This window comes from Microcoleus asticus IPMA8 (assembly GCF_013179805.1).
GTDB lineage: Bacteria > Cyanobacteriota > Cyanobacteriia > Cyanobacteriales > Microcoleaceae > Microcoleus > Microcoleus asticus.
The window spans coordinates 1-57671 of sequence record NZ_SRRZ01000032.1 but is presented as its reverse complement, the minus strand read 5'-3'; the positions used below and the strand labels follow the sequence as shown (position 1 = coordinate 57671).

Sequence of the window (57671 nt, the reverse complement as noted above, 5' to 3'; positions counted from 1 at the left end):
TTTGTTTGAGAGATTCAAAAAGGCTTATCCTGACTTGGAAATGACGGGGCCGACTCCTGTTAATGTCCCTTATCCCCTAGCAGCTTGCTCGCAAAAACTCGAAGGAGTAGCAGTTTTCGGAGCAGTTGTCAGCCCTCAAGGTTTGCTCAAGGCCGAGCCTCAAGCGATCGTCCCGACGGGTTACGGCATTCTCGACAATGCTGCTAAAACTGCGATTATTAACCCTTCTCTAACATTTTCTGCTGCCAGCACGCACAAGCTTTACCAAGTAGCTATCCCGTTTAAATACGACGAAAAAGTTTGCAGCGGCATTCCTGTCACCCCATCCACCGCCCCAACCAGGCCCAACCCAGCAGGCCAGCAGCGGCCAACAGTAACCCCGACAGGGCCCAAACCCACAAACCAGCAGCCCTCCCCAGCGCCTGCTGAAGTGAAACCGCAGTTTGAGAAGCCGCCGGCCCCGTCAAACAAACCGAAGCCTGGGGCTCAAACCTCGCCGCCGGTACAAAAGCCCGCGGCCCAACCCTCGCCCTCACCTCAACCGAAACCAGCCGCCGAACAGTCACCTTCTCCTCAACCGCAGCCCGCCGAAGTGTCCCCGCCGGAAGCTGCGCCATCTCCTGCCCCCGAAGTGTCGCCGTCGCCGGAAGCTGCGCCATCTCCTGCCCCCGAAGTGTCACCGTCGCCGTCGCCGGAAGCTACGCCCTCTCCCGCCGCTACCGAAAATTAATGGCTAATGGTTAATTGGGAATCGGTAATTGGTAATATCCAATCTGCTTGCTTCACTATTGTGAGTTAGTAGTTAGTAGGGTGCGTCAGCTTCGATATTTGTTAGTTCTCAAACAAATTTCTACTTGCTGACGCACCCTACTTTCTTAACTGATAATCAAATTGTTTGTCGTCTGCCAGACCCGGACTTTTGACGGCGGTCGTCCTGACTGCAAACCTAATTACCTATTACCTTAACCTCTCAAATGTATTGAACTTTATACATTTGAAATAAGTCGCCACTTTGCTTTTTTACTACCTTAGCGCCAGCAGCTTTCATCATTTTTTCCCAATCTTCTATTGTCTCTAAAAATACTTCTCCGGCTCGATAAGTCTCCAAAATAGCCCAATCTTCTGCTAGAGGAGAATTGGGATTGAGGACATCAAAAACAAAATGGCCGCCCGGTTTTAGTACCCGCTTTACTTCTCCCATAACAATATTCCAATAGTCTATGGGATAGTAACAGCTAAAGCCTGTAGCGAGGCATAAATCGAACTGAGCCTCTTCGTAATTTAACTGGTGAGCGGGGGCCCATTCTACGCCTTTGAACAGCTTAGAATTGAGCTGAGGGCCGCGAGCGTTTAAAGCGTCTCGCGCTGCGCTGCTGATTTCTTGACCGTAAAAATATGCTTCCCAATCCCGCCAAGGGTAGATGAGAAAGCTGACTCCGCAGCCAATGTCTAAACAGCGCTGATTTTTTTGAGGTTTGGCAATTTTCCAGAAGGGAGAAACTGTTTTTGCTTGGAGAGTTCCTGCGACTGATTCCAAGAAAATCGGCATTGATTCGACTTCTTCGGGTAAAGCGAAAGCTTCTCCTCGGTATTCGCGATCGAACCGAGAGGCCACTTGCGACAGTAAAACTTGCCAGCTATCTGATTTTCCTTTAGCAAACCAAGTCTGCTCCTGACCCGCCACTGGGCGATCCGACTTTTTAGACATTCTTGAATTACCTTTTAGAAGCTTTGAGAGCTTTTGTAAAGTTTTGGCGGTAAGGCTTATTAAAAATTAACGCGGGCCAGAGCAGGGACAGCTTCAGGCGATTTGTAAAACTTCTGTCGAAGTTAGTGCGATCGAAACCATTCCAAAATTTCCAAATACCGCCGCCGTAAGCGACTAGCAATGCCAAGCTAATTAACGTACTCATTTAAAAAACCCCTAAGCAATGGATAGGATTTTGGGTCAGCTAGTCAAAGCGCTACTCTTAATCTATCATTTATCAGACGCCAAGCCGCACCGATACCTGTAGCAATTCCACCTTCAGAAAGAGACTTCAAAATCCCCGCCGGTCACAAACTTAAAAATAACACCCCCAAAATAGCTTTCACCGAGCAAGCAGAAGAAGGGACTTCTGCCAAAAGTCGATGATTCTGAGGACGTATACCATTTTAGATTGAAGAATTGAAGAATTAAAGAATTGGGAATGACTGATGAGATAAGGGTTTGGAGCTGACCTACAGTTGCATTCTTTTTTTAAACTGGTATTACCCAACATCCCCTACAAATCCGAACTCGACCGGGGGATTGGTGCGGCGCCGCAAGTTCTAATGCGGTTGAAATCGGTTGCTGTTGGGAGACGGCCTGGTCGATCGGGATTTCCCAGAGGTGTAACTACTCGAAGATATTTAACTAAGAACTGATAGCCGGCGGCCCGCGAATTACAGCAGGCAAACTTTTTCTAGCGGACAATGACGGTAGAGAGCTTTCTAAGCAAGGAGGATTTTATGCGTGCAGTGCTGATGGCTGGGGGGTCGGGAACGAGGCTCAGACCCCTGACGTGCGATTTGCCCAAACCGATGGTGCCGATTCTCAATCGCCCGATCGCAGAACACATTATCAATTTGCTAAAAAGGCATCAGATTACGGAAATTATTGCTACGCTGCACTACCTTCCCGATGTCATGCGCGAATATTTTACTGACGGGGCAGAGTTTGGCGTTCAAATGACTTACGCTGTGGAGGAAGACCAACCGCTGGGTACGGCTGGTTGCGTCAAAAATATTGCTGAATTGCTCGATCGAACTTTTCTGGTCATCAGTGGTGACAGCATCACAGACTTCGACTTAACGGAAGCGATCGAATTTCACCGCAGCAAGCAATCAAAAGCCACGTTAATTTTAACTCGCGTTCCCAATCCGATGGAATTCGGGGTCGTGATTACCGAGGAAAATTACCGCATCAACCGCTTTCTGGAAAAGCCTTCTAGCAGTGAAATTTTTTCCGATACCGTCAATACCGGCACCTACATTTTAGAACCGGAAGTATTGGACTACCTGCCTGCAAATAAAGAGTGCGACTTCTCGAAAGACTTGTTTCCCTTGCTGCTGGAAAAAAACGAGCCGATGTACGGTTACATCGCCGAGGGTTACTGGTGCGATGTCGGCCAGCTTGATGTTTACCGGGAAGCTCAGTACGACGCGCTGCGGGGAAAGGTCAAACTGGATTTGACTTACTACAACCAAGTTCGAGCGGGAGTTTGGGTCGGTCAGAATACTTTTATTGACGATAGCGCGATCGTCGAAGCACCGGCGATGATCGGCAGCAATTGTCGGATTGGAGCCCGAGTTAAAATCGATGCCGGTACGGTGATCGGAGATAACGTGACAGTCGGCGCCGATGCAAACCTCAAACGTCCCATCGTCTGGAACGGAGCAATTGTCGGCGAAGACGCTCACCTTAGGGCCTGCGTGATTTGCCGGAGCACCCGCGTAGACAGGCGCGCTCATGTATTGGAAGGTGCGATCGTCGGTTCTATGTCGATTGTGGGAGAAGAAGCGCAAGTGGGGCCAAGCGTGCGCATCTGGCCGAGCAAAAATATTGAATCCGGCGCTCTGTTAAATCAAAATTTAATTTGGGGAGAACAAGCTAAGCGGAATTTGTTCGGTCAGCGCGGCGTTCAAGGGCTGGCAAATGTGGATATTACCCCGGAATTCGCGGTGAAATTGGGCGCAGCTTACGGCTCGACTTTGAAACCCGGGACTTCGGTATCGGTATCTCGCGACCAGCGGAGCATTTCGCGGATGGTTTCGAGGTCTTTGATCGCAGGTTTGATGTCGGTAGGAATTAATGTGGTCAATTTGGAATCGACGGCAATTCCGATCGCGCGCACGGTTTCGTCTACGCTATCGGTTGCTGGCGGCATTCACGTTCGCATTTCGCCCGATCGATCCGACCACATTTTAATTGAATTCTTCGATATCAAAGGCATCAATATTACTAAAGCTGCTGAGAAAAAAATCGAGGGCGCTTATTTTAAGGAAGATTTGCGGCGGGCTCTAATTCCCGAAATTGGAGAGATGTCGTACTTTAACCAAGCTCTCGACGTTTACAACCGCATTTTTGAGCGGCAGATGAATGTTGAGGCAATACGCTACAGCAATACTAAGGTGGTAATCGATTACGTTTACGCAGTTTCCGGAGCAATTCTGCCGCAAATGCTTGCTAAGTTCGGCTGCGATGCGGTGGTGCTCAATGCGAGTCTCAAGCAGACTTCTCTGAGCAACGGCGAACGGGAATATTTGCTCGACCAACTCGGCCGGGTGGTGAAAGCACTCAGCGCTAATTTTGGAGTGCAGGTGTCGGCTAACGGCGAACAGCTCATTTTGGTAGATGAGTCTGGGATAGCCATTCGCGGGGAAATGCTGACGGCGTTGATGGTAAATTTGATGCTGACTTCTGAACCCAAAGGTACAGTAGTAGTGCCGGTGAATGCCTCTTCTGCGGTGGAGGCGATCGCCCGCCGCTATCAAAGCAAGGTAATCCGCACGAAGGCGAACCCAACTGCTTTGATGGAAGCCGCTAACAGGAACCCGAATGTGGTTTTGGGCGGCAGCGGTCTTATGGGTTTTATTTTCCCGCAATTGCATCCCGGATTTGACGGAATGTTCTGCATTGCTAAAGTGATAGAAATGATGACGATTCAGGAGCGATCGCTCGGACAGATCAAGGCCGAACTTCCCCGCGTCACCCACCGCAGTTACAGCGTCCGCTGTCCTTGGACGGTCAAGGGTTCGCTGATGCGGCATTTAGTAGAAACTCATTCGCCCGATCGTTTAGAATTAGTAGATGGAGTGAAGATTTTTAACTACAGCGACGACAATTGGGTATTAGTTTTGCCCGATGCTAGTGAACCGACCGTTCATATCTTCGCCAACAGCGAGGATCGAGATTGGGTATCTGAAACTTTGAAGGAGTACCGCGCCCTCGTTCACGATTTTGTCAGTCAAGCTGAGGCGGCGGTTCGCCAAGATAAATTTGGTAACGGATAATTGGTATTTGCAAATCGGTAATCGGTAATCGGTGACAACTAATAGCGAAGAGCGCCAAAAAATCAGTAATTACCAATTTGCAATTACCAATTTGCAACTACCACAAGCAAGACACGCAAGTCATCGGTACACGAATAGCTATTTCTTCCTTCTTCTTTCTCCCTTCTTCTCTCTTCCTTCTTTATCCAATTCCCAATTACGCACAGATAACAGATGAATAGCTGCATTTTGATGGCGGAAATAATTCAACAACCGCAACTCCGTTATACTCCTGACAATCAACTTCAAATCGCTGAGATGCTGGTGCAGTTTCCAGGCCCAAAACCGGAAGATCCGCCAGAACATTTGAAAGTGATAGGATGGGGAAATTTTGCTCAAGAAATTCACGAGAAATACCACGAGGGCGATCGCGTGATTATTGAGGGACGGCTGAGCATGAATACGATCGAAAGAGACGGTATTAAAGAAAAGCGCGCTGAACTGACAGCTCAAAGGATTTACAGTGTCGGCGCCGATGCAATGACTGCTGCTCCCCCAAGTAGAACCGCCCCCGAACCGGCTCAAATTCGCGACAGCGCGCCTGCTAATGTGCCGAGCAACGTAGTTCCTATGAGTTCGCGAGGCCGCAGTCCTAACAGCGCTCCAGGTGGCGCTAACCGCACGTCTAGTTCGGATTGGAACTCGCATCAGCCGTCAAATTCTGAGTCCGATCGCCAGTCGGGTTCGTCTAACGAAGCTGACAATCCCGACTACGATCCGATTCCGTTTTAAAAATTAGGGTGCATCACTTTACAACTGGACTGTTAGATCGAAAGTGACGCACCTTAATTTAAGAGCGATCGCACTTGAGGAAAAAAAAGGGCGATCCTCTTCGAGGGCTGCGCTAACGAATTTGGCTCAACTACGAGCTAAATTGCAAATTTTACAGCTCGATCGTCACAATTTTTTTCTTGCTTTTTTCGTCGCGCAGCACGACTGTATTGTAGGGTGATGTATCCGTCCCCAGCGGAATTGGCAGCTTAAAGCTGCTGCTCTTATGCTTAAGTTCGCCTAAATCAATGCTTTTCGTTATATTGCCATCTGTTGCCAGATAAGCGGTAAGTTCGCCTTTATAATCTTCAATCAAAAAGTCTCTGAAGAAAAGGACTTCCCCAGCACCCTCGACATCGATAGCAAGGATGACCGTACCGCTAAACGTTGCGCCTTTTTCTTCTTCATCAACCGTCGCCATTTTAATTTCCGAGGGGTCTTGACCGGACATATCTGACATAAATTTTTTCTCTTGAGCGGAGCGCAATGATTAACAAGAATCGTACCTGACGCTAGGGGCGATCGCAAAACTCTGAGGACGTATTTCTGCATCTGTCTTGCTTCTCTCTAAGGTTAGAGAAGCCCGCAACCGCGAATTATACCACCAATTCTCTCAATTCTTGAGTCAGTAAGTACAGACCGTTAAAATTATCTCTATAATACCCCCAAGTCTCGCAAACACGGCCGCGTTAATTCGATTCGATATTTAGCATCCTTAGTCTGGAGTTTTTAAGTGATTGGGTGGAGAATTAAGGCTGATGTTTTTGATAATTTCAGGGCGATCGCACTTCACTCAAGAAAGGGCGATCGCCCTGAAAAATTATTATTTCCAGTAACGGGTTAAAATCCGCATTACTTCACCTGCGATGGGGAACGCACACTACACATTCGATCGCACTATTTCCACTCCAAAAACTTCTGCAAATTCAGCCGCCACGATCGCCCTAACTCGATCGACCTCAATTCCGGGGATAAACTGCTCTAAACTCCCAACTGGTCGATCGGGAATCCCGCAAGGTACAATTTGCCCAAAACCGGCGAGATCCGGACAAACATTTAAAGCAAAACCGTGCATCGTAATCCAGCGGCTGACTTTAATGCCGATCGCCCCTACTTTGCACCCATCGACCCAAACTCCAGTCATACCGGGAACCCGCGAACCCTTCAACCCGCAAACTTCCAGCACCCTCAGCAGCACTTCCTCCAACTGCCGCAAATACCAGTGCAAATCTTGTTGGTGACGGCGCAAATTTAAAATCGGATACCCCACCAATTGACCCGGACAGTGGTAAGTCACCTCGCCGCCCCGCTCAACTCGGTGCAGTTCCGGCCCAGTTTGACTTGGGTCAAATTTCAGAAATTCCAGCTTGGCTCCCAGTCCCAAAGTGTAAACCGGCGGATGTTCCAGCAAAATCAGGACATCTGGCAAATCTGGTTTGTCGCGGCGTTCTTGCACGAGTTTTTGCTGGATTTCCCAAGCTTGGGAGTAGGGTACTTGTCCCCAATTTAGGAGCAAGCAGGGTTGTGCATTTAACTGTTGAGGGATGAGAGGAGAAATCATGCAAAAAATCAATAGTGTTTTTACGGAATATTGGCGCAGTTTAAATCAAGAATTGTCAACATATAAAAAAAGATTTGGAAGATAAGTGTTTTCTAGAATACATAGTGCTATTGTATAAACTATACCCACGTTACAGAAGGGAGGGAGCTCTATGAAGCTTGTTATCCAGGGTAAGAATATAGAAATCACCGATGCGATTCGCGAGTACGTCAATCAAAAGGTTGAAAAGGCAGTTAGCCATTTTCAAACTTTGACTACTGAAGTGGACATACATCTATCGGTGGCTCGTAACCCCAGGATCAATCCTAAGCAGACTGCTGAGGTAACTATTTATGCTAACGGCAGCGTGATTCGGGCTGAGGAAAGCACGGAAAGCCTGTATGCCAGCATCGATTTGGTTGCCGACAAGATAGCTCGTCAACTGCGGAAATTTAAGGAAAAACGCCACGACAATAAGACCCAGAGTAGTCCCAAAACGGTTACGGTAGTTGATGAACATCCTGTAGTAGCGGATCTGATTGGCGATCGAACTCCCGAACTTCCTGCTGAGGTGGTGCGGACTAAGTATTTTGCTATGCCTCCAATGACTGTGCAAGAAGCTTTGGAACAATTGCAGATTATCGATCACGATTTCTATATGTTCCGTAATGCGGAAACAGGCGAAATTAACGTACTCTACGAACGAAAGAGTCACGGTGGCTATGGAGTTATCCAACCGCGCCACAGCAACGGTAACGGTAATAGCAAAAATGGCAAAACTGCCGAAAGCGCTACATCTGAAAAATCGAGTGTTGCGAAAAGCTAGATAATTGCTGAGTGCTAATTGTTAATGGCTGCAACCCGTTAGCAAAAAAGGACTAAAGCCCGCACTACAAACTCCTGGTTCGTAGTAAGGACTTTAGTCCTTTCTTAGTTTTTTTAGATAATGGTTCGTAGTAAGGACGTTGCTGATATTTCCTAGAGAAAATGGATGAACAATTATGCTATTGGAGTTAAGACAATTGAAGATTCAACCGGGTCAGCAATTACTGGTTGAAGATGTGAACTGGCAACAATTTGAAAGTATTTTGGCGGAATTAGGAGAACGTCGTGCTTCCCGACTTTCCTATAGTAACGGACGGTTAGAAATTATGGTTCCTCTGCCCGAACATGAAAAAGCCAAGGAAATTATTGGCGACATGGTAAAAATTTTGTTGGAAGTACGACAAATAGCATTTGAGTCGTTGGGTTCGACAACGTTGAAAAATGAACGCATGAGTCAGGCTGTCGAACCGGATACCTGTTTTTACATTCAAAATCAAGCAGCCGTTATCGGTAAAAATCGCCTCGATATGAGTATCGATCCGCCCCCAGATTTAGCTATAGAAATTGATCTCACCTCTCGCACGCAGTTGGATAATTATCAAATTCTACGAGTACCGGAACTTTGGCGATACGCACGGCGAGGGCTAAAAATCAACGTCTTGCAAGCCGAACAATATATTGAGTCTGATATGAGTCCCACTTTCCCCAATATCCCGATTGTCGAACTGGTGAATCAGTACACCCAGCAGAGTCAAGTTTCTGGCAGAACCCGCGCTATTCAAGCTTTTAAAAATTGGGTACGGGAAAATCTATAGTCTAAGAGCTCCCGTTTTCACTACAAACCGTTACTTCGCAGTCACGAATTTAGTTTTTTCTTGGTTGTTTAGACAATGAGGACTTTCGTCCTCACTACAAACAATATATTTAAGCAAATCCATCTAACTTTTGATGGTTTCTAAAGTTTTGAGTGCTTCTGCAACGTGTGCTTTGAAGTCTAACATCGAGTCAAAAATATGCTTGACAACGCCTTCTTGGTCAATGACATAAGTTACTCTACCCGGCATAATCCACAGTGTAGCTGGAACTCCGTATAATTGCCGCACTTTGTTGCCACTATCGCTCAGCAGTGTAAATGGTAGCCGATATTTGGTGGCAAATTCCTGGTGCGATTGTGGCGAATCTTCGCTAATTCCTATTACTTCTGCACCTGCGTCTTTGAAGACTTCGTAACTATCTCGAAAAGCGCAAGCTTGGGTTGTGCATCCGGGTGAGTTGTCTTTGGGGTAAAAGTAGACTATGACGTTTTTTTTACCTTTAAAATCTTTGAGGCTGACTGATGTGCCAGTTTGAGATGGTAAGGTAAAATCGGGGGCGGTGTCTCCTACTTTAACTGTCATGTTTTTTTAACTTAGTAGATCTGTTTGCGTGAAAATTTAACTTTTGTTATTGTACAGTTTTTTTGAGCAATAGTTCGCAGTTGCGATCGCCCGATTCGGTATCATCCCATTCTTGCTTTCTGGCACTCCTAAAAAAAACCCTTTTTACAAAATCGAGATGGTGTCGCCGCTTCGCAGTTACGCGGATTAATTCGAGAGGCTTTTTTGAACCGCACATCCACGGAGATTAACGAAGATTCTTATTAACAATGGGAGGGGCGGCGCTGAAGCGTTACTACAAACTTACTTGCTATCGGCCTTTGGTTAAATTTTTTAATTCTCGCCATATTGGAGGAATTTGGCCGGAGTGTGTGCGCGGCTGGGTGAGGATTCCTTGAGTGGGACTGAACAGCAATGATAGCACAAATAATCCCGATGCAACTAAAACGATTGCGGGCCCAGATGGTAAGTTATAAAAGTAGCTGAGATACATTCCGCTAATGCTGGAAATAACTCCGATTATTGCGCCTAAAATCATTACTTGGTGCAGGCGAGTGACTAGGAGATATGCGGTACTTGCGGGTGTAATTAATAGGGACAAAACTAGCACTACGCCAACAGCTTTGAGGCTGGCAACTATTGTGAGGGCGATGAGTACCATCAGTCCGAAGTTGAGCAGGTTTACTGGCAAACCTGTTGCTTGTGCTCCTAATGGATCGAATGTGTAAAATAGCAGTTCTTTGTAAAACAATACTACAACTACTAAGACTACGGCGACAATGACGGCTGTGTCGATCGCATCTTCGGCAGTAACTCCCAGGATGTTGCCGAAAAGAAAGTGGTTGAGGTCGATTTTGTTATCTTTTTGGACGATCGTAATTAGGGTGATGCCGAGGGCGAAGAATGCGGAAAATACGATGCCCATTGCCGCGTCTTCTTTGATTGTCGATCGAGCTTTGATCCAAGCTATGATTACTGTACTCAACACTCCGGCAATGAAGGCGCCGATAAAGATATTTGCTCCGAGGATAAATGCGATCGCCAATCCGGGCAAAACCGAGTGGCTGATGGCGTCTCCGAGCAAAGCCAACCGCTGTACCATTAGGTAGCTGCCGACGATCGCGCAGACGATGCCGACAAGAATGGCAATTACGAGCGATCGCTGCATGAATCCGTACTGCAACGGCTCAATTAAGGTTTGGATCATAAAATTATCAAATCACAGTTAACTAATGACTAACAACCAAAGCAACCCGGTTCGATCTGAGATGTTGCACCATTCTCAATAAGCTTTTTATGAACAGGCAAGATGCCTGTTCCACAAAGAGTGAATTTCCTTGTGGAACAGGCATCTTGCCTATTCTTGAGAATGGTGCAAGATGTGAGTTTGAGCCGAGATTTATCGTTGCCCAACCCAAGATTATCAAATAAACCGCGTTCAACAGTGTAACTCCTAGATTAATGACCAAGAATTTCTTGATGGTACCCGCCACGTGATTTATCCGTCGAATCAATCCAAAATCGAAAATCGAAAATCCTCAAGCCCCCGCATCTATCCGTGGGGCCAATCTAAAATCTAAAATCTAAAATCTAAAATCGATTGACTGCTGGCTAATTAAGCTGCTTGTCCGGCAAAGAACATTACTTGTCCGCCGTAGGCGCGGTAAAGGTTTTCTTGTGTTAGCACTTCTTGGCGGGAACCAGCGGCAATCAGTTCTGTATTTAGCAAAATTAAATCGTCAAAATTGGTGATTGATTCGCCTAAGTCGTGGTTGACTACTAAGACAATTTTCCCGGCATTTGCTAGCTGGTGGAAGATGTCGAAAATGATATTTTGAGTTTTTTGGTCAACGCCGACAAACGGCTCGTCAAAGCAGAAAATAGCGGCTTCTTGGGCTAATGCTCTAGCTAGAAATACTCGCTGTTGCTGTCCGCCGGAAAGTTGTCCGATCGGTCTGTCTTTGTAAGCACTCATGCCTACTCTTTCTAAGGCATCGGCAGCGGTGCGGCGGCTAGCTGCCGAGAAGCGGCGAAACCATCCGGCTTTTCTGACTCTTCCCATCATCACGACATCCCAAACGGTGGCGGGATAGTTCCAGTCAATTTGCGATCGCTGGGGGACGTAGGCTACTGTTTCGAGTCGATCGGCGATCGCTTCTTCGCCCCAGGTAACAGTGCCGCGAACTGCGGGAATTAAGCCCAACATTGCTTTGATCAGCGTGCTTTTGCCGGCACCGTTGGGGCCAATAATACCCGTCAGCCTTCCCGGTTTGACAGAAAGATTGATATCTCTGAGTGCTTCTACCGTGCGGTAGTTTACTGCTAAGTGCTTAACAGTGATAATTTCAGTGTCGGTAGCGCTGTCTTTGAGGTGGCAAACCATTTGAGACCAAGGAGTCTCGTTGGGGAAGGCGGCGGTATTCATGGCGGTGAGTCTATCTCCTTTTTATTAAGTTTACTGTAAAAATGAAAAGAATATGAAATCATCGGTAAATAGGAATAATCTGGAACGCAGGAGAGGTAGATAATGCGGCAGTGCAAGCTCGAAACCCCTCAAACCATAGGTTTGGCGGCGAAAATCTCAAGTAGGTTAAAACTGATATCCACCATTTTCAATAACAGGCAAGATGCCTGTGAAGCGAAGAGTGAGTTTTCTAGTGGGGTGGGCATCCTGCCCGCCCAGAGAAGGGTTGTTGAGAATGGTGCAAGATGTGAGTTAAAACCGACGGCAATTGTGAAGCAACTTTATAAAGGAGAGTTTAGCCGTGAGTCGGGGATTGAAACCGCCGGCCCTGGATCGGACAAGTCCAAGGTATTTTTGATCGGAACTATTGCTTGTGGCATTTTGACTGTGGGTTTATTTAGTTGCGCTCAAACCCAGGGCGATCGCCTCTCTCCAGAGGCAGATGCTAAACCCAAGGTAGTTGCTACCAGCACAATTATTGAGGATTTGACCGATCGAGTAGCGGGAGGCGAAATTCAGCTAACAGGAATTTTGCAGCCGGGAACAGATCCTCACGTTTACGAACCGGTGCCAAAAGATTCTCAAGCTTTAGAACAAGCTAACTTAATTTTGTATAACGGTTACAATTTGGAACCGGGATTAATTAGGATGATGAATGCCGCCGGAATTAAGGCGCGGAAATTAGCAGTGGGGGAAGTTGTCAAGCCTTTGCTACTGAATAAAGAAGGCAATACCGTACCCGATCCGCACGTTTGGGGAAATGTGGAAAATGTAGTTCAAATGGTGGAAGCGATTCGGGATGCGCTAATCGACCTGTCGCCGGAAGATCGGGAGAAGTTTACGCAGAATGCTGTGAAACTTACTGAAGAGTTAAAACGTTTGGATAGTTGGATCGAACAAGAGATTAAAACTATCCCCGAAAATAAGCGCGAATTAGTAACAACTCACGATGCTTTTCAATATTACAGCCGCGCCTACGGATTGGGAAGTGCGGGCAGTTTGATCGGGATTAGTACGGAGGAACAGCCGAGCGCTCAAACGGTGCAAAAGTTAGTAGAATCGGTGAAAGCTGCGGGAGTTCCTGCTATTTTTGCCGAGACTACAATTAACCCGCAACTGATTAGAACAGTGGCGGAGGAAGCGGGGGTGAAATTGGCGGCGCAACAACTTTATTCGGATTCGATAGGGGCGGCCGGAAGCGAGGGCGATTCTTATGTGAAAATGATGTCGGCTAATACTCGCGCCATCGTCGAAGCTTTGGGGGGAAAATACACGCCGTTTGAAGTTAGCAAGTAGCAAGTAGGGTGCCCCGGAAGAGTTTTATTTTCTCTGCGGGGTGACAGCTAGCTGACGCAGCCTACAAGTTTCAGTAGGCTTGCATTGCATAAGTCTTTGATTGATACAGAAACCGCAGATGCAAGGCAGATTAACACAGATAAACGCAGATTATTGAAGGAATTGAAAGCTTGGCAATGCAAGAGGTCTAGTTTACCTGCTTCGACAAAATTAAATTGAGTACGTTCAACTCGTTGGAACTTAAAAGATATTTATCTGTAAAAATTTTTTCTCGACTTTGCTCTAAACTGTAGCTTCTAAACACGATAAATGGAAAGTCTTGATACTTGTGCCCGATCGGCATTACACTATCTACAGGGTAGATCGATCGCACATAAGCCGACAAAATATCCCGAAACCGCCTGTCTTCCGGTTCTTCCAGCCTGCTGTCAGCAAAATACTCTTTCATTTCCTCAGCGCTGACAAAAGCAAACAGTGGTATGGCATAATAGCGATCGAACTGCTGACTCTGCTCTTCAAAATACTGAGTTTTCTCCACATCGCTGTTGATAAATTGCAATAACTCGATCGCACCTCCTCTTATAGCCGATCGTACATTCTCCGGGTACGACTCGCTATCCCTGATCCGATACATTTTTTGCAGCAACTGATTATCTACACATTTCTTGATTTCCTGATGCAGCCGCATCTGGTAGTTTTCCAGCAAATTTTGCTTAGCTAGAGGTACTACCAACAAACTACCACAAACATGACCAATCTCTAGATTATCATAACTTAGCAAACCATCCAGCGGATTACACTTCTCCAAAAACTTACGATTAAAATCCTCCCGCATTTCCAGATAGGAGTCGCCCTTTTGACGAGACTTATCATAATTTGTCAAAACAAACTCCCCGCGACCCAAAAGCTGTTCCAGACTCGTATAAACCTCCTGTAACAACCTATTTCCTCGCTGGCTCTCGCTCTTTAATGTCTTAATTAGAGCAGCCATTTTGCTGCTAAATGTATCCCCGACTGCGGAAACCGACTTTCCGCCAATCGGAATCATCAAAAACTTTTCCCTACCTAAATAACCGTATCCCGAAATTCGCGTCATCACCGCCGTCTTCAGAATTAGCAGTAAATTCAACAAACTCAACTTGCTTTCTTGCAGAGAAAGTTCCGCATCATCAGCGTAATAAACTGCGGTATCAGATAGGTAAAAAACCAATTCTTTGTCTTCACCATCAAGGGTTTTACCTGACTCATCTTCCCCGCGTCCCCGATAAATCACCTGTATGACTTCCATCAGGTTTTTTTCAATCTGGAAGCGCGGAATATCAACTAAAATGTGCTTAGTTTTCGGGAAAGATAACCCGCGACTGCCCGATGCAGTCATAAAGATTACCTTAGCTGTATCTTTGCACTCCTGTATTTTTGCTTTCTCCTCTTCCGAGATATTCGCATGAATTTCTAGATAATCTTCAAACTGATTAAATTCTCGTTCTTTTTGAATTTTATCAATCAATTCTGCCAATCTTCGCTTATTTTGAATATAGACTATAATTTGTTCGACACCAGGTTCCACCAATCGCTGATTGATATCCTGAATTATTTCAGACTGTACCCGTTTTACTAAATCATTATCCTCCTTTAAAGACGCATTTTCATTGTATTTAACAGTTTCTACAAATACCTTGTAAGTTATCTCTAAACTGCGGGCAGGGTAGGAATTGGCATTGATTATCGTTGCAGGTAGCCGTTTAAATTCAAAAGGAGTGACTTGTAAAGGTTCAATAAGATCCGAATTTTTAGCTACTTTTTTGAAATAGATTTTATCCGGTTCTTGAGATGTGTTTTCAAGGTGTTGTTTAACCACATCCGAGTCAACAATCGAAGCATCTGCTACAATAATTTTAGTATTAAAACCGTGCTGTGGCTTGTGCAATTCATGATTTTTAACCATGTTGGCAATTCCGGCTAAAAACAGAACACCACCGTCATCTCCGGTGATTTCATCGATCATAATGAAGATATGTTTGATGCGGCTGGATATTTCTTGCATCTTGGTGGAGATGACTTGTTTATCCCGTTTGTTATAAGTATCTTGAAATATCTGTTCTAAATAATCTAGGGTACTTTGTCGATTTTCTTTCATTCTCAAAGATTGGATGGAAACCGTAGCTACAATATTATTAGAAGCTTGACAGTTGATCAGGCTATAAATTCCATTGCAAATGCTATTTAGCACTCCCATAGTTTTGAGGCTAGCTGGTTCAATTACGGTTTCATTTTTTCTGGCAATTTGTCGCTGGTGGTATTCTTTTGCCTGATTTTCTGGATTGTCTTTGAGAAAATTAACCGTTTTTTGTGCAAAGTTTTCCTTGCGGCTATTCGAGCTATACTTGACTGTACGCTTTCCCGAATAGCTGGCGATAACATCGGAGTTTGTGTTAATACAGAATAGACGATCGTCGCACAGCAAACCAGTATTTTTATCTTGGAATTTTTCGATAATATCCAAGTTTACTTGCTTGCGGGGACTGACGTATAAGAATAAGAAACCGTCATTAATATGGGTTTTCAGAAAATTGGCGATCGCAGTTGTTTTCCCAATTCCCGGATTCCCCGTCAAAAAGATATAAGTTTCATCAGATTGAAGCGCTTTCACAATCAATTCAGCGTGAGCATTCCTCAAATGCAAACCGCGAGCAATTTGCAATTCATCTGCCAGTTTATCTGATATAATATCGATTGAATTAACAAAATTCTCGATTTTCTCTGTATGACATACAGGTTCAGTGGCATTTTTCCCAATTCCTAACAGAGAATCGACAAATTTTCTGCCTTCTTTGAAACTGCGAGCCGCGTTGAGTTGAATCACATCCAAAACTTCGCTGCGAGCATCGCTGATTTCTTGCTTCCTAGATTCATTTTTGTAAATTTCAGAACAAGTTGCTAACAGCTTAAGTTTGTCCGTGCGTAGGGAAATTGTGCTAATATTGCGATCGCCATAACCAACCACATTAAACAAAACCTCAGCATCACTTGAAATTATACCCGTTTGTTGTAGAAATCCATAGAAACTGTGAGCATAGCTACCAGCCTGAATTAACTTAGTGCTTTCCTTATCCTTATACTTAAAAGCTGTAAAAAATCGTTTTAAATCCTCCGAGAAATCCACGCCTAAAGTGCTGGTATCCATCCGCAGATTAGAAAACACACTTTTCGATCGCAAATAGCTAATTTCTCTCATCAAATATTTCCGTATCACCTCTATTTCATTGAGATCCTCCGGTGTGGAAGCTAGCGTCGGAGAAAACACAGACAAATCAACGCAGAGAATTCTAAAATCATTCCCCTGTTGTAAAAAGATGAGCGTATCAGCCTGCAAAAACTCGCCTTTTTTCGAGTAGCGGCGGATGTACAAGTTAATCTCATCATCTGATAAACTAGGTTTGGCAGTTTTTAACTGAGACAATAGCTCTTTAAATGCTTCTCGATCACCCTTGTTATAGGTTCTGATACTGTTAGCATCACTCAAACTGCACTGACAGTACAAAATTTTTAATCGCTGCAAATTCCAGCCAGTAGATTTGACGTAATCCCGGAAAAAATTTAACCCACCAAAAAAGCCTTTTTGGACAAAAAAAAGGCTCCATTTTTCAGCTATTTTAGCATCTAAACTACTCAGTAGACTAGCTTCTCTGATTATTTCCGCCATCATCTTTGGCAATTTGAGATGCTGCAAATCCCGACTGTAAGAATTACCAAAATTGTGAGCTAGCTTTTCCTTTTTAATATATGCCAGAATGCCGATATTGAATCCAACCTCAAACAGCCGTCCAAAATCTTCACTTATCATTATTTTGTACCTCCCTCAGTTACGCTCAATACTTCTCTTACCTTATTCAAAAAAGCCAGCGAGTTAAACTCGGCACTCCCGCCTCCATGACTAAACACAGATAGAGTACCAACTGAATCATCGCCGATAATATGAGCGTAGGGATCGAGTTTCAAACTAATTTGTTGACGGGCTTCATACCTAGAAAAGTGGAAGATGGTTAAATAGTGCAGTAAAGTATCTTTAATTTCACCATCGTACATCAGACCTTGGCGAATATCTTGGTCATCCAGAATGCCGTCGTATATATTCAACAGTGTCGAGTAAGAAATCACACCGTTGTAAAAGTTCTTTTCCCCTTGCTCTACTTTGATACCATTAAACAAATTAAAAAACATCACAGCTTGTTGACTGGGATCTTTTGATAAACTTTCCAGTTCCGTTGTATCCTGAATGTAGAAAGATTCTCCCTTGTGTTGTTTAGGACTGCGGACGTAATATTTATCAAAAAATACCGGATAAATCCTGATATCTTCTCGCTCTCCTTTCAACGTTTTGATTAAGCTTTTCGACATGAAAAACAATTCCTCATCTTCATCCGTCTGGGTAATATGCAGCGTGCTCGTATAAGGTGCTTGTGCAATATATAGGAAATTGCAATATCCATATTTATATAGCTGGTTGACAGTATCTTCGAGGATTGACGGCTGACTGTAAAGGTGTTGAACGCTGTAGTTTTCTGACAAAGTTTTCAGCATTCCGACTTGAATTGTATCCTCTGATAGGCGTTTAATTCCCGCAACTTCGCCTAATAAACAGGTTTTTCTCTGAAAGCGATCGCTATTACCTTTTCTTGCATCGCTTTCGCAACTTGATACGACAATAATTGCTAAATTGTCCAACTCTGGAGATAGTGAAACATTCCGAAATTTAAACTTTTTAGGCAATATTGAGTACAGGGAACTCAAACCGTTGCGAATACTGTAACCATTCGGTTTTTGCTTGACGCGAAAGCCTTGAGAAGTCGAGCGGTATTTTTCACTAAACAGATGAGACAATGTTTTAGAAACGTTAGCCATAAACTTTTCCGACGGCGAAGGGTTATTCTGGTCGCCTTCGTGAAGTCTCACCATCGGAATAAACAAATTCTTTTTCTGATTGTGTAACAAGATTTGCAGGCAAATATAAGACAGCAGCGAAACACAAAATTTGTAAACAAATGCTGCATCTGGTTTCAAACCGTCCTTGCTGTCTAAACGTTTATTGTTATAACGAAACAACAGCAATTTATACTCCTTGGAAAAACTGCTGTTATATACATTCATCAGACTTTCAGGAACCCAAAGTACAGGCAAAGTATCGATGTCCTTAATGTTATATTCTATGCTGAAATTCTGGAATTCATCAGTAGGGAAGTAGCGGACATCTTCGATTGTGATATTGACTGGTAGCTGACAGATAGCTGTTTCGTTGATGCTCGATTGTTCGACGGCGATATACTGGAGTGATTGTTTGGGATTTTGTTGCAGAACATCAGTGAAAAATCGACCAGTCGTTAAAGCGTTATCGATGTCTTCGAGGATGCCTCTTTTGATGCTGATATGTCGCGGTTCTGTGCGAGTTGGCAAAATTGTTTGCCTATCTATAAAGTCTTTCAAGAATTGCTTGAGACTGTTGATTTTAAATTCTATATTATATTCAGTTAGCCCTCTTTTGATTCCTCTAAATATCGCCTTTTTCTTTTCTTCATCAGAACCTCTGAGTACAGAAATTACTGATTCAAAGCTTTGTCTAGGATCGTAAGTTAATTCAGATTCAGGGTTGTAATCCGGCGCTAAAGGATTGCTCAGAGAAGCAAATACAAAATAGTACAATAATGCTATTTTTAATACCTTGCGAATAAAGGTTTCGCTAGTGTAACTATCGGCTAATTCGGCTTTGTGTTCCTCACTTTCAGGATTGAGCAAATTCAGGTTATAATCAAATACAGGTTCACCGCCGCGGGCTTGAACTTCATTGCCAAATTTCAGTTTTAAACCAAAAATATATTTACGTTCGTTCAAATGGCTGTCTGTGGTTTCTCCTAAATAACCTGCTACAATCGGAATGATGGGAAGTGCATCTAAGACTTCCGCTCTGGAAAACATATCTCTGTAGTTAACAGTGACACCAGCATAATTGACATTATAATAGCCGTCATCTTTTGTGCGATCGCCAATGTATGCTTCGAGCAACCTAATCCGCCGGACTAAGTCTTCTAAATAGACGATTCCCACACTATCTGTGCTACTATTGCGAATGTTTTCTAGCAGATACTCCAAATAGGTAATCTTAGCTTCTTTATTCAGCTTACCGAGAGTTTCTTTGTCTACCAGTTTGAGCAACTTATGGAAATCAGAATTTTTATTTTGCACCATCTCATCAAGCAGATGATGCAGTTCTTTCTTATCGCTTTCTGTATCAGCCTTTTCATCAATGTAATTCTCTAAACCCTCCTTCAGTTGTTGTTGAAAGATGTCTGAATCTCGCACAGTAATCGTCAATTTATGCAGCTTCAAAATTGCCGATGTCCCAACAGTATTTGGGCGCTGCAAAGTTAGCTTCTTTTTTGCTGAGGTAGGAGAAGATTTGGCAAAATCGTATTTAAAACCTAATTCTTTACCGTTTCCCTGAAAACACTGTGATTCTAATGGCTCAATTAAGCTAGATACGAAATTTTCAATAGCATCATTCCCACCCACAACAGAGGCTAAATGTTGTCGCACATATTGTCGGATTTGTCTAATTAGATTGCCAAATTTAGTTTCCACTTCCGCCGGAAAATTAACAGTAGCAGAACGTGCGAGGCGTTCAAAAGAACCCAAAGTCGGTGGCGCATTCAAACTCGATATTTGAGTAGCTACCGCGTCAATATCTATTAGTAAACGACGCCGATCGCCCGAAACGCTAAACGGATTGTTTCCCTGCAAAACTTCTAAAATCTTGTCCAGCAAATCGCCATAGTCTACTGGAACTAAATCGTTGTCATCCAATCTTAAGATGTTCACCCTGCTAACCCCTTCAAAAAGCTTGAATCCACTCTTTCACGTCGTACTCAGTCCAAACCCCATTTACCCAATAAGGATCGGCTTCCACCAATTGTCGCACGGCCGCCTCATCTTCCGCTTCGTAAATTGCAAAAACTTTAGTTAAATCTTTCGTGGGCCCGATCGTACTTAACACACCCGATTCCTTCTGCTTAGCCAATCCGGCTAAATGAGCGTCTCGAAACGGAGCGCGTTTTTCGATAACGTCTTCGCAGTAACTTCCCCACATCACATATTTGGTCACGATTTTGAGCCTCAGATAAATTTGTTTAAAAGTTATTGTACAATAAGAGTAAGAGGATTTAACGAAAATTTTAAGAATAAGATTAATGAGCCGCAGAGGTCGCAGAGGGCGCAGAGGAAGAGGGTAAACAGAGATGATTCTTAGATAGGAGAAGATTGCTATGACTTTATTAGACCTTCGTTTGTTGACGGTTCAAGAGTATCACCGCATGGCAGAAGTTGGTATTTTTGAGGAAGATGAACGAGTAGAATTATTGGCAGGACAAATAGTAAAAATGGCAGCAAAAGGAACAGCACATGGTGCAGCGGTGAAACGCACAGAGAAGTTACTGGAAAATCGTTTGGGAAATCGAGTTTTGGCGCGGCTGCAAGATCCTGTTCGGTTAAATGATTACTCGGAACCTGAACCTGATATTGCTGTAGTTGTACCCGATCCACTTTACTATGAAGACCATCATCCAACTCCTTCTGAAGTTTATCTGATTATTGAAGTAGCCGATACTACGCTGAGAACAGATTTGGGGATTAAAGCGACTATTTATGCTCAATCTGGAATTGCTGATTATTGGGTTTTGGATGTTAATAATCGGCAACTTCACGTATTTCGAGAGCCGAATCAAGATGGTTATCAAAGTATAGTAGTTCTTGGGGATGATGCGAGCATTTCTCCTTTGCAGTTTCCCGATATTTCCTTTATGGTTCGGGATATGTTGCGGCCATTGGTGACAATTTAATTAACGTTAAAAATTTAGTCCGGCAGGGGTTGAAATCCCCGCCTCAAAGCTGAAGTCCTCTCAAGAGGACTGAAGAGTTCATTAGTTAGCAATTATGCACTTGAGACGGTTTTACTGCAACAATTTGAGATTCTTCGCTTTGCTAAAAATGGCAAATTTACCTTGTAATCCGTAAGTCTTGTTAGTCCTCTTGAGAGGACTTTAGCTTTGAGCCAGGGAATTCATTCCCTGGCGGTTTCCATTAGTGAGTAGCGGCCTCTTTAGCTTCTCAAACTAACGCCGAATTTCTCTACTAAAACATCGCGAACTTTTTGTTGTGCTGGTTCGACATCAGTTTCGCTCAAAGTTCGATCGCCCGCGCGGTAAACTAACCGAAAAGCCAAACTCCGCTGGCCCGCCGGTACGTTGTCGCCCCGATATTCGTCGAACAGTTCCACCGAATCCAGCAAACTACCCGCCGCCTTTTTCATCGCACTTTGCATCTCAACAACCGCAACCTCTACAGGCGCGAAAAACGCAATATCTCTGTCAGAAGCGGGGAAACTCGAATAACCCGCAAACTTGCGAGTCGAAATGCTCGATCGCCCTAATTCACCCAACAGCACCGCTAAATCTAATTGAAACACGTAAACCTGCTCAGGCAAATCCTTTTCTTGCTGCAATTGCGGGTGCAACTGTCCAAAAACTCCTAAATGTTTCCCGTTTAACGATAACGCAGCGGTGCGACCCGGATGCAAGCGTGTATTCGAGGAATCGCTTTGATATTCCACCGACAAACCCAACTCTTGAAATGCGCTTTCCAAAATACCTTTTGCCTCAAACCAACTCAAAGGTCGATCGCGCCCTCCCTGCTGCCATTTCCACACAGTCGGATCGCCGCCGATAATCCCCGCTACTGCATCAGCTTCCTTCATTGCATCCCCATCTTTCCAGAAAATGCGGCCGACCTCAAAACCGTTTAGCGCCCCATTTCCCTGTTCCAAATTGTACCCGAAAGCATCAATCAAACCCGACAGCATTTCTGTCCGCAAAGCCGAATACTCCACAAACAGGGGATTCGCCAGCACCACCTGATTGTCTCCCTCAGTTTTCACCAAAGAATAGTGCATCAGTTCCGTCAAACCTGCCGCCCGAAAAGCCGATCGCACATTCCGAATTGCCGCATATTCTGGTGACAGATAACCGGGTTCCGTTTTGCTAGGCAAAGTATCGCAGAAATTGTCATAACCGTGGAGTCTGGCAACTTCTTCAATTAAGTCAATTTCCCTTTCTAAATCGCGGTAACGGTAAGGAGGAACGGCGATCGCAAACACCCGTTCTTTTTCCGTCGGCACAACTTCGCAGCCCAAAGCTGTGAGAATGTTTTTTACCTCTTCCGGTTCCAGATATTTAGAACCGCCCGTTTGTCCTCTTTTCAACTGTCCCAAAACCAGATTTACTCGGTCTAAACGCAATTCGAGCGATCGCGAAAAACTCAAATCATCGCCGGAAGTCGCAGTTTTCTGAACCGTTGCAGCGCCTCCAGCCAACTCCAAAATTAAAGCTACAGCGCGGTTGCAAGCAGTCGTCAAAGCCGCCTGATTCACCCCCCGTTCGTAGCGGATCGATGCCTCGCTCCGCAAGCCTTGAGCGCGCGCAGAACGGCGAATCGTTGCCTGGTCAAAAATCGCTGCTTCCAAAACTAAATTTTGCGTTCCTTCGTGAACTTCCGTATCTTCGCCGCCCATTACCCCAGCTAAGGCAACAGGTTTGTCGCTAGCAGTAATTAACAGATTTTGAGCTTGCAAATTGCGGTTTTGTCCGTCCAAAGTTTTGAAGGATTCCCCTGTTTTAGCAAAGCGGACGCCAATGCTGATATCTTGAGTACCCGTGAAAGATTGCAGGCGATCGCGATCGAAAGCGTGCAGCGGCTGACCCCATTCCAGCAAAATGTAATTAGTCACGTCAACCACATTATTAATCGGCCGCACTCCCGCCGCCTGCAACCGCTGCTGCAACCAAGCTGGAGAAGCAGCAATTTTCACACCTTCAATTGCCGTGCCGATGTAAATCGGGCATCCTTGCGGTTCCGATATTTCTACTGCCAAAGCAGGACTTTCTTTGCCCTGAATCGCCACACCATTCGCTTCGGGAATTCTCAAACTCGCCCCAGTCAGCGCCGCCACTTCCCGCGCTACACCCACCATGCTCAAAGCGTCAGCACGGTTGGCAGTTGCTGTCAAGTCTAAAATCACGTCGTCTAAACCCAAAAGCGGGCGAATATCGCTGCCCAATTTGGGATTTTCTAACTCGAAAATGTGAATGCCTGCTGACTCTTTAGCCAGTCCCAATTCTGCCAGAGAACAAATCATTCCTTCGGAAGGAACGCCCCGCAATTTAGCAGGTTTAATCTTTAAATCAATAGTCGGCAGAAAAGTTCCGACAACAGCGACAGGCACGTAAATGTCTGCTCTAGCGTTGGGTGCGCCGCAAACAATATTCAAAGCTTGTGAAGAGCCGACATCCACTTGACAAACTCTCAATTTGTCTGCATTCGGATGCTGTTCGCAGGCGATGATTTTGCCCAAAACTACACCGCTTGCCCAAGGGCGGCGGTCTTCGATTTCTTCGACTTCAAACCCGGCCATTGTCAGGGTTTCGGCTAATTCTTCCGGGGATATCGACACATCCACCAATTCCCGCAGCCAGTTTAGAGAAATACGCATAATTTAGTCAGTAGTTAGTTGTCAGTGCTCGGTAGTTATTAGTCATTAGTCTGCGCCGGCAGGCTTCGACTGTGCAGTCACAGAATTGATTCGGCAAAGCCTTTATTACCATAATAATTTAATTTTGTCAATAGTTTTGTGGTATACATAAGCAAAAACGAGCGATCGGTCACTTATGTTGATGGCTGCTGGGGGGATTAGTAACATTCTCATTCAGATAATGAGGTATGCTAGAAATATCTCACAGTGCAAAGATCTATATTTCGGACAGTTTTTGATTGCCAACCTTAGAATAAGGGTTTCAAGGCGATTCGGCAAGTTCGCTACCAACGGAAAATCGAGGGTGTCAGATTACTAACTAAAAACTGTCCGGACTCTTGAAAGCTCACCTAAGTGTAGGAAGACTTTACACAAAAAAGGACAAATTTAGCAAGTCTTTAAACTATTTTCAAGGATCATCCACAGAAAAAACTCACAGCAGCTAGATAATCAAAATAGGGAAAAGATATCTGCCTAAAAGACTTAGGTGCAATTCCAATTCGCAACCGGACGCACGGCCCGCTGACAACTGATAGATCAGTATTTCTACCAGAAGCAGGAACAGGCAATTTGTGCAGTCAAGCGACGCTGGCAAAATCAGAAAAACATAGGCAAACTCAATTAACATGAGCTACTGCGTAAATCCGGGCTGTCCCCATCCTCAAAACCCTGCTGACTCTATTCTTCAGTGTCAGACTTGCGGTGCGCGGTTATTGCTGCGCGCTCGCTACCGAGTCACTGAACCTTTAGGACAAGGAGGTTTTGGAGCTACATTTCTGGCAAAAGACATATCATTGCCCGGTCAACCGAGTTGCGTGGTTAAGCAACTGCGACCCAGTAGTTCGTCGCCGCGAGTTTTAGAAATGGCGCGGGAATTATTCAAGCGAGAAGCGAAAACCCTCGGTCAACTGGGCGACCACCCGCAAGTACCGAGGCTGCTAGACTATTTTGAAACCGAACAGCAATTTTACTTAGTTCAAGAGTATGTTAAAGGCTCGACTTTGAAACAAGAAGTCAAGCAGTCAGGCCGTTTCAACGAATCGGATGTTAAAAATTTTCTATTAGAAATTCTGCCAGTAGTGCAATATATCCACAGCCAAGGAGTAATTCACAGAGACATCAAACCCGCAAATATTATTCGCCGAGTTCAAGACAGCCACTTAGTTCTGATTGACTTCGGAGCGGTAAAAGATCAAGTCAGCCAAACAATATTATTAGACCCCGCCGACCAAAGCGCCAACACGAAATTTTCAGTCGGCACATTTAGTTTCGCTCCCCCGGAACAAATGGCGCTGCGGCCGATATTTGCCAGCGACATCTACGCTGTGGGCATGACTTGCTTGTACTTGCTCACAGGAAAGTCGCCCAAGGATTTAGATTTTGATGGAGTAACTGGCGAAATTGTTTGGCAGCCCCACGTTCAGGTAAGCCCAAATTTTGCACGGATTCTCGAAAAAATGCTCAAGCCGATGGTTGGCCACCGCTTCCAATCGGCAGCAGATGTCCTCAGAGCTCTCTCGGGCCAATTTGAAGACCCAACTCTGATGGACGGCTTGGCAACTCAATTCAACGGCTCTTCTCGTACAGTTGAAGAACCGACAATATTTAATGATGCGGGTTCTTCGTGGTCACCGCCTCAGAACAAAATCAATCAAGATTTACGATCGAACCAAAGCCGCATTGGTAGAACTTCCTTTAGCCAATCCGGGAACACGGGGATGCAGCCCAGAGTTTCCCGAACTCTGGCTGAGTCCGGCAGAACTTTCGGAACGGTTGGACCTTCCAGCGACAATTTAGCAGGGCCAAAGGTAACGAAAGCTGTTGTTAAGTGGGACACCAACAGCTTGCGAGCGGCATATTTTAAAGGCAAGCGCGATTTTGCTGACTGCGAACTGTCTGGCCTGCAACTGCAAAAATTGCAGCTAGCGGGGGGGAATTTTTATCAGGCCAGGTTGGTGAAGGCAAATTTGCAAGCAGCGGATTTGTCGGGGGCAAATTTGGGTCACGCGAGGTTAATTAAAGCGAATTTGCGAGATGCTAACTTGACTGAGGCTTATTGCAGCACTGCCAATTTTGAAGGCGCGGATTTCCGAGGTGCTGACTTGACGGGGGCTTATTTGGCTAAGGCGAATTTGCGGGGAGCAAATTTGTGCGGGGCGAATCTTACCAACGCTACAGTTTCTGAGGAACAATTGGCAATGGCAAAGACCAATTGGCTTACTGTTAAGCCGGATGGCAAACGGAGTTTTGGATTTTAAGAAGTCATTAGTCATTAGTCAGCACTCATTAGTTAGTGGGTAGCTGCTACGAATAACAGTCAACAGTCAACAGTCAACAGTCAACTCCCCACTCCCCACTCCCCCAGTCAGGTGAGTCGCCAGGAGGAAGCCCGATCGCCCCAAAGCAGCCTAAATTAAAAACTAGGAATGGAGGATTAGATCGCATCTAAACATGAAACTGCTCAACCGCCGCACTCGACCGCTTCTCTACGCCGGTATCCTGGCTCTGACCTACTTTGTTACCGGAAAACTCGCAGCGTCGATGCTGGGGCTGGTAAAAGCCGAAGCCTCCCCCGTGTGGCCGCCTGCCGGTATTGCTCTAGCGGCGCTGCTACTGCAAGGGCGGCGGATGTGGCCGGGAATTGCCCTCGGTTCGGTGCTGTTAAACTCTACCGCCGGTATACCGTCCGCCGTCATTGTCACATCGGCATTTAGTGTCACCTTGCAAGCGCTGGCTGGGGAGGCATTGCTGAGGGAGAGCGGATTTTCTACCAAACTCGATCGATTGCGAGATGTTCTGGGTTTGGTGGCCGGCGCTGTCATCGGGTCTACTTTCCTCGGCTCTACCCTCGGCAACTTGGGAACGTGCATTTTTGGTTGGGATCGGTGGAGCAATTTCTCTCAGAACTGGTGGACTACGTGGCTCGGAGACGGGATGGGAATTTTGATCGTGACGCCAGTGCTGCTGACTTTGAACCACGCCGTTAATAATTTTGAATCTCCACTAAAAAACCCCATTATTTCAACTTTTATCGCATTTTTTAACAGACAGAATAATCAACTACCAATTAGTAATCGCATACACACATTTTCTGCAACTGAGAACCGTTATAATTTAATATTTTTAATTATTAATTATTCAGAAATAGTGCTGTGGCTGACTCTATTGCTGAGCGTGAGCTGGCTGTTTTTTTGCTCAAAAACACAGGCGGCGATCGCTCAGTATCCGCTGGAGTATCTGCCTTTTCCTCTAATAGTTTGGGCAGCCCTGCGGTTTCAACCGGCGGGAGCTATTTTTGCTTATTCGATCGTCTCTTGCATCGCGATTTGGGGAGCAGTACAGGGAGGCGGCCCGTTTTTGGCCAAAAGCGATAATCTCAAACAGGCGGTTTTGTTTTTACAAGCTTTTACCGGTACGATCGCCCTTGTGGCTCTGATGTTGGCCGCCGCCGTAGCAGAACGCCAGCAAGCGCTGGTGGAGGTGCGCCGCACAGCCGCCATGCTGCGCGATCGCGAAGCTAGTTTAGCCAACGCTCAGCGCATCGCTCACTTGGGAAATTGGGATTTAAATTGCGCCGCCCTCACAGCAACTGACAACTGCGAAGAATCCGCAGAACATGATATATCCAATATCGAATTGCGGTGGTCAAACGAACTTTACCGCCTCTTGGGTTTTGCTCCTGGAACTGTCAAACCGACACCAGAAGTTTTTTTGCAGGCCGTACATCCAGAAGACCGAGAATTGGTGGCGCGATCGCAGCGCCAAGCTATGTTTGAACGCCAAGCCTATTGCATTAACTACCGAATTGTGCTGGCAGATGGCTCCGAACGCACTGTCTGCGAACAGTCGGCAATTGAGTCAGGAGCGATCGCTGCCACAGTCCAAGACGTTACCGAACGCCACCGCGGGGAAACCGCTTTGCGGGCGTCCTCCGATCGCGATCGCTTGCTCTCAGAAATCGCCCTGCGAATTCGCAACTCCCTTGACCTCGAAGAAATTCTCAACACTACTGTTGCCGAAGTCCGGCAATTTTTCAAGGCAGACCGCGCTTTCATCGGTATTATGGACGTGGAGGGGCTACATCTTCCTAGCCCGGTGTACGGTAAGGTTGTGGCCGAGTCTGTGGATGCCCAATGCCGTTCTCTTTTGGGGTGGGCACTTGCTGACGAGAATCACCTCGAAAACCAGAGAACTTTTTATGCTAACAACCGCGTCCGAGCTATCTCCGATACTGCTAGCGTTCAACTCAGCGTTCCAATTGCCCAATTGTACAGCGACTATCAAATTCGCGCGACGTTAAATGTGCCGATCTTCCTGGGGGATCAATTGTTCGGGATCTTGGCCGTCAACCAGTGCTCGGGGCCCCGCCAGTGGCAGGAATTTGAAATTGATTTGTTGGAAAAACTCGCTACCCAAGTGGCGATCGCTCTCCAGCAAGCCCAACTTTTGCAGCAGGTTAAAGATCTCAATGCCAACTTGGAATCTCAAGTGGAGGAACGCACCCGCCAACTACAGCAAAAAATGCACGAACTGCAAGAAAGCAACCGCCTGAAAGACCTATTTTTGCACGCAGTTTCTCACAATCTCCGCACTCCAGTTATGGGAATGTTAATACTGCTAAAAAATTTGCTCAACAAATCGCCCTCAGAATCTCTACAAGATGTTCCGGTTTCTCGATCGATTTTGGAGCGGATCGTTCAAGCCAGCGAACACCAGTTGACCATGGTTAATTCCCTGCTCGACGCTCACGCTAGCGAGGTCAAAGGTATTGTTCTCAATACTTTACCGCTACATTTGCCGTCTTTGGCTTCAGCCATTATTGCCGATTTAGAACCGATACTGGCCAAAAATCAAGCAACTTTGACGTTTGATATTCCGGCGGATTTGCCACAAGTCAATGCCGATCGCCAACACTTGCAGCGCGTGCTAGAAAATCTGTTGACTAATGCTATTAAACACAATCCTCCGGGAGTCAATATAACTTTTAAAGCGGAGGTAATTGCAGTTGAAACAGCGCTAAGTTATGAAGAAAATTCACAGGCTTTAACATCGCCCAATAATCCGCTTGCCCGCTGTATCGCTAACGGGATATCTGCTGCGGGCGATCGTCCTAGGATGTGCGAGACCACCCAGAAAAATCAGGAAACCCTGGCCAAATTCAACCTCGACGGCAGTTGCAAAATGCCCCGCTATCAGGGTCAAATTGGCAATATCGGCAGCAAATTGCCCGGAGTGACCGTAAAAATGGTTCGCTGTACTGTAACAGATAATGGAGTGGGAATCAGCGCCAAACAGCGGGAATCTCTGTTTGAACTTTACGTTCAAGACCCTAATAGCCGACAATTAACAGGGCTGGGTTTGGGATTGTACCTCTGCAAGCAAATTATCAAAGCTCACGGCGGCTCGATCGGCGTCGAAAGCACTCCCGGAGAAGGCTCGACTTTCTGGTTTTCGCTACCTGCTGTCAACTCGGACGATCCCTCTTTCCCAATCTAAAATCTAAAATTTAAAATCTAAAATGGTATGAGCTATTTGGGCAATGCAAAATCAGTTCAGGCGTCAACGGTTTACGAGGTGTGGCGCGATCGCTTCCTCCGAGAACGGCTGCGCCCTGCTGTCGGAATTGCCATCTTTTTTGCATTCACAATAACGGTCTATTTTCTGGGCGAAAGATTCTTAGCTCGCCAGGAGTTTAAAAGTGTTTATTTGTACACGAGCGCTGCTGTAGAATTGGGTTTGTTGACTTGTTTTGTATTGCAAAAAACCTCCTTCGGACAACGCTATCCCGGTTTGCTATTTTTGGGTTTTTCGTGGTCGCTGACGGTGGTTGTACAGCTTGGGCTAGCTGTCGCACAAGCCGGGGAATTACCAATTTTTACCTGGAGTTTAGCGTTTCTGATCCAAGCTACGCTGATGCCAGTCCGCTGGCGCCTCCACCTGATTTCTCAACTCGGTGTTTTGTGCTGCCACGTCGGGATAAATTTGGTTTTAAATCTAAGTTTTGCTAAGTATACTGCTTTTAGGCTGACTGGGTTTTACTTATATTTGTTTTGGTTTTGTTTGATTTGCGATTTGTCGGTTTATTGGTACGAATGTCTGCAACGGAAAGAGTTTAGTACCAGGCGCGAGTTGGAATCTGCTTACCAGCAGTTGGAGGCGGCGGAGGCGAAGTACCGCAGCATTTTTGAGAATGCGGGCGAGGGGATTTTTCAAAGCACTCCCGACGGCCGCTACATTACTGCAAATCCAGCTTTGGCGCGGATTTACGGCTGCGATTCCCCGGAAGAAGTGACGGCAAAGTTTACTGATATCGAGCGGCAGTTGTATGTCGATCCGGCTCGCAGAAAAGAGTTTTTGCGAGCGATCGAGGAAAGCGCCACAGTATCCGATTTTGAATCTAAAATTTACCGCTCAGACGGCAGTATTGTTTGGATTTCCGAGAAGGCGCGGGCGGTACGGGACAGCACGGGCTCCCTGCTTTATTATGAGGGTTTAATTGAGGATATCACGCAGCGCAAACAGGCACAAGAATCGCTGCGGCTGTTTATCCACGCTCTTTCTCACGACTTGCGAAACCCGGTGGCGGGAATGTTAATGGTGCTGAAAAATTGGCAGACGAAAACCGGGGATTCGATCGCAATTCCCCGTTCTGTTTTGGAGCGGATGATTCAAGGTAGCGAGCAGCAGTTGCGGTTGATAAATTCGCTTTTGGAAGTTCACGCCGGGGAATTGCGCGGTTTTGTTTTGCACTGCGATCGGGTTGATTTGAGAGCGGTAGTTGAAGCGGCTGCGGCAGATTTGGAGCCTTTAATGAATGAGGCTCAAGCTAGTTTTAAAAATTTGGTACCAGATAATTTTCCCGCCGTGAATGCTGACAATACTCAGTTAAGGCGCGTGTTTTCTAATTTAATTGCTAATGCTTTAAAACACAATCTGCCCGGACTGAATTTAACGGTTTCCGCTCAAGTAATTAAGGCGGAAAAATTAATTATAAATCAAATAAAAGCAAAACAAGACATCGACAAATTAGCGATTACCAATCCACAATCCTCAATCCCTAATTATCAATCCTCAATCGCTAATTCTCCAAGTAGCATGATTTACTGTACCGTTGAAGATGACGGGGTGGGAATATTGCCGGAACAGTGCGAACATCTTTTTGACCTCTACGTTAGGGGTTATCAATCCCGACACTCCCTTGGTTTGGGTTTGGGTCTATATCTTTGCCGACAAATTATTGGCGCTCACGGCGGGGAAATTGGGGTAATTAGCAGTCCCGGTGCAGGGGCAACTTTTTGGTTTACTTTGCCGCTGGCTGAGAATTCCCGGTAATTTTTTTGTATGTTTAATTACATTTAATCTAACAACAGCGCCCGACATTTAGAATTTTCTTAATTGCTGAAACCGTTGCGAAATATTGCTTTTGCTTTCTGCCTCCTGCCTTCTGCTCTACTTTGGTTGTACGGTCGAAGGCGGCTTTTTGAGCGGCCGGGGCCAAATTAGTCTATCGAACTATTGATATTCATTTAAAACCGTGCTATGGTGAGCGAAATGTTTTTAATAAAAAAAAACATTTTCACATTTTATTTAGCAATAGCATTTAATCTATAAAATCTCTAAACTAGATGAAAGACCTGCAATTTATGGTCCACAAAAGCTCAGAAAATACAGCTAAAGACGATGCAGCTAAGTACGACTCAGCTAAATATAACGAGCGGTCGTTCTCAACTTTAATGCGGGCGCTCCGTCTTTCCCAAGGTTACTTTTCTTTCGTTTTAGTCCACTGCAACTCGCTGGCTTTGCGGCAGCAAATAGTCGATCGGCTGCAAGCAACTTGTGCCGTCAAACCGCGGCAACTGTTGTTGCCAGAATCGGCAACAACTCTCTACAGGACAATCGCTGCAGAACTAGATGGGGAACAGCCTACAGCTTTAATGATCCTCGGTTTGGAATCAGTGCAGGCGATCGATCGATTGCTCGTTTCTACCAACCTACTATGCAGCGAATTCAGCAAAACATTTTCCTTTCCCGTCGTCTTTTGGGTGACGGATGAACTTCTGAGAAAAATTGTTCGCACCGCCCCGGATTTATACAATCGGATGACGACAATTAGATTCATTAGTCAGTAGTAATCAGCCCATCGATTTTAGATTTTAGATTTTAGATTTTTAACAGTCAACAGTCAACAGTCAACAGTCATCAGTCAAGTGTTAAATTCCGCTTCCCAAATCAGGACTAATTCCCGCGCCGCCGCAGTTCCCTCAGCAGGAAAACTTGCCAAAAAGTCTTTATCCGCCCCCACGTCGTAAGGCCCTTCCTTAAACTCTAAAATCACAGTATCCTTTGTCAAAGCTACTAACGTGTGAATAGTGCCCTCTGGCAGTTCGACAGCGCGAGTCGGGCCGGCCGCGCTGACTCGCAAGGAGCGCAGGATTTGACCGTTTTCGTTCAAAATAACAATACCGACTTCTCCTTGAATCACCACAAAAAACTCAAAACCGTTAATTGCAGGCGGGCGCAGGTGTTGATGAGGGCGGACGTAAGTGCCTGGTTGCAGCACGTTGACAAACCGCTGCACTTTTTCAGACAAATCGTGGAAATTGTAGTTTTGTCGCTGGCGGGGACTGCGGCGGGAGGAAGCGGCAACTTCGTCTAGCAATTCTTGCGTCAGCAATTTGATCGGGGGGGACTGCACAACAGATATCCTGTATTTAATAGTTCTTGAACAAATGGGCTAGTCTGGGATCATCGTTATCAGCATCTCTTGACACATGGAAATCGCAACTCAGGTGCGTATCACTAAGGCAATGCGTTTGTCAAGTATCTTTAGAAAAAGTATTAGCCCGATCGCCCTTTTGACTATTCTAGTCTGCGCCAGTAGCGTTTCTGCGTCTGAACCTAGGGTGGCACTGTTGGTTCAGCAGCAATTCTCACAGCAGCAACTGAAAGACGAAATTCGCGATCGGGTTCAAGAAGAAGTTGACATTGCTTTTGGGCGCACGGCGGTACTGCTGAACGGGCTGATAATTGCCCTAACTTTGTTTCCGACAGCAGCCGGAGTCGGGGTTTGGTTTCTGTTGAGCAAATTGTCCAAGCAGACAACAGTTGCTCGCCAAGAAATTGAAAGTCTCCATTACGATACAATCTCTCAATTAAAACTATTAATTTCGGACGCTGAAAGTATCTTAGGTGAAATTCAACACCAAAGTCACGCGGCGGATGCAGAAACAGACTTGTTATTGCCTGATGCCCAAATTCAAGAATTTGCTCCGGTTAACTACGGCAATTACCAACAGCTAGTGACGGCAGCCGACTATGCTAAACAGGGAGATGCTTGTTTCTTTGAAAACCGTTATGAAGATGCGATCGCTGCTTACAATCTTGCCCTGCAAATTCAGCCGGATTTAGCCGATACTTGGAACAACCGGGGAGTAGTGCTGACGAGAATGCAGCGGTATACAGAGGCGATCGCCTCTTACGAACAAGCTACTACAATTCGTCCGAATTATCCCGATGCTTGGAACAATCGAGGCGTGGTATTGTTGGAGCTGCAAAAGTACCAAGAGGCGATCGGCTGTTACGAACAGGCAATTCAAGCCAAACCCGATTATGCCGATGCTTGGAACAACCGAGGCGTTGCTTTTTCCAAAATGCAGGAGTACGAACAAGCAGTAATTTCTTACAATCAAGCCCTACAAATTAAAAATGATTATACTGACGCTTGGAACAATCGAGGTGTTGCACTCTCCAAATTGCAAAAATACGAAGCTGCGATTGATTCCTACGACAATGCTGCTAAAATCCGACCTGACTTTTACAGAATTTGGTACAATAAAGCCCGATGTTATGCACTACAAGGTAAAATTGAATTAGCAATTGAAAATTTAAAGCGTGCCCTCAATCTCAATCCGAATGTGTGTAAAGAGCTGGCAAAAAGTGAAGCTGATTTAGAAAAAATTCGCGAATACGATGCGTTCAAGCAGTTGATTAATTGATCTGAAATATGTAGGTGCGCAGTGCGCACCTTACCCATCGGGCATCACGCACAACCTCATGAATGCCGCTTAATTTAAACTACAAATACTTCTGCAACAACAAACCCATTTTCTCCTTAGTTGCCGCAGGCACTTGCTCCAGCCGAGTCAGAATTGCATATTTTAAAGCTGAATGTGCATCAGATACTGGGGGATTTTCTGTTAGTCTACGGACTGTTTCTTGAATGACTTTTTGAGCATTCTCTGCATTGCGGTGCAAATTTGCTATTACCATTTCTACTGTTACGCTGTCGTGATCCTCGTGCCAGCAGTCATAATCGGTAACTAATGCTAAAGTTGCGTAGGCAATTTCTGCTTCTCTGGCTAATTTTGCTTCCGGCAAATTTGTCATTCCGATGACTGTCGCCCCCCAACTGCGGTACAGGTGGGATTCTGCTTTTGTGGAAAATGCGGGGCCTTCCATGCAGACGTAAGTGCCGCCCCGGTGCAAGGAAACCTCGGGGAGGTTCAAGGATTCGATCGCACTTGCTAACACTTTAGCCAATTCGCCGCAAACCGGATCGCCGAATGTGATGTGAGCAACAATTCCTTCTCCAAAAAAGGTAGAAACTCGATTTTTTGTGCGATCGATAAACTGATCCGGTACTACCATATCTAAAGGTTTCGCCTCAGCTTTCAGGGAACCAACCGCCGACGCTGAGATTAAATACTCCACTCCCAAACTCTTCATGGCATAAACATTTGCCCGGTAAGGCACTTCTGAGGGCAAAAAAGTGTGGTTGCGGCCGTGTCTAGCCAGAAATGCTACCGGCGTACCGTCCAAAGTTCCCACAATTGCGGCATCCGATGGCGCTCCAAAAGGTGTATCAATTTTTACCTCTTCAATATCCTTGAGGGCCTCCATTTTATACAAACCGCTGCCGCCGATAATTCCGATTTTTGCTTGTGCCATTTTTACCCTCTGCCTGAGTTTTACAAGAGTGATTTTATCGGGCCACCGTTAAGTTGGCGTAAAAATAATTGAAGATTTCGTGACAAAAGTCACCCGACATACACTATATTGTCACATAAAGTATGTGATATTAATCACAGTATGACTTCACGAAATCTTTAAAAATAAAGCTACACAGTTCTGTTATCTACTTTTAGCGTGTTAAGACCATGACAGTCAGCTCTGCTAATCTCCCCAAAATCTCGATCGAAGCGATCGTCCAGCGCATCTTTGCTTTTCGCCAAATTACCCCCCTTGACAGACGACTGCTGAAGTCAGCAGTCCTCGACGGGATCGACCAAAACGATCATGTTCACATCAACCGAGTGTGTCAGGGTATCCAAAACGGATTGATTTTAGTTGTAGAATAAATTTGCAGCACGATCTCTTGCTAGCTCCAGAAACTGTTTTAAAAGTTGTGTTTGAGTCTGTATCTCCTGGAACTGAGTTCGGGCTGTATCTTACTATTTTTCGGCGCGCGATTGAGCAACATCAAAAATAATATTATTTACATCTTATCGATCAAAATTCAACAGCCAAAAGCCTGTATAAGTCATGCCACTATCATCGGGCTGTACTAACAAAAAATGTAATCCTTTACTTAATTGCTTGCGCTGTTGGTAAATTTTGGCCGCTGCTTTCACCTCGCTATCTTCAAAAGTAGCCACAATCCACCTATCTACTAACCCAGCTTCCAATATCAATCCGTCGGGTTCTCCAGCGATATAATTCAAAGCAAAAGGTTTGGCATCCTGAAGCCATCTAGCCAACCGCATAGACTGGCGTCCGCCGTCAATCACAACTCCCGGTACGGGTACTGTGGAAGCCAAGCCCAAATTCAGCGGTAACAGCAATTCTGGCATTTCCAAAATTGGCAGGGGACGCCCTTGGAAAGCATCTTCAATGTCGCCGGCGGGTAGGGAAGCAAAACGCCAGCCATCCCCCCAGAGGTTTTCCGGTAAGGGTACGGGCGGCGGCGAGTCGAGGGCGATCGCACTGTAAGTTTCACCTGTATAATTAGGCATACTCGAATATTCTTTTGCGCGTTGTTGCAGCAGCAATTTCAGAGTCGCAGTGCGCCGAGTCGCTTCTACCTTGACACCCAAAACTTTGCCCGCAGCTTCGATTAAGCTGAGAGACTGAGGTCTAAATACTTGAATCAAGTCGGGCAAATTTTGGGTTTGAGCTTGCTGCTGCAACTGCGAGGCTAGCCAATTAGAATTTGCGGCCCCCTGGCGGCAAATAGCGCTAAATTGAAAACTGCCTTCCGAGTCGCAAATTAAGAGTTCCCACAGTGGTTTACCAGTTTCGTCTTGGACAGGGCGGCGGTAGAAATCGGCTTGCCAAATACGCATAAATAATTAAAAATTAAAATCTACAACTCGATCATTTTAATATAGTCTGGGGGCACTGCGATACATTACCGATCTCCCGATAAAAAACTGCGAGCAATATATTTTACGTTCATAGTTGAGTTTTATTTCTACTAACACCAGTTAAAGAGAATGCAACTGTAGATACGCGCTCCCAACCGTGATAGTCATCTGTCATACCCAATTTTCTAATCTAAAATCTAAAATTTAAAATGGTATCAAGGCTCCGTTAGCCATCCTCCCTTAGTAATTAGCCATTCCCAAAATCATTTAAGATGGCGAACCAAATACATATCCAAGTTGCCCTTATTTTTAGCATAAATTTTTCCTCGGTATTCGCATTCAAAAAAATCTTTAACTAATTCAAACGTGTCTTGAGAGATATTGATATTTCCAGCTACGCCGGAAGATTCCATCCGAGATGCAGTATTAACTGTATCTCCCCAGACATCATAGGCAAACTTTTTATTGCCAATTACCCCAGCAAGTATTGGACCTGAATGAATGCCAATGCGGATATCCCAATAAGTAATATTTTGTTGAACTTTCTGCATTTTTCGCAAATCCATGAACTGTCGAATTTCTATGGCCGCAAGTACAGCGTCAAAGGCGTGTGTGGGGCGAGGCGTAGGAATTCCCGCCGCACACATATAGCTGTCGCCAATAGTCTTCAGTTTTTCCATAGAGTATTTATCCATCACGCGATCGAAATAAGAAAAACAGTAGTCTAGTTCGTCAACTAACTCTCGCGGCGTCATGTGTTCAGATAAGTGAGTAAAGTCTTGAAAGTCAGTAAATAAAACAGATACGCAATCATAATAAAGTGGTTCCACTTTGCCATTATTTTTGAGTTCCTCGGCAATTTCAACCGGCAGCACGTTCAACAGTAGCTGATCAGATTTGTGCTTTTCAGTATCGAGATCGGCATACAGGCTATTTATCTCTTTAAAGCGCTCAGCATTGCGGATGGCTGAGGAGAGTTGCAAAGCCAAAAGATAGCCAATCCGCAAGTCTTCTAGAGTGTAAGCTCGCGGCTTGGTAGTGGCAAAATTAATTGTCCCTAAAACCTTACCTTCGCTTTCCAAGGGAAGTATAATTTGCGAAGCGTAGGGGGACAAAATAGCAGTAGCACCCGCTTCTTGAATTAATTGAGGTTGACGTGTTTTGAAAGCCTTGTTAATAGGGCTGCCCTCTGGGAGGGCTGCAATATCTACAGGGATATGCGGGCCAAATAAGGTCGTGCAAGCGTTAGTGCTGTGCAGGCAAACGCTACAGTGTTCAAAGTCGAGCAGCCATTTGGCTTGCTTGCCTACTACCCGCAAAATCTGGTTGAGATCTAGGGTGCGGTTAATGGCTGTGGCAACTTCGTTGACGGCGGAAATGCGGATGGAAAGCGCTTGAGCTTCTGCTAATAAACGGCGGGCTGTCAACAGAAGTTCTTCTCGATCTAGATCTTCTAGCCGCTCGCCCATAATAGGGGTATAAAATATAGATTACAAAGCATCTATTTCGAGGGCAATGGAATCGGTATATCGGTTGACAAAGCTAAACAGGTCGGCTGTTGCAATAATCTCAAATATTTCAGAATCATCTAGCCCTAAATCCCGCAGGTTTTGGTAATCAGTTTCTGTCACTTCCAAGGGTTTTGTAGCAGCCAGCAAGCCAAAGGTAATTACGGCTTTATCGCGTTTTGGCAAAGGGCAGTTGGCAAAGTCAGAAACTAGGGTTCGCAGGATTTCTTCGCTCATCCCCAACGCTGACAATCCGTGCAGGTGAACTTGGAGAGCGTACTCGCTATTATTTGATTGAGAAATAGCGACGCCGACCATTTCTTTAAGGGTGCGGGGTAAATCTCCTTGCAGGATGGTTCCCCGGAATTTTTTCCAATTTGCTTCTAATAAGTCAGGGTTGATTGCCATTGACTTAAACAGGTTGGGGACGATACCAAACCCCAAGTCTGTCAAGATTTCTTCGTACACTGCTTTGGCTTTAGGATCTGTAAGTTTCTCGTATTCTGTAAGTGGAAAGTGTGTCATTGTTTTGTGAAATTTTATGGCTGTTAATTTGCGTTGGAATTTACGTATTTGTTGTGTAACGCCATTAAAATGGCGAGGTGACGAGCTGTCTAGGCTTTAGTCGGATTGATAATGAAATGCACCGCTGTCTAAAAACCGCAAATCATGAACATGAGCTAGCAACAAATCTCAGTTTTGAGGCTGGATTGATCCTGCAATTATAGCAGTAACCGGAGCCAATAAAATTCTGTTGCGATCGGGTCTGGCTGCTAATCTTAGATTCCCCAACAGTTGCTGTCAAGTATTGGAAATTCATCTGGCGCGGCGCGAAATCCCACCAAAACTCTTGAATTCGATCATACTGCCTGTTCGCGAATTTTCAGGTAAAAAACACTGTTCGATCGATAGGAATCCACCAATGCTCCGAATCTTAGGCTCGGGGGCGCGCACAGGGGAAAAAACAAATGCTGTGCGATCGAGTTTATTGAATTAATCAGACGCTCGATCGACAACCCATGCCCCAGACAAGCTAGGCTAACGCCTGCGACTGGAGTTATCATGGGTAAACTGTAAACTTCTATATTTGTCGCTGCATTTGCTATGAACCCTGCCCTTACTCAATTTGGCGCTCAGATGTCCCACCTCACGGGAGTTCGGGCAATTATGAAAGATATTATTGAAACTCTCAGAGCCGGCAGCGGGCAGGAGTTTATCAATTTGAGCGCGGGAAATCCAGTGATTTTGCCGGAAGTCGAGCAGTTGTGGCGCGACTGCACTGCGGAACTTTTGGCGAGCCCGGAATACGGCGAGGTGGTTTGTCGGTACGGTTCCAGTCAAGGTTATCAGCCGTTTATCAATGCGGTATTGGCGGATTTTAACCAGCGTTACGGGCTGAATTTGACGGATCGGAATATCCTAATTACTCCCGGAAGTCAATCGATTTATTTCTACGCAGCCAACGCTTTCGGCGGCTACACTACCAGCAAACAGCTTAAAAAAATTGTTTTACCGCTGAGCCCAGACTACACGGGTTACGGCGGCGTTAGCTTGATTCCCGAAGCGGTAGTCGCCTGCAAACCCACCCTCGATATTGATGCAGCCGCCCACAGGTTCAAATACCGCCCGGATTTCAGCCAACTGTCGATCGACCAAACCACCGGTTGCGTCATTTTTTCCCGTCCCTGCAACCCCACCGGCAACGTTCTCACCGACGACGAAGTTAAGAAAATTGCCGATTTAGCGGCCGCTTTCGACGTGCCGGTGTTGGTTGATTCCGCCTACGGCCCTCCCTTCCCGTCTTTGAATTTTACCGAAATGACGCCGATTTTTGGCGGCAATATCGTGCACTGCATGAGTTTGTCGAAAGCCGGATTGCCGGGTGAAAGAATCGGAATTGCGATCGGCGATGAAAAAATTATTCAACTATTAGAATGTTTTCAGACCAATATGTGCATTCATTCGCCGAGATACGGACAGGCGATCGCAACTCGTGCCATTGCTTCCGGCGCTCTTGCCGATATTTCCATCAACGTAATTCGGCCGTACTATCAAAGCAAATTTGCGATCGTAGAAAGCACTCTAGAACAAGCAATGCCGAAGGATTTGCCGTGGTTTTTGCACCGGGGCGAAGGAGCTATTTTCGCGTGGTTGTGGCTGAAAGATTTGCCAATGACTGATTGGGAACTGTATCAAGAGTTGAAGAAAGTCGGCGTAATAGTTGTGCCTGGAAGTTCTTTCTTCCCCGGTTTGCGGGAAGATTGGCAGCACAAGCACGAGTGTTTGCGCATCAGTTTGACTGCGACAAATGATGAGATTGAAACTGCAATGAAACGCTTGGCTCAAATGGTGGAAAAGGTTTATCAGTCAGTTGACAGTTGACAGTTGACAGTTGACAGTTGGCAGTTGGCCGTTGACATTCCCAATACTTCGGCTACGCTGTTCCCGATCGACTCGTGCTAAGCGCAGCCAAAGTAATAAGCTGTTCTGCATTTAAATTGTCTGTCAAAAAACAATCAAACAATGAGTGGGTTGGGCGTCCCGCCCGCCTCTAACAGGCAATTTAAATGCGCGACAGCTTATCGATTTCGTACTGGGGTAGATTTGGATTATATGTTATAGAAAACATTCCCAATGCCCCATTCCCAATTAGCAAATTAAACCACCCGATAAACAAAACTCAGAGTTGCCCAAACACTCACATCCAAAGCCAAATCATCCGTCGATATCCCCACTTTCTGCACCCCCGGAATGCTAGCCGCGTGCAAATCTTCGAGCACCGCCCGCGCCACATTTAAAGGATTCAACAACACTCGAATTGACTGGGCATCCCTCGTTTGTGGCATTTCGGCTTCTATTGCAGCCAGAGTTTGAGCGAAGGGATTCTCACTAAATATAATCACGATTTCCGCAAGTCCGATCGGCCCAGATACCGCCCACCCGTTCGCCCCAGCCGCCGGCACAGTCAAATTCTCCCCAGGAGCGATCGCCCGCGACATTTCCCCCTCAGCGCCGAGCACGGACAGCCGTCCCGCGCTGTCCGTGCAAAACACCGCAAAGTAAACCGGGCGATCGCTGTCGTTATACAATTCGTACTGAAGGCTGCTGCCTTTTTCCACACTTAGTATATAATTGCTGACCGATTTCTCACTTTCCCCGCTCAGCGGTTCCAGCCGATAATCACCGCCGGCCCGCACCGGCTCTCGCTGCGCCACAGTCCGCGCTTGCGGTGCGAGAGTTGCCAGAACCGCCCGCACCTTCAGGCGCGAAGACCCCTCATTCACTGTCAGCCGCAGCAACTTCCCCGCCTGCAGTGCTTTTAACTGCGGAATCAAGCGCTGCACCGCCACCTTGACGGCTTCTCCCCCATCGCCCTGAGTATCGGGAATCAGAATTTGAGCCAAAGAAAACAAACCGTAACGGCTTTGAGACAAACCAGGCTCGTGAGCAGAGACTGTTTCGGCTAAACTCGTTTCCGGGACTCTGCCGAACCGACAGTCAGCCGGTTGCTCGCTGCCTACCGCCGCAAGTTGCGGCAAAGTCGAGAAAGCACTGGTGGCGTCCACCCGCTCGATGCGTTCCAAACCCGAGTCCAAAGCTACTGTCAAACCGATGTTTCGCGGCAATACCCGAATTTCTTCCCTCACCAGTTCGCCGGCTGTTAGTTGCCCGTCTATTCGATCGGGCTTGTCTAAAACTTGGGCTTTAGCAGAGAGGCCGGTGCGTCCCCGCAGCAAAAGCCTCGCGCCCGCTGAGGAATCCACAGCCAACACAGAACCCCCGGAGCACTCCAAAACCCCCGGCGACAAGCCGCCCAGCCACAAATGCACAGTTTTGCCGCCTTCTTCCACCGCCGTCACGGCGCCGTCAGATGCAGGGGAATTCAACATTAAACTTGAAAAATTCACCGCCAGCGGCGCTGTTAAATCGTGATGGCGAATTTGCGGTTCCTGCGATAACCCCGTCATTTGCTCGACTGTACCCGCAGCGCGACTGAAACTGACGCTGAAGCTGGTAGCCGGAGTTGCCCACCACAAAGTTTGGGTGAGGGCGTAGGTAAACAAACCTGCGGTAAATCCGTTCCACTCTTGTTCGGCGGCGAGTTGCGAATTCGCGCCCGCGGCAAGTACGGCGGCCGCCGGACGGAGATTTGGACTGGATTTGAGATCTTCGGCGAACGTTAATTCTGCGAGGCTTGGCTCGCCGGTGGTGGGGCGGGGACGGGAGCGAATGCGAAAGTTGCCGTTTTTGCGGGAACCCGGATAGGTGTAGCTGGTGTCGAGGATGGCGATCGCATTTTCTGTCGCGAGCGATCGCACCAACAGCAGCAGCGTTTCCTCTAACATATCGTTCACCGCCCGGTTTGCTAACAGCGGCAAAACATCATCCGCCGGCACCAAACTGTTTTGCATTATTCCGGGAGACTCAGCCAAACTGACTCGGCTACCGCAGCCGCTAAAGTGAAAAACTACCACGTCACCGGGTTTTGCTTGTCCGCTCAAGTGAGTCACAAAAGCCGTCTCGATATTGTCCCTCGTAGCTTGAGCGTCTGTCAAAGTCAGAATGTCCGACGGCGCAAACCCAAACCGATATATCAGCAATTCCCGCTGCAATTCCACATCCGTGACGCAGCCGTGCAGGGGCGAGTCTGGATATTTGTCAACGCCAACCAACAAAGCCAATTTCCTCGCTGTCGGCTGGGCTAAGGCTTGGAGGTAGCGATCGCCCAACCGCAGCCACAAGGTCTCGCTAATTCCGATGGCGGCTAGCACTCGGCCAGCTTGCTGCAAAAATTCCCGCCGCTTCAGTCCCATTTTTAAATAGCTTTTAATTTTAAGTTTTGAATTTTAAGTTAAATTCCCCTCAATAATTTTAGGGAAATTAATTAGATTGTAAATGTTTAGTATTAAGAGAGTTTTTAAGTTTTAACTTTTGAGCTTTAAGTTTAAAATTTCCACTTTAAAACTCAAAACTCAAAATTAAAAACTATTCAAAATACCGCCAACACCAAGGTTCAACGTTTAAATCTCGTAACTGAAAATATTCATTGCCTTGGCTAATTCTGCGGCGACTTCCGGTCTGGAAAACTGCGGCGGCGGCAATTTTCCAGCGCGCAGCATTTCCCGCACTTTGGTTCCCGACAAATGCACCCGCTGTTCGGGAGTGCTGGGACTTGTTTTAGTTGTAGCCATTTGTTCCGTCAGCGTGCAATAGAAAGCGTGCTCGAATTTCATCGGCACAATTCCCAATTCTCCCGGCTCAAATTCGTCAAAAATGTATTGGGCATCGTAAGTGCCGTAATAATCGCCAACTCCAGCGTGATCGCGCCCCACGATAAAGTGAGTGCAGCCGTAGTTTTTGCGGATTAAAGCATGAAAAATTGCTTCTCGCGGCCCGGCGTAGCGCATCGCCGCCGGATTAATTGCCAAAATTACGCGATCTTTTGGATAGTATTTTTCTAGCAGAATTTCGTAGCAGCGCATCCGCACGTCAGCGGGGATGTCGTCATCCTTAGTCGTCCCGACTAACGGATGCAGAAACAAGCCGTCTACTGTTTCTAAGGCGCATTTTTGGATGTATTCGTGTGCCCGGTGGATGGGGTTTCGGGTTTGGAAACCGACTATGGTTTTCCATCCTTTTTCTTTGAACAGCATTCTCGATTTCGCCGGGTCAATTTGGTATTGGGGAAACCGGACATCTAGTTCGCGTTCCAGCAGCCAAACGTCGCCTGCTAGGTTAACTGGCCCGGATTGGTCTACTACCTGGACGCCCGGGTGTTTGAGGTCGTCGGTGCGGTAGACGTTGAGGGCTTCTTCTTCTTTACTGTAGTGATATTTTTCTGCGAGTTCCAAGATGCCGACAAATTCGCCCGCCGGCGAGTCGAGGCGCACTAAAGTTCCTGCTTTCAGGGTGTCGGCGACTGCTTGTGTTACCGAGAGGGTGATGGGAACCGACCAAGGGAGGCCGTTGGAGAGGCGCATTTGTTTGACGACCGATCGATAATCAGCTTCGTTCATGAACCCTTTGAGGGGACTCAGGGCGCCGATGGCGATCATTTGCAGGTCGGAGATCGATCGATCCGAAAGCTGAACTCGCGGCAATACTTCTGCTTTGTCGAAAAATTCTTGTCTTTGGTCTAGTGTGGCAATGCGGTTGACCAGGATGCCGCCGTGAGGGGCAATGCGGTCTGAATGCTGGCTCATGTCGATTTGAAGTTGTGGGTTTTAGCTGCCAGAGTACATAGTACCAAGTGCGGGCTGTAAATCTACATTTTTTAATTGTTCTGGACTTGTGCAGAACGCTGCTTTTGTGGTGCTGTAATTCTTTAACAGTCAACTAGCGCACTCAACACTCTAAACTTTCCGGTCAAGTTTGCACTTGAAATTCTTCTGGATCTATTCCCCAATTTACCCAGCTAATCGCTTCTTTAGCCGATCGCACTTCCGGGGGTACTCGCAAAACGTGAAGGTGTCCCGTACTCGGACAAGTCATCTTTAACAAATAAATTGGCTCTAAGTCAATATTATTCTCAATTTTCAACAAAATATATTCTTGCCAAGTATCCAATTCTGTTGCTTGCAATTCTTGACAAATTCTCGGATAGCCGATCGCCTGAATCAAAACTCGCCGCACTTCGGCATTATCTTCTGTTAACAGCCATGAAGCTTGCCAAGACTGAGGCGGAACTTGACCGATTGTTTCCGGCAGTCGCACGCCGCGATAACAGTATACGCTGAACTTGTCAGCAAATTCAACCGCTGGTTGACCTTCTGCGTGGAGCACATATTCGCTGTCAAAATGAAGTTGTCGCGGGCGATCGCACACAAAGCACATTTTCTCAAACGGGTAAATCCAGCCGCACTTTTCCACTAAGGATTGAAAAGCTGAATATAAAGAGCGATCGTACTCCAAATTTAACACGCCAATACAAAAATCCACCCAACTTCCGTGACAGGCTGAGAGTTCGGAAACTATGGTGTTATTATGATAAGTCTGATCGATAAAAAATCTCTGAAATCTCTCGCCCAACTTCCTTGCTAATTTGACGTAAACTTCGTCTTTAACATGAGCGTGCAGTTGATTCATCAGTTGAGCGTACAGCGGGTTATACAGTTTGCTGTAAATTTTATTTTCCAGTTCCCTGCTGAGTTGACTTCTTAATATATCGTACAATTCATTATGAATTTTGTTTCTGATTTCGCTGGCCATTCCTAGACCAGAATCGTGTATCCTTAGCGGTTCAAGAGCTTGCAAAGCTGTGTAAGGGCTGTCACAGAAAATATTTTCCGGTTCAGAAAAGCCGATGATGTTGTAGGCGGAGTTGATGGCGGCTGTAGCTTGCGCGCGATCGACTGGTTTTATCGAAAGTCCAATTTGTCGCCACTTCTCGCGATAAATCGGAATTAGCGCTGTTTGTTCGGGAGTAATTGCCATCATTGGTACAGCTATATTATTTCATTGGCGGTCAATTTTTTTCGCTCTCGCATTCGGTAATAAAATACAATTAAGTTTGTAGTAACGACATAAATTTTCAATACTAACCTCTTTTATTATAAAATTAAATTATTAGTATGAATTAACAATTTTTTGCAAAACACCTAAAATCATTGGAACATTATCAAGACAATAAACATCAGCATCAATAATTAAATTATTTCCTTCTAATTTAAGAAACCGCCAGACAACGCCAGTAGTTACGCAGCCAAATACGGCAGGTAGTGAATTGTGCTCGCCTTCATTAAATAGCTGAGCCGCCACCATTTGTGCTGCACACTGTGGCAGACAAGATTCTATTTCTCCGCCTTTCGTTTCTCTCAATGCAAAAATGGGGACTTTAATTTCAAAATCAAAGGGCACGGAAGACAGTAGAAAATCGCATTCTCCATTCAATCCCCGATCGACATCTACATCAAATGACCAGCCGGAAAAGATAGAAAATTGTCGGTTGTTCCTTTCTCTAGATTCTAACAAAATAGGAGAAATAATCCGTTCTGAACGTTCTTTTGCAGTTGTCACAGCAGTGTTAGAACTAATTTCTAGGGTTCTCCAAAGCCATTCGGAGGGTTCTAAAGGAAGAACCTTAGCACTCAGAATAGAACCCAGTGAGGGTTCCAATCCAAACAGATCTTTTAACTGTTGGAAAGTAAAGGATTTGTAAGACATCGTTCTCAGGTAAGTCGGTGAAAATAAAGATTACTTCGAGATCGAAAGCGAGTAGAGAAACGCTAAACTCGCTTGTATAGCAACCCTTTCATAAATTTTCAACCTTTCTTTTGTTCCTTTTTCTCTCTTCCCTCGGACTTCAACATCAATCCGTTAATTAAATTCGTTAAATTCGTTAAATTCGCTTTGCGAATTCGTTGCCGAAGTTTCTTCTAAACATTTAACCACTCCAGGAGTACCCTGGGCGCAGGTAACAAAATTATTAACAAAAGCCCGATCGCCAGCAACCCCAAAAAATCCCGCCGATTATCCAATTCGCTGACATCATTCAAGGCCGGTTCGTCGTTGAGTGGCGTCAAGAACAAAATAATCGCCCACAGCAGCAAACCCTGTTCCAAAAAAGAAAGCAGCAGCATACAAAGTCTAGCAACTTGCCCGATCGCCATACTCGCTCGCTGACCGAACGTCGCGTGCACGATGTGCCCGCCATCGAGTTGTCCCACGGGCATCAAATTAAACGCCGTCACTATCAAACCCAAATAACCCGCCACCGCTACCGGATGCAAATCGATCGCAGTTTCCGCATTCAAAGCACCGCCCAAGGTTAACTTGCTCAAGAGAGTCATCAGCAGCGAAAAATTGGGTTTGAAAGACTCAAAATTTAACATTCCCGATTTGTCAGAAAGCGGTACAATTGTCGAATGATCCAAACCCCAAATTAATAATGGCACTGTCGCAACTAAACCCGCAAGGGGCCCGGCAATGCTAACATCAAATAAAGCTCGGCGGTTGGGAATAGGGCTCCGTATTTGAATGAATGCGCCAAAAGTTCCCAAGAAAAAAGGAATCGGAATAAAATAAGGCAGAGTCGTGCGAATTTTGTAAAATTGGGCAGCTAAATAGTGGCCGGATTCGTGAAGTCCCAAAATTGTAATGAGAGCCAGCGAGTAAGGCAAACCCTGGAGCAATAGTGACGGGTTGGACTGCAAAGCTTGTTCAGTAACTCCCGCCATTCGCGCCCCGACAAGCGTCGTCGTAAACATCGTGATCAGCAGCAAAGCTAATGCGAAAAAAGGCCGGGTTACAGATTCGGTTTTGACAGGAGTTTCTCCTGATTGGTGGCTGGGATTGGGAACTATGGCAAAAAAAGGTTGACCGCTCAAGCTGTTTTGAAATACTACTAAAAAGCGATCGCCAAAAAGCCTCTCCACATTCTCCCGAATTGCCTGATAAGCCGCCTCCGGGTTCGTGCGCAACTGTCCGCGACAAATTACAGCCTGCGGCCGAAATTCCAAATCTCGCAAAAAGTAAATTGACCAAGGAAAACAATCGCGCAAACTCGCTTCTTCTTCTTGGTTGATCGGGCGCACGGGCGGTTTTGGCTTTGCAGGTTCATTCGCAGAGTCTGCTACCTGCCCAGCAGTTTCGTCGGTAATTTTCTTGCGCCCCAACTGTACCAAAAACCAATACAAAAAAGGGCAAACCAGAAAAGGTATAATTACTAACTCCGGCGGTACTGTTTTGCTCGTACCGTTAACTAAAACCCAACCGCTCCAAATCAACGGCGGCGCCATCATTACCAGCCACAGCAGCCATACCGGAGTTCGGGTGATGCGGCTGATGCCGTTCTGCAACAAGTAGTACGAGATCAGCCCCAATACGAACAACCATAGTAAAAACAACATAATATTTATCCCATTCCCTTCTGAAATACTTCCTTGAAACAACAGAGTTCAGTCTCCAAACAACCCAGACCCGTGCTGGACAATATCTTTGCTTTCCCGCCTAACCGGGATACCCTGGGTGCAACAGCTTATTTCATTGTAGAAAACGAATCGAACATCCTGGTGGATTGTCCCGCTTGGGATGAGATTAACCAAAGCTTTTTGCTCGCGCGCGGCGGTGTGCGACTGCTGTTTCTCACCCACCGCGGCGCTATCGGCAAGGCGCGGGAGATTCAGGAAGCCACGGGGTGCGATATCCTGATTCAAGAGCAGGAAGCTTATTTGCTGCCGGGATTGAAGGTGACGGTTTTTGAGCGAGAATTTGGTGTGAGCGATCGAATAAAAGCATTTTGGACTCCAGGCCATTCTCCAGGTTCGTCTTGCCTTTATGATAGTGGCAGCGGCGGAGTGCTGTTTTCGGGCAGACACTTGCTCCCCAACCGAGAAGCTGCCCCAGTACCGCTATTGACGGCAAAAACTTTTCACTGGCCCCGGCAAATTAACAGCGTTAAGTCAATTATCGATCGATTTTCGCCCTCCACTCTGCAATATATTTGCCCGGCTGCCAATACTGGTTTTTTGCGCTCCAAAGGATCGATCGATCGAGCTTTTGAGCAATTAACAAACCTGGATTTAGCCGTTTGTTTGCAGTCGAAACCCGGCCCCTAAATCTAGGCTGCAAAATCAAAAAATGGTTTGACGCGCTAATTATAGCGATAAGGTGCGCACTACGCACCCTACATTATTCTTCAGTCTCTTAGAGACGGGCGAAACTTTGTATAGTGGCGGTTACAACCGCCGATTCTTATGGAAAAAACCGAAAAACAAAAAATGCTCGCCGGCGAATTGTATTTAGCTGCGGATGAGCAATTGATTTCAGAGCGCCTGCGAGCCCGCCGCCTCGCCAGAACCTACAATTCTACCCGCGAAGACGAACCAGACAAACGGTTAGAAATTATCGCGGAATTGTTCGGTGCAGTCGGGCCGAAAGTTGAAATCGAGCCACCTTTTTACTGCGACTACGGCAGCCATATTTATGCTGGAAACGGATTGTATATGAATTTTGGCTGCGTGATTCTCGACTGCAATCGAGTTAGCATCGGCGAGAATTTACTGTGCGGGCCCAACGTCCAAATTTACACCGCTCTTCACCCCACAGACCCGGAAATTAGAGTTGCTGGCCTAGAACTCGCCGCTGAAATTAATATTGGCAATAATGTTTGGATTGGCGGCGGCAGTATTATTTGTCCGGGAGTCACTATTGGCGACAATAGCACGATCGGTGCAGGCAGTGTCGTTGTCAAAGATATTCCCGCAAACGTCGTGGCGGCGGGGAATCCTTGCCGAATCATCCGGCATCTACCTTGATGTGGTACGATCGACACAATCGTGCGATCGGCTCTTCGGAGCTTAACCCAAAAATTTTAGGTATTAGAACAGCCGGTTTGAGATTTTCCACGTAAAATCCCCGAAAAAAACCGTGGAAAAAATGTAAAATCTCAAATCTCAAATCCCTTAATTTCTCGTTCCCGGTTTCCACACTACCAAGCTTTTCTTATGACGACTGCAACAGTTTATCCCAACGCTCCGGATCTCTGCACCGACGACTACATAGCAGTCGGTGTAGCTACCTGCTTCATCAAAGAAGAAGGCGAAGTTTTTGAAGTGCAAGTAATCGAAGCTATTCCCTCAGCAGCTTTGGAAGCAATTGTCAAGGGAATTCCCACATCCTATTTAATGGCTTGCGGGACGACTTTGGGAGCAGTGCTCGATGGCGAATCTCCCAAAATGTTGCCAGAATTCCCGACATCAGCTCAGTTTAGCGAAGAATTTGGCTTTCGGGCGATTTCCGCTGCCCGCACTTACAAAATCCGCCCCCAAGCTCAACTTCACATTCCCTTGGGAACCGTTCGCAACGACTTTACTTATTCCTTAGAACGCAAAAGAGTCCTCAACTCCGAGCGCGTTATTCGCACTGAAGACAATGTGAAACAGCACGAACACACTCACAAGGTTCTTTAAACAAATCGCGCAACTGAGGCTATTTAGCAGCGCCTCAGTCAGCGGATGCAGCGAAAATAGTTTTGAGTTTTGAGATGTGAATTAAAAATTTAAAAAGCTTTTCATTCATTAATGAGGGAAAAGCTTTTAATATTTCAATATTAAGACCAACCCCAAACATCTGAAAGTAGGGTGTACCGCTGTGTGTGTACCTTACCTCATAACACAAACGCCGAACATCTCAACGTAGAATGATGCCTGCGCACATCACCTAATCAACATAAATTATTAAGGAGTGTTAAGAAAACTCTTAAATTGTTGATTAAATATTCTAATTAAATAAAAAATATAGTAAAATTTTTTATGGCCGTTTAACAGTGTGAACCAGCCGGCGGGAAAAAATTCCAAAATTCCCGCAATTATTCAATGCTAGTAGTTTCAGACTATTGGCAGGCTGGGACTACATCGCAGGTGATCTGAGAATTTCAATCTCACAAATTAGTCAAACAATGGGAAGCTTTGCGAGAGTTAAGTGGTGGAAATTAACTCGACTATTGCCAGCGGGATTTAAGGGTGAATACCCTCTTCCCTACAAAACTGCGCTGTTACTTTGGGGCGTAACAATTCTGGCAGCTAGCATAACTGGTTGTATCAGCTATCAAAGCGTTCGTCGCTTGATTATCAACAATTTAGAGCGAAATGCTTTGTTAGAAGTTAGGGAGCGCGGGAACAATATCGATCGGTGGCTCGGCACTAGAAAGGCTGAGATCCAACTCCTCGCCCACACTCCTCCCGTTCGTTCGATGAATTGGTCAGTGGCAGAGCCTTATTTAAAATCCGAAGTAATTCGACTGGAAAAATTCCAGCATTTCGCACTAATAGCTCCCGACGGTTCTTATTTCACCACAAAAGTAGGCAAAGCCTTGATTAATGTCAGCGACCGCCAACACTTCAAAAAGGCAATGGCTGGGGAAGTCTATGTTTCAGATCCTACCATTTCTCGCACGCTCAAAAAACAAAGTATTGTTCCGATTTCGGCTCCGGTGTGGTCAAATTCGGCAAATTCTATTTATAAAACAGCAGAAAAGCCGATCGGAGTAATGAACGGGGTCATTAGCCTCGACCGAATTGCCGAAGTAGTAGGAAAGCTGGAATACGGGCCAGGAACTTACGCTTTTGTTCTCAATTCTCAAGGAGTGCCGATTGTCCATCCCAACCCTGGGTTAATCGGAAATATCGACAAGCCGGCTCCCAGTCTTTTAGAGTCTGCAGATCCTAATTTGGCGAATGTAGCCCGGGAGATGGTTTATCAAAAAACTGGCATTTTGCTGACTAAAATCAACGACACCAGAGTTTATGTTGCCTATCTTCCTTTAGAACAAGCTGAATGGTCGATCGCCCTCGTAATTCCCCGCGACAATCTCGAAAAACAACTGCTCCCCTTCAATCTACTAGCAGTAGCCGCCGCCGTACTTGCCGCCGCAGCTATTTTCGCAGCAATTGCCGCACTCAAGCTGTTTGCCCTAAATTGCATTCGCACTCGCACAGAAGCCCTTCTCCACCGCTTGACAGGCCGCATTCGCGCTTGTTTGCACCTCGATCGCATCCTCCAAACTACAGTAGACGAACTCGGTACTTTGCTGCAGCTCGATCGAGCAATTTTCGGATGGTACGATCCCCGACAAGATACTTTAGAATTTGGCTGGGAATATTGCCGGGAAGGTTTGCCCGGGCGCTTGGGAATCTTCGGCGTTCCAGGAGGGCCCTCTGGAGATTTAGCTGCACGCCTCCACCGCTGCGAAACGATACTGCTATATAAAACCGTCGCCCCTGATAGCGGAACGTCTCAGGAACACGCCTATATCGAACTAACAAACAGCCACTACGCAGCAGTACCCGTACTGACTCAGACTAATCGGCTCGGATATTTGTTCGCTTGTACAAACCGGCGGTTTGCGACTCCCGACGAGGTAGAAGTTTTGGAAGCAATTGCAGACTCGCTGGCGATCGCAATTTCCCAATCCCAACTCAACGGGCAAATTCAAGAAAAACTCAAACTTTTGGAAGAAGTATTAGCCAAACTCAGAAGAAATGAAGAGCATTTAGTACAAAGCGAAAAAATGGCTATTGTCGGTCAACTAGCAGCCGAAGTTGCCCAAGAAATTAATAACCCGATTAACTTTATTTACGGCCGCGTGCTTCACCTCAACGATTATATCAAAGATTTGCTTAATATAATTCGCCTCTATCGCGAACAATATCCCGAACCTGTGCCGCGAATTGCCAAAGAGATACAGGCTGGCGACATAGATTTTATTAGCCAAGAGTTGCCGCAAATTCTCAATCTATTGAAAATAGGAACCGATCGCATTCGCCAAATAGTCCTTGCTTTGTGGAAATTTTCGCTTCCTGACGAAGCCAACAAAGTACACGCCAACCTTAATGAAAGCATCGAAAATATTTTGCTGTTGCTAGCGAGCCGGCTGGAAAAAAAAATATTAGTAGTCAAGGAGTACAACAACCTGCCGCCAATTTTGTGTTATCCCGGTCAACTGAGCCAGGTATTCGCGAGTCTCCTGAGCAATGCCATTGATGCTGTTAACAGTATTGAAAACTCTGCTCAAATTATTACAATTAAAACAAATATTGTCGAGGATTCTCCAGGCAGGTGTATTGCAGTATCCATCGCCCACAACGGGTTCCAAATTCCGCCGGAAATTCAACACAGAATATTTGACCAGTTTGGCCATACTAAATTATTTAATAAGTTTACAGGATTGGATCTGTCGGTTTGCTATAAAATTATTGTAGAATTGCACGGCGGCAGCCTGAAAGTTGAATCTCCGGTTCAATCTCAAACTGGGGGCGGTGCTGAGTTTATAGTAAAATTGCCGATCGTTTAATTGAAAATTTTAACAGTCGATCGAGCATCGTGAATGATGAATGCTTTTGCCTCCCTCTTCGTCCGCGTCGGATCGATTTCAATCGCCCAGTTTTTATTTCAATTTATCGAAGCGTTAACTGCTAAGCTGTCGGGCATCTTGCGCTGTATTTCTCGGGGGGCGGGACACCCCACCAGAATTTCATCAAACTTGACTTTAAAATTTAGATGCACCTCAGCTTAGTTTAGTCCTGAACCCAGAACCTCTATATTTAGGGTGCTACTTATGGCGATCGGGTACACCGCTATCAGTAGCACGTAAAACCACTTTTTGCGTCCAGAACTGTAGCTCATAATTGTTCATTATCATACAGATAAGCCCTGAGCTTTTCAACACCGCCAATTATGAAACCAATGTGATGAAAAAATGAATCAAATATGAAAAAAAAGCAGCTTTATCAAAATTTAGTGTAAAGTAAAACAGTCAAGAGGAACACTTTACCTATAACATCTAACAATTTACAAAAATGGATGCAGCCACTACCATATTACTTTCCTTGGGACTAGCAGCAGATGCTTTTGCTGTTGCTATTTCTAGCGGTTTAGCAATCAAACACATGAAGGTCAATAAAGCTTTAAAAATTGCCTTATTTTTCGGAGTTTTTCAAGCTTTAATGCCCGTAATAGGATGGTTAATAGGTCTTAGTTTTAGTTTTTTGATAACACCGATCGACCATTGGATAGCTTTTGGGCTTTTGAGTTTCATTGGCGGTAGAATGATTTATGAATCGCTGCAAAGCGAAGAATGCGAGAAAAAGTTTAATCCCTTAGATACGGGGACTTTGATAACGCTGTCGGTGGCGACGAGTATCGATGCTCTCGCAGTTGGTCTCGGATTTGCAGTGCTAAAAACTTCGATCGGCCCTGTTGTTAGTGCGATCGGATTTATTACTTTCTTAGTCGTATTTGCTGGCGTGTTTATCGGTCACAAGTGCGGCAACTTATTTGGAAATAAAATAGAGTTCCTCGGAGGCGTAATTTTAATTGCGATCGGCAGCAATATCTTATTTTCGCATTTAACAGCAGTGTCAGCAGTCATTAGTCATTAGTAATTAGTAATGGGTAATGGGTAATGGATACTCATTCCAGGCTATGCCTGGGAACACATACCCGGAGGCTGTGCCTCAAATGCCCAATTCCCAAAAAATGCTATAACAGCAATATTGCATTAAAGGATAAAAATTCCGTGCTGAAACTTTACGGCGGAGCCCGCAGCAGGGCATCAATTGTCAAGTGGTATCTAGAAGAAATAGCGGTTCCCTACGAATTCGTCACCCTAGATATGCCAGCAGGGGCACACTTGCAGCCAGAGTATCTCGAAATTAACCCGATCGGCAAAGTACCGGCAATTGTTGAGGGAGATTTTAAACTTTGGGAATCCGGTGCAATTCTGCTGTATTTAGCTCAAAAACATGGTAAAATGCCCGAGACTTTGGAGCAGCAAGCTCAAATCGTGCAGTGGGTCATGTTTGCTAATGCCAGCCTCGGGCCGGGAATATTTACAGAAGCAACTCGCGATCGCGAAACTCCCCGCTTGTTAACACCGCTTAATCAAATCTTCGAGAAACAGCCGTTTTTAATGGGTGATGAATTCGGCGTCGCCGACGCAGCAGTCGGGTCAATATTGGGTTACATTCCGATGGTGCTACAGCTAGACCTCAGTCCTTATCCGGCTGTTGTAGATTACATCAAGCGGATCTCAGAAAGGCCGGCTTTCAAAAGTGCGATCGGCGGTGGCTGAAGCCAGAAAGAAGAACGAAACAAAACTTAATAACTAAAAGCAGGGGCAATTTGTGAATTGCCCCTGCTTTTTATGAAATCAAACTTATCTAAATCCGACAGCGGCCTGCCAAACAAAAGCCAGCAGCAAGAAAAACACGGGAATAACGGGCAAAACATTAACCAAAGGCTCAAAAATCGAATAAGCTTCGGGCAGTTTTGCTAAGAGTAATGCAGCTTCCATGAATCAACCTACCTATCCAACAGAATTTTCATAATTGTCGCATATCTTTACCCAAGGCAATCACGATCGATCGACTCTTGGTGCGAGCCAGCTAGCAAACTCTTCAGTAAATCGATCGGCCAAAATCGCTTCCCGCATCCTCCCAGTAAAGCGAATCAACTCCGTCACATTGTGAAGCGCCAGCAAAGTATACCCCAGCACTTCGTTAGCCCGCGCCAAATGGGCCAAATAAGCCCGACTGAATTTTTGGCAGGTATAACAAGGACAAGACTCATCCAGCGGAGCAAAATCCTCCCGGAACCGAGAATTTTTCAAATTCCAGCGTTCCCCACCCACAAAAGCCGTCCCGTGGCGGCCCAGCCGAGTCGGAATCACGCAGTCAAACATATCTACGCCACTCGCCACAGCCAACGCCATTTCCCGATAAGTCCCAATCCCCATCAAATAACGCGGTTTATTTGCCGGCAACAGGGGCGCTGTCACCCTCACAATCTCTGCGATCAAATCCCCCGATTCCCCGACACTAACCCCGCCGATGGCGTAACCGGGCAAATCCAAATCTACTAACTGGTTCGCCGCGCGCGATCGCAAATCGGGGAAAACACCCCCCTGCACAATGCCGAACAAAGCTTGATCTGAGCGCGAGTGAGCTTGAATGCAGCGTTGCAGCCAGCGGTAAGTGCGATTTGTTGCCGCCTCCACCTCCTCCCGCGTAGCGGGGTAAGGGGGACACTCGTCAAAGGCCATAATCACATCGGCCCCCAACAGATTCTGAATTTCGATCGATCGTTCCGGCGTCAAATTAATCCTGCGGCCGTCGCGGGGAGACCGAAAAGTCACCCCATCATCAGTAATCTGGCGCATTTGGCTCAAGCTAAACACCTGAAAGCCGCCCGAATCCGTCAGAATCGGGCCCGGCCAAGCCATGAATTTATGCAATCCGCCGGCGCCTGCGACAATCCCTTCCCCCGGCTGCAAATGCAAGTGATAAGTATTTGCCAAAACCATTTGAGAACCCGCCGCCTCAAGATGTGCTGGTGTCAAAGTTTTGACATTAGCTAGCGTCCCCACGGGCATAAATTTAGGCGTTTCCACAACACCGTGGGGAGTGGAAAAAACCCCTGCACGCGCTTGGGTATGGCTGCAATTAGCCTGACATTTAAAAGAAAATCCCGTGTTGTCTTCAGTCATTAGTCCCCGACGATCGTTAACCGCTACTCGGCCGTCCGTGTTATCTAATCTATTGTTGATGACATCGCGACAAAAAACTCATGACCCCGCCCAAAAACGGATACAAGTTTCCAACAATCGTCGTGGAGGGCAAAAAATTTTAGACCTTAGTTCTAACTCCCAGATTCAATGCTGCAAGTAAATCTAAAATCTAAAATCTAAAATCTAAAATCGACTGACTGACGGTTAAAAGGGGGAATCGTCCTCATCCAATGGCAGATCCCAGTTGCCTGAGAGTACCTGATCGACAACCGCATCCAAAGCCGCAGCATTTAAATTCCGGGCGAATTGCTCTTGCAAAGGATTGGAGAGGGGAATTAAGCGCAACTGCCGTCCGTCTTGAATCAAGTCAAAATAAGCACCATCTTCAGGGGACTGTTTCAGTTCGAGGTAATCAAAACTATACACGTTCAAATAAAGCGCATGGTTGGCAATCAGGGTAGAACGATGGGGGTTGGCGAAGACTTCGAGCACATAACCTTCCCCTTCGCTGTGAATCTTGCCATCTTGTATGTGAAGGTAGCGGACACGTCCTAAATCAAACAGCAATCTTTTGATATCGCGTTTGTTGACGACAATCCCTGTATCGATGATGCAAGGAGCAACTACCCTGTTATTCAATTGGTCGTGACTCATGGAGTAAAAGCCTCTGTTGTATTATGTTCCCGTCTTGGAAATCAGGGAGTTAGCTAGAATTCTTGGGAAGGGAAACGCGGATCTTGAGTTTAGTCATTTTAGATAGGGAGCTTCGGGATCGCTGCCGACAGAGGTTTTCCTGGGAAAAGATCTCGGACAGGAGGAATGCCCGATCCAAAAAACTAGGGTGTTACAGCTCCAATTCTGGCACACGCTAAGGGATTGACAACTGCATACGAGATGAAAAACTTTCTATCTTATGGTGGATAATAAATTGGTTCGCTCTACGATCGGCTTTTTCCGGAATCAAGGCGCTGCCATCGCAGCCGCAGTCGCTTTTTATACTTGTTTGCCGGTACCGATGTCTTGGACTTTGGAGTTTCGGGGCATTGCTCGCTTGGCACCGGCGATCGGGCTTTTGATTGGGGGGATGCTGGGACTGGCGGATCTTGGGTTGCAGTTGTTGGGAATGCCTGCTTTGACTCGATCGGCCTTAGTGGTAGTGTTGGGCATCGCCGTGACTGGCGGGCTGCACCTAGACGGGGCTATGGACGCGGCAGACGGGCTGGCTGTACCAGACCCGGTGCGCAGGCTGGAAGTCATGCGGGACAGCGTTACAGGAGCCTTTGGGGCAATGGCTGCGATCGCGATCGTGCTGCTGAAAACTGCCGCTCTCTCGGACTTGAATAACTATCGGTGGCTGGCTTTGATGGGTGTCGCCGGTTGGGGGAGGTGGGGCCAACTGGTGGCGATCGCCCGGTATCCTTATCTCCGGGCCGAGGGTAAAGGAGCTTTTCACAAAGAATCGATTTATTCTCCTTTTGATTTTATCCCAGGGGTGCTGTTGCTGCTGAGTTTGAGCGTGGTGCAAGTTGTCTTGGAGGGTGATCGGTGGCTGTTGGCGGTGGGGATGGCTTTGGGGGGAAGTGCGATCGGAATTTTTGCCGGAGCCTGGTTTAACCACCGTTTGGGCGGCCACACGGGCGATACTTACGGTGCTGTCGTCGAGTGGACGGAGGCTTTGTTGCTGTGTCTGTTGGCGGCTTTGGAAGGGTGAAGATGCAACGCTTGCGCTTGGGCGTTGCTGAATCAAGGTATGAATGCCCCAGGAATGGGAATATCGTGAAATTTCAAGTAATGTATTAATAACTTAATAGAATGCTTGAGC

Annotated in this window: 46 protein-coding genes (1 of these 46 running past the window's edge); 21 read left to right on the top strand and 25 right to left on the bottom strand. The window is 46.1% G+C overall.

The genetic code is table 11. The annotated features are described in order from the left end of the window. Positions 1–730: part of a hypothetical protein coding region (locus tag E5S67_RS11130; RefSeq protein ID WP_172187102.1), annotated on the top strand (this coding region is incomplete at its 5' end). Its footprint begins 526 nt before the window's first position; the window shows 730 of its 1256 annotated nt. Between the two features lie 240 nt (positions 731–970). Here E5S67_RS11130 and E5S67_RS11125 read toward each other — a convergent pair. After that, the gene (locus E5S67_RS11125; protein WP_172187101.1) at positions 971–1708 is read right to left on the bottom strand and encodes a class I SAM-dependent methyltransferase; all 738 of its coding nucleotides are present in this window, start codon (positions 1706–1708) and stop codon (positions 971–973) included. 7 nt (positions 1709–1715) lie between these two features. Continuing rightward, on the bottom strand, positions 1716–1913 hold the full coding sequence (locus E5S67_RS11120; protein ID WP_172187100.1) for a hypothetical protein: 198 nt from the start codon (positions 1911–1913) through the stop codon (positions 1716–1718). A gap of 577 nt (positions 1914–2490) precedes the next feature. Between E5S67_RS11120 and E5S67_RS11115 the strand changes: the two genes are divergently transcribed. Both E5S67_RS11115 and E5S67_RS11110 read left to right on the top strand, forming a co-directional pair. After that, positions 2491–5034 (top strand): mannose-1-phosphate guanyltransferase, encoded by a 2544-nt coding sequence (locus E5S67_RS11115; protein ID WP_172187099.1) that lies wholly within the window; start codon positions 2491–2493, stop codon positions 5032–5034. A 213-nt stretch (positions 5035–5247) separates the two neighbouring features. Beyond that, positions 5248–5805 (top strand): single-stranded DNA-binding protein, encoded by a 558-nt coding sequence (locus E5S67_RS11110; protein WP_172187098.1) that lies wholly within the window; start codon positions 5248–5250, stop codon positions 5803–5805. A gap of 151 nt (positions 5806–5956) precedes the next feature. Here E5S67_RS11110 and E5S67_RS11105 read toward each other — a convergent pair whose 3' ends face one another. Together E5S67_RS11105 and lipB are read right to left on the bottom strand one after the other, a co-directional pair. Next, positions 5957–6304: a hypothetical protein gene (locus tag E5S67_RS11105; RefSeq protein WP_172187097.1), complete on the bottom strand. Its 348-nt coding sequence runs from the start codon at positions 6302–6304 to the stop codon at positions 5957–5959. Between the two features lie 420 nt (positions 6305–6724). Next, on the bottom strand, positions 6725–7405 hold the full coding sequence (gene lipB / locus E5S67_RS11100) for a lipoyl(octanoyl) transferase LipB (protein WP_172187096.1): 681 nt from the start codon (positions 7403–7405) through the stop codon (positions 6725–6727). Between the two features lie 151 nt (positions 7406–7556). On the opposite strand from lipB, the gene hpf reads away from it, so the two are divergent. Both hpf and E5S67_RS11090 read left to right on the top strand, forming a co-directional pair. Continuing rightward, complete coding sequence (hpf, locus tag E5S67_RS11095; protein WP_172187095.1) at positions 7557–8210, top strand: ribosome hibernation-promoting factor, HPF/YfiA family; 654 nt, start codon at positions 7557–7559, stop codon at positions 8208–8210. 175 nt (positions 8211–8385) lie between these two features. Then, on the top strand, positions 8386–9024 hold the full coding sequence (locus E5S67_RS11090) for a Uma2 family endonuclease (RefSeq protein WP_172187094.1): 639 nt from the start codon (positions 8386–8388) through the stop codon (positions 9022–9024). Positions 9025–9147: 123 nt separating this feature from the next. On the opposite strand, the gene E5S67_RS11085 is transcribed toward E5S67_RS11090, so the two are convergent. The 3 genes from E5S67_RS11085 to E5S67_RS11075 form a co-directional block, all read right to left on the bottom strand. Beyond that, positions 9148–9606: a peroxiredoxin gene (locus E5S67_RS11085; protein WP_172187093.1), complete on the bottom strand. Its 459-nt coding sequence runs from the start codon at positions 9604–9606 to the stop codon at positions 9148–9150. Positions 9607–9895: 289 nt separating this feature from the next. Further along, entirely contained in the window at positions 9896–10792 is an 897-nt protein-coding gene (locus tag E5S67_RS11080) for a metal ABC transporter permease (RefSeq protein WP_172187092.1), read from the bottom strand. 408 nt (positions 10793–11200) lie between these two features. Beyond that, positions 11201–12010 (bottom strand): metal ABC transporter ATP-binding protein, encoded by an 810-nt coding sequence (locus E5S67_RS11075; protein WP_172187091.1) that lies wholly within the window; start codon positions 12008–12010, stop codon positions 11201–11203. 102 nt (positions 12011–12112) lie between these two features. Between E5S67_RS11075 and E5S67_RS11070 the strand changes: the two genes are divergently transcribed. Beyond that, positions 12113–13345 (top strand): metal ABC transporter substrate-binding protein, encoded by a 1233-nt coding sequence (locus E5S67_RS11070; protein WP_172187090.1) that lies wholly within the window; start codon positions 12113–12115, stop codon positions 13343–13345. Positions 13346–13532: 187 nt separating this feature from the next. On the opposite strand, the gene E5S67_RS11065 is transcribed toward E5S67_RS11070, so the two are convergent. From E5S67_RS11065 to E5S67_RS11055, 3 genes are read right to left on the bottom strand one after another with little or no spacing between them, the layout of a single operon-like run. Then, the gene (locus E5S67_RS11065; RefSeq protein WP_172187089.1) at positions 13533–17189 is read right to left on the bottom strand and encodes a helicase-related protein; all 3657 of its coding nucleotides are present in this window, start codon (positions 17187–17189) and stop codon (positions 13533–13535) included. Further along, positions 17189–20215, bottom strand: a complete 3027-nt coding sequence (locus tag E5S67_RS11060) for a hypothetical protein (protein WP_172187088.1) — start codon at positions 20213–20215, stop codon at positions 17189–17191. The genes E5S67_RS11065 and E5S67_RS11060 overlap by 1 nt, the downstream gene beginning before the upstream one ends. A gap of 13 nt (positions 20216–20228) precedes the next feature. Continuing rightward, complete coding sequence (locus E5S67_RS11055) at positions 20229–20498, bottom strand: YciI family protein (protein WP_172187087.1); 270 nt, start codon at positions 20496–20498, stop codon at positions 20229–20231. Between the two features lie 160 nt (positions 20499–20658). On the opposite strand from E5S67_RS11055, the gene E5S67_RS11050 reads away from it, so the two are divergent. Next, positions 20659–21231 carry a Uma2 family endonuclease gene (locus E5S67_RS11050; RefSeq protein ID WP_172187086.1) on the top strand — a complete coding sequence of 191 codons (573 nt, stop codon included), beginning with the start codon at positions 20659–20661 and terminating at the stop codon, positions 21229–21231. A gap of 260 nt (positions 21232–21491) precedes the next feature. Here E5S67_RS11050 and pheT read toward each other — a convergent pair whose 3' ends face one another. Next, on the bottom strand, positions 21492–23936 hold the full coding sequence (pheT, locus tag E5S67_RS11045; RefSeq protein ID WP_172187085.1) for a phenylalanine--tRNA ligase subunit beta: 2445 nt from the start codon (positions 23934–23936) through the stop codon (positions 21492–21494). Positions 23937–24601: 665 nt separating this feature from the next. Here pheT and E5S67_RS11040 point away from each other — a divergent pair. The 4 genes from E5S67_RS11040 (at position 24602) to E5S67_RS11025 (ending at position 32104) form a co-directional block, all read left to right on the top strand. After that, on the top strand, positions 24602–26233 hold the full coding sequence (locus E5S67_RS11040; protein ID WP_172187084.1) for a serine/threonine-protein kinase: 1632 nt from the start codon (positions 24602–24604) through the stop codon (positions 26231–26233). Between the two features lie 193 nt (positions 26234–26426). After that, complete coding sequence (locus E5S67_RS34000) at positions 26427–29471, top strand: sensor histidine kinase (RefSeq protein ID WP_172187083.1); 3045 nt, start codon at positions 26427–26429, stop codon at positions 29469–29471. Between the two features lie 27 nt (positions 29472–29498). Then, positions 29499–31307 carry a PAS domain-containing sensor histidine kinase gene (locus E5S67_RS11030; protein WP_172187082.1) on the top strand — a complete coding sequence of 603 codons (1809 nt, stop codon included), beginning with the start codon at positions 29499–29501 and terminating at the stop codon, positions 31305–31307. 293 nt (positions 31308–31600) lie between these two features. Further along, positions 31601–32104, top strand: coding sequence for a hypothetical protein (locus E5S67_RS11025; RefSeq protein ID WP_246276726.1), 504 nt, complete (start codon positions 31601–31603; stop codon positions 32102–32104). 74 nt (positions 32105–32178) lie between these two features. On the opposite strand, the gene E5S67_RS11020 is transcribed toward E5S67_RS11025, so the two are convergent. Beyond that, positions 32179–32670, bottom strand: a complete 492-nt coding sequence (locus E5S67_RS11020) for a WbuC family cupin fold metalloprotein (RefSeq protein WP_172187081.1) — start codon at positions 32668–32670, stop codon at positions 32179–32181. 76 nt (positions 32671–32746) lie between these two features. Between E5S67_RS11020 and E5S67_RS11015 the strand changes: the two genes are divergently transcribed. After that, positions 32747–33970, top strand: coding sequence for a tetratricopeptide repeat protein (locus E5S67_RS11015; RefSeq protein ID WP_172187080.1), 1224 nt, complete (start codon positions 32747–32749; stop codon positions 33968–33970). Positions 33971–34049: 79 nt separating this feature from the next. Here the strand turns inward: E5S67_RS11015 and E5S67_RS11010 are convergent, their stop codons facing one another. Continuing rightward, positions 34050–34922 carry an S-methyl-5'-thioadenosine phosphorylase gene (locus E5S67_RS11010; protein WP_172187079.1) on the bottom strand — a complete coding sequence of 291 codons (873 nt, stop codon included), beginning with the start codon at positions 34920–34922 and terminating at the stop codon, positions 34050–34052. 209 nt (positions 34923–35131) lie between these two features. Between E5S67_RS11010 and E5S67_RS11005 the strand changes: the two genes are divergently transcribed. After that, on the top strand, positions 35132–35332 hold the full coding sequence (locus E5S67_RS11005) for a hypothetical protein (protein ID WP_172187078.1): 201 nt from the start codon (positions 35132–35134) through the stop codon (positions 35330–35332). A 144-nt stretch (positions 35333–35476) separates the two neighbouring features. Here the strand turns inward: E5S67_RS11005 and E5S67_RS11000 are convergent, their stop codons facing one another. From E5S67_RS11000 to E5S67_RS10990, 3 genes are all read right to left on the bottom strand, one after another. After that, positions 35477–36316, bottom strand: coding sequence for a Tab2/Atab2 family RNA-binding protein (locus E5S67_RS11000; protein ID WP_172187077.1), 840 nt, complete (start codon positions 36314–36316; stop codon positions 35477–35479). A gap of 284 nt (positions 36317–36600) precedes the next feature. Then, entirely contained in the window at positions 36601–37806 is a 1206-nt protein-coding gene (locus tag E5S67_RS10995) for an adenylate/guanylate cyclase domain-containing protein (RefSeq protein ID WP_172187076.1), read from the bottom strand. 21 nt (positions 37807–37827) lie between these two features. Then, positions 37828–38370, bottom strand: coding sequence for a carboxymuconolactone decarboxylase family protein (locus E5S67_RS10990; RefSeq protein WP_172187075.1), 543 nt, complete (start codon positions 38368–38370; stop codon positions 37828–37830). Positions 38371–38949: 579 nt separating this feature from the next. Here E5S67_RS10990 and E5S67_RS10985 point away from each other — a divergent pair. Then, positions 38950–40227 carry a valine--pyruvate transaminase gene (locus tag E5S67_RS10985; protein ID WP_172187074.1) on the top strand — a complete coding sequence of 426 codons (1278 nt, stop codon included), beginning with the start codon at positions 38950–38952 and terminating at the stop codon, positions 40225–40227. On the opposite strand, the gene E5S67_RS33995 is transcribed toward E5S67_RS10985, so the two are convergent. The 6 genes from E5S67_RS33995 to E5S67_RS10960 form a co-directional block, all read right to left on the bottom strand. After that, positions 40213–40338 (bottom strand): hypothetical protein, encoded by a 126-nt coding sequence (locus E5S67_RS33995; RefSeq protein ID WP_281363532.1) that lies wholly within the window; start codon positions 40336–40338, stop codon positions 40213–40215. The genes E5S67_RS10985 and E5S67_RS33995 overlap by 15 nt on opposite strands. Positions 40339–40502: 164 nt before the next feature. Continuing rightward, positions 40503–42659, bottom strand: a complete 2157-nt coding sequence (locus E5S67_RS10980; protein WP_172187073.1) for a caspase family protein — start codon at positions 42657–42659, stop codon at positions 40503–40505. 207 nt (positions 42660–42866) lie between these two features. Then, on the bottom strand, positions 42867–44048 hold the full coding sequence (gene sat / locus E5S67_RS10975) for a sulfate adenylyltransferase (protein WP_172187072.1): 1182 nt from the start codon (positions 44046–44048) through the stop codon (positions 42867–42869). A gap of 163 nt (positions 44049–44211) precedes the next feature. Then, positions 44212–45282, bottom strand: coding sequence for a DUF6745 domain-containing protein (locus E5S67_RS10970; RefSeq protein ID WP_172187071.1), 1071 nt, complete (start codon positions 45280–45282; stop codon positions 44212–44214). A 129-nt stretch (positions 45283–45411) separates the two neighbouring features. After that, complete coding sequence (locus E5S67_RS10965) at positions 45412–46008, bottom strand: hypothetical protein (RefSeq protein ID WP_172187070.1); 597 nt, start codon at positions 46006–46008, stop codon at positions 45412–45414. Between the two features lie 212 nt (positions 46009–46220). Beyond that, positions 46221–47693 carry a site-2 protease family protein gene (locus tag E5S67_RS10960; RefSeq protein ID WP_172187069.1) on the bottom strand — a complete coding sequence of 491 codons (1473 nt, stop codon included), beginning with the start codon at positions 47691–47693 and terminating at the stop codon, positions 46221–46223. Positions 47694–47726: 33 nt separating this feature from the next. Between E5S67_RS10960 and E5S67_RS10955 the strand changes: the two genes are divergently transcribed. The 6 genes from E5S67_RS10955 to E5S67_RS10930 all read left to right on the top strand — a co-directional run bounded on the left by E5S67_RS10955 (position 47727) and on the right by E5S67_RS10930 (position 54415). After that, positions 47727–48401 carry an MBL fold metallo-hydrolase gene (locus E5S67_RS10955; RefSeq protein WP_172187068.1) on the top strand — a complete coding sequence of 225 codons (675 nt, stop codon included), beginning with the start codon at positions 47727–47729 and terminating at the stop codon, positions 48399–48401. 138 nt (positions 48402–48539) lie between these two features. Beyond that, positions 48540–49100, top strand: coding sequence for a sugar O-acetyltransferase (locus E5S67_RS10950; protein ID WP_172187067.1), 561 nt, complete (start codon positions 48540–48542; stop codon positions 49098–49100). Positions 49101–49289: 189 nt separating this feature from the next. Next, positions 49290–49754, top strand: coding sequence for a hypothetical protein (locus E5S67_RS10945; RefSeq protein ID WP_172187066.1), 465 nt, complete (start codon positions 49290–49292; stop codon positions 49752–49754). A 488-nt stretch (positions 49755–50242) separates the two neighbouring features. Continuing rightward, positions 50243–52636: a cache domain-containing protein gene (locus E5S67_RS10940; protein WP_172187065.1), complete on the top strand. Its 2394-nt coding sequence runs from the start codon at positions 50243–50245 to the stop codon at positions 52634–52636. A 505-nt stretch (positions 52637–53141) separates the two neighbouring features. After that, positions 53142–53723: a manganese efflux pump MntP gene (locus tag E5S67_RS10935; RefSeq protein WP_172187064.1), complete on the top strand. Its 582-nt coding sequence runs from the start codon at positions 53142–53144 to the stop codon at positions 53721–53723. 137 nt (positions 53724–53860) lie between these two features. After that, a complete protein-coding gene (locus tag E5S67_RS10930) occupies positions 53861–54415 on the top strand; it encodes a glutathione S-transferase N-terminal domain-containing protein (protein ID WP_172187063.1) in 555 nt (184 codons plus the stop codon). A gap of 84 nt (positions 54416–54499) precedes the next feature. Here E5S67_RS10930 and E5S67_RS10925 read toward each other — a convergent pair whose 3' ends face one another. The 3 genes from E5S67_RS10925 to E5S67_RS10915 all read right to left on the bottom strand — a co-directional run bounded on the left by E5S67_RS10925 (position 54500) and on the right by E5S67_RS10915 (position 56503). Next, positions 54500–54637: a photosystem II reaction center protein K gene (locus E5S67_RS10925; protein ID WP_006634808.1), complete on the bottom strand. Its 138-nt coding sequence runs from the start codon at positions 54635–54637 to the stop codon at positions 54500–54502. Positions 54638–54697: 60 nt separating this feature from the next. Further along, positions 54698–55828 carry a tRNA guanosine(34) transglycosylase Tgt gene (tgt, locus tag E5S67_RS10920; protein WP_172187062.1) on the bottom strand — a complete coding sequence of 377 codons (1131 nt, stop codon included), beginning with the start codon at positions 55826–55828 and terminating at the stop codon, positions 54698–54700. A 225-nt stretch (positions 55829–56053) separates the two neighbouring features. After that, positions 56054–56503, bottom strand: coding sequence for a hypothetical protein (locus E5S67_RS10915; RefSeq protein ID WP_172187061.1), 450 nt, complete (start codon positions 56501–56503; stop codon positions 56054–56056). 259 nt (positions 56504–56762) lie between these two features. Here E5S67_RS10915 and cobS point away from each other — a divergent pair, with 259 nt between their 5' ends. Continuing rightward, on the top strand, positions 56763–57560 hold the full coding sequence (cobS, locus tag E5S67_RS10910; protein WP_172187060.1) for an adenosylcobinamide-GDP ribazoletransferase: 798 nt from the start codon (positions 56763–56765) through the stop codon (positions 57558–57560). Positions 57561–57671: the final 111 nt, after the last annotated feature.

What these genes read in the sequence shown, in the direction of transcription:
- E5S67_RS11115 (WP_172187099.1), top strand. Translation starts at nt 2,491, where the DNA reads ATGCGTGCAGTGCTGATGGCTGGGGGGTCGGGAACGAGGCTCAGACCC.
- E5S67_RS11015 (WP_172187080.1), top strand. Translation starts at nt 32,747, where the DNA reads ATGGAAATCGCAACTCAGGTGCGTATCACTAAGGCAATGCGTTTGTCA.
- sat (WP_172187072.1), bottom strand. Translation starts at nt 44,048, where the DNA reads ATGAGCCAGCATTCAGACCGCATTGCCCCTCACGGCGGCATCCTGGTC.
- E5S67_RS11075 (WP_172187091.1), bottom strand. Translation starts at nt 12,010, where the DNA reads ATGAATACCGCCGCCTTCCCCAACGAGACTCCTTGGTCTCAAATGGTT.
- E5S67_RS10925 (WP_006634808.1), bottom strand. Translation starts at nt 54,637, where the DNA reads ATGGAAGCTGCATTACTCTTAGCAAAACTGCCCGAAGCTTATTCGATT.
- E5S67_RS10940 (WP_172187065.1), top strand. Translation starts at nt 50,243, where the DNA reads ATGGGAAGCTTTGCGAGAGTTAAGTGGTGGAAATTAACTCGACTATTG.
- E5S67_RS11125 (WP_172187101.1), bottom strand. Translation starts at nt 1,708, where the DNA reads ATGTCTAAAAAGTCGGATCGCCCAGTGGCGGGTCAGGAGCAGACTTGG.
- E5S67_RS11080 (WP_172187092.1), bottom strand. Translation starts at nt 10,792, where the DNA reads ATGATCCAAACCTTAATTGAGCCGTTGCAGTACGGATTCATGCAGCGA.
- E5S67_RS11000 (WP_172187077.1), bottom strand. Translation starts at nt 36,316, where the DNA reads ATGCGTATTTGGCAAGCCGATTTCTACCGCCGCCCTGTCCAAGACGAA.
- E5S67_RS11030 (WP_172187082.1), top strand. Translation starts at nt 29,499, where the DNA reads ATGAGCTATTTGGGCAATGCAAAATCAGTTCAGGCGTCAACGGTTTAC.
- pheT (WP_172187085.1), bottom strand. Translation starts at nt 23,936, where the DNA reads ATGCGTATTTCTCTAAACTGGCTGCGGGAATTGGTGGATGTGTCGATA.
- E5S67_RS10995 (WP_172187076.1), bottom strand. Translation starts at nt 37,806, where the DNA reads ATGGGCGAGCGGCTAGAAGATCTAGATCGAGAAGAACTTCTGTTGACA.
- E5S67_RS10915 (WP_172187061.1), bottom strand. Translation starts at nt 56,503, where the DNA reads ATGAGTCACGACCAATTGAATAACAGGGTAGTTGCTCCTTGCATCATC.
- E5S67_RS11105 (WP_172187097.1), bottom strand. Translation starts at nt 6,304, where the DNA reads ATGTCAGATATGTCCGGTCAAGACCCCTCGGAAATTAAAATGGCGACG.
- lipB (WP_172187096.1), bottom strand. Translation starts at nt 7,405, where the DNA reads ATGATTTCTCCTCTCATCCCTCAACAGTTAAATGCACAACCCTGCTTG.
- E5S67_RS10960 (WP_172187069.1), bottom strand. Translation starts at nt 47,693, where the DNA reads ATGTTGTTTTTACTATGGTTGTTCGTATTGGGGCTGATCTCGTACTAC.
- E5S67_RS33995 (WP_281363532.1), bottom strand. Translation starts at nt 40,338, where the DNA reads ATGCAGAACAGCTTATTACTTTGGCTGCGCTTAGCACGAGTCGATCGG.
- E5S67_RS11025 (WP_246276726.1), top strand. Translation starts at nt 31,601, where the DNA reads ATGAAAGACCTGCAATTTATGGTCCACAAAAGCTCAGAAAATACAGCT.
- E5S67_RS11065 (WP_172187089.1), bottom strand. Translation starts at nt 17,189, where the DNA reads ATGATAAGTGAAGATTTTGGACGGCTGTTTGAGGTTGGATTCAATATC.
- E5S67_RS10965 (WP_172187070.1), bottom strand. Translation starts at nt 46,008, where the DNA reads ATGTCTTACAAATCCTTTACTTTCCAACAGTTAAAAGATCTGTTTGGA.
- E5S67_RS11010 (WP_172187079.1), bottom strand. Translation starts at nt 34,922, where the DNA reads ATGGCACAAGCAAAAATCGGAATTATCGGCGGCAGCGGTTTGTATAAA.
- cobS (WP_172187060.1), top strand. Translation starts at nt 56,763, where the DNA reads ATGGTGGATAATAAATTGGTTCGCTCTACGATCGGCTTTTTCCGGAAT.
- E5S67_RS10990 (WP_172187075.1), bottom strand. Translation starts at nt 38,370, where the DNA reads ATGACACACTTTCCACTTACAGAATACGAGAAACTTACAGATCCTAAA.
- E5S67_RS11040 (WP_172187084.1), top strand. Translation starts at nt 24,602, where the DNA reads ATGAGCTACTGCGTAAATCCGGGCTGTCCCCATCCTCAAAACCCTGCT.
- E5S67_RS10935 (WP_172187064.1), top strand. Translation starts at nt 53,142, where the DNA reads ATGGATGCAGCCACTACCATATTACTTTCCTTGGGACTAGCAGCAGAT.
- E5S67_RS11110 (WP_172187098.1), top strand. Translation starts at nt 5,248, where the DNA reads ATGAATAGCTGCATTTTGATGGCGGAAATAATTCAACAACCGCAACTC.
- E5S67_RS10950 (WP_172187067.1), top strand. Translation starts at nt 48,540, where the DNA reads ATGGAAAAAACCGAAAAACAAAAAATGCTCGCCGGCGAATTGTATTTA.
- E5S67_RS10980 (WP_172187073.1), bottom strand. Translation starts at nt 42,659, where the DNA reads ATGGGACTGAAGCGGCGGGAATTTTTGCAGCAAGCTGGCCGAGTGCTA.
- E5S67_RS11070 (WP_172187090.1), top strand. Translation starts at nt 12,113, where the DNA reads ATGCGGCAGTGCAAGCTCGAAACCCCTCAAACCATAGGTTTGGCGGCG.
- E5S67_RS11050 (WP_172187086.1), top strand. Translation starts at nt 20,659, where the DNA reads ATGACTTTATTAGACCTTCGTTTGTTGACGGTTCAAGAGTATCACCGC.
- E5S67_RS10945 (WP_172187066.1), top strand. Translation starts at nt 49,290, where the DNA reads ATGACGACTGCAACAGTTTATCCCAACGCTCCGGATCTCTGCACCGAC.
- E5S67_RS10985 (WP_172187074.1), top strand. Translation starts at nt 38,950, where the DNA reads ATGAACCCTGCCCTTACTCAATTTGGCGCTCAGATGTCCCACCTCACG.
- E5S67_RS11005 (WP_172187078.1), top strand. Translation starts at nt 35,132, where the DNA reads ATGACAGTCAGCTCTGCTAATCTCCCCAAAATCTCGATCGAAGCGATC.
- E5S67_RS11120 (WP_172187100.1), bottom strand. Translation starts at nt 1,913, where the DNA reads ATGAGTACGTTAATTAGCTTGGCATTGCTAGTCGCTTACGGCGGCGGT.
- hpf (WP_172187095.1), top strand. Translation starts at nt 7,557, where the DNA reads ATGAAGCTTGTTATCCAGGGTAAGAATATAGAAATCACCGATGCGATT.
- E5S67_RS11090 (WP_172187094.1), top strand. Translation starts at nt 8,386, where the DNA reads ATGCTATTGGAGTTAAGACAATTGAAGATTCAACCGGGTCAGCAATTA.
- E5S67_RS34000 (WP_172187083.1), top strand. Translation starts at nt 26,427, where the DNA reads ATGAAACTGCTCAACCGCCGCACTCGACCGCTTCTCTACGCCGGTATC.
- tgt (WP_172187062.1), bottom strand. Translation starts at nt 55,828, where the DNA reads ATGACTGAAGACAACACGGGATTTTCTTTTAAATGTCAGGCTAATTGC.
- E5S67_RS11085 (WP_172187093.1), bottom strand. Translation starts at nt 9,606, where the DNA reads ATGACAGTTAAAGTAGGAGACACCGCCCCCGATTTTACCTTACCATCT.
- E5S67_RS10970 (WP_172187071.1), bottom strand. Translation starts at nt 45,282, where the DNA reads ATGATGGCAATTACTCCCGAACAAACAGCGCTAATTCCGATTTATCGC.